Genomic DNA, 55,016 nt, shown 5'->3' with positions numbered 1-55,016 from the left:
GCCGATCCTGCCGAAACTTGCCGAAAACCGCACCGTCATCGGCGTCGACCTGCAGGGTCACGGCCGCACCGCGCTGGGTGACCGACCATTCACCGTGGAGGCGATGGGCGACGACATGGCCGCCATCGTCAAGGCGCTCGGTTACAGCCAGGTCGATGTCATGGGCTATTCGCTAGGCGGCGGCGTCGCCTTCCGGATGGCCGTCCAGCATCCCGAAGCGGTGCGCCGCCTCGTCCTGGTATCGACCGGCTACGCCACGGACGGCTTCTATGACGAGATGCGTCCGCAGCAGGCACAGGTGAGCGCAGCCGCGGCTGAGTTCATGAAGGACACGCCGATGTACAAATCCTACGTCGCGGTGGCGCCGCATCCGGAGGAGTTCCCGAAGCTCCTCGATGCGCTGGGCGGCTTCATGCGTCAGAACCGCGATTACTCGGCCGATGTCGCCAAGCTGAAGATGCCTGTCATGCTGGTCTATGGCGACAGCGATATGTATAAGCCCGAACACGAGATCAAGTTCTATCAGATGCTCGGCGGCGGACTGAAGGACGCCGGCTGGATGCGCGAGAACCTGTCGCAGAATCGCCTGGCGATCCTGCCCAACCGCACCCACTACGATGTCTTCTTCGCCCCGGAGCTGACGGCCGCCGCGCTGCCGTTCCTAAACGGCCAGACCAAGGTCAAGACCTGGGACGAGGTCGTCGGCGAAATGGAGTGAACGCCAAAACCGCCGGCTGTTGGCGGGCAGCCGGCATTCCGTGGCTCCATGACGGCTTTCGGCGTCATGGCTTCATCCCAACTCGCATCAGCACAAGCGATGACATTGCATCAAAGCTTTTCAATTGACCCAATCGGCCCCGCCGATACGTTGCGCGCCTATTCTCTCCCACCAGTGGATCCAGACAATGGCAAGATATGAGGGCGGATGCCTGTGCAAGGCGGTGCGCTACCGCGCGGACGCGGCTCCCATCAACGAACGCGTCTGCCACTGCCGGCTTTGCCAGAAGGCGATCGGCGCCGCCTTCAACGCACGCGTGCTGTTTCGCATCGAGGACGTGACGATCGATGGGCCGCTGGCGACTATAGGCTCTTCACCGGATCTCAAGCGCGGCTTTTGCCCGAGCTGCGGCACAACGCTGTTCTCCCGACGTGATTCCGCAGGCATTATCGGCATCACCACCGGTTCGCTCGACGATCCCACGGTTTTCAAGCCGCAAATGCATATTTTCACGGCCTCGAAGCAGCCTTGGCTGGTGCTTGATGACGGCCTGCCGAAATACGAAGGCGCCCCTCCGCCAGGCTAATTTTTCCCTTCTCCCCTTGTTGTGGAAGAAGGTGGATCGACGCGCAGCGCCAGGGGAAGGGAAGAGCGCAAGCATGGCCAAAATTTAATCCAAATCGACACGAGATAGCCGGCAAAGCGTCATTGGCGAGCCATCTTTGTCGTCCTATTTAAGGGTCGCGGGTACGGCATTCGAGGAGACGACGGATGAACGACAGCATCAGCACCCTGGACGAGCTTTTGAGCGATCCGATGGTCCTGCTTGTGATGGAGCGCGATCGTGTGCGTCCCGAACAGGTGCGCATGCTGCTCGAACGGGCTCGCCGGCCTTCGACCGATGAGCCCGAAGTGCCGCCGGCGCATGTGATCGCCAGGACATGCCAGAAACTCTGGCTCTGCCCGTAGTCGCTTTGCGATTTTCCCTGTGTGCCTCAAGCCGGCCCCAAGGTGGGCCGGTTTTCGAACGGCGTGCACCTCGGCGTGCCAGCTTACAAATCCGTAAATTGATTATCCGGCCCATGACGATAAGGCTTGCCCGGGATTGACCGATGGTCGGTCCACGCAACTCCGATCTCTCATGCACGGAATTCGATTTTGGCCGATATCTGCACCCAAGGCCTCGACACGGGCTTCGTCGGCCTGGGGTTCGCCAAGGTGGCGTTCCTCGGCGTGGTGCAAGGCATCACGGAACTGCTGCCAATTTCCTCGACTGCCCATATGCGCATCGTGCCGGCCGTGCTCGGCTGGCAGGATCCTGGCTCCGCCTTCTCCGCCGCCATGCAGCTTGCGGCCCTTGCCGCGGTGGTCAGCTATTTCTGGAGCGACGTCAGGGATATCCTGTTTGGATCGCTCGACGCTCTGGCGCGACGCGATTTCGCCGACCGGCATTTCAAGCTGGCGCTCTGGATCGTGCTGGCGACGATCCCCATCGTCATTGCCGGCGTTGCGCTGTCGGGCCTGCTCAACGCCTGCAATTCGCCGCTGCGTAGCCTGACGGTGATCGGCTGGGCCTGCATCGCCATGGCTATCCTGCTGGCGCTGGCCGAGATCTTTGCCCGTCACCGGCGCAGCATGGGCGATGCGTCGCTGACCGATGCGCTGCTCGTCGGTATCGCCCAGATCGGCGCGCTTGTCCCCGGCGTCTCGCGCTCGGGCTCGACCCTGACAGCGGCACTGGGGCTCGGCTTCAAGCGGGCCGAAGCGGCGCGCTTCTCGTTCCTGCTCGGGCTGCCTGCCATCGCGCTCGCCGGCCTCAAGGAACTCTGGGAACTGCACAAGGTCCATCTCGACGCCCATGGCTGGTCGGTGCTTGCTGTCGGGCTGGTCGTCGCGTCGATCTCCGCCTTCTTCGCCATATGGGGGCTGATGCGCGTGCTGGAGCGTTTCTCGGCTTGGCCGTTCGTCATCTATCGCGGCCTGCTCGGCATCGTCTTGTTGTCGAGCGTCGCCATGGGATGGCTCGTCTGAGGCAGTTCCACAGTATCGCTTGAAACGGGCTATATCCGTACCGGACCTCGAACTTCGATTCCGGTACGCACATGGATTTTTTGACCCTCCTGCAATCGGTGCCACTGTTGCTGGCGATGGCCAAGGGGGCGCTGCCGTCGGTGGCGGCGCTTGGCGCGTCGTTCGGCCAGTGGGTTGTCTCGCTGCCGCCATGCCGGGACTTCACCTTCGAGGCGACCAGCTATCTCGTTTGCGAGGTCGATCCGAAACGATATCAGCTCGAGCTGTTCTGGAAGGATGCGGCGGGCAAGCCGTTTCAGTCGCTGCACAATCTGCATGCCGCGCAACAGGCGATCGGGCGCACGATGCTGTTCGGCATCAATGCCGGCATGTATCACCCGAACCTCGCGCCGGTCGGTCTCTATGTCGAGCGCGGCCAGGAGATGGCGTCGGTGAAAACGGGTTCGGGAAGCGGCAACTTTTCCCTGCAGCCAAACGGCATTTTCTACATACGCGACGGCAGGGCCGCGGTCCGCGCCACCAGGGACTTCGTGAAGAGGCGCCCGACCGTCGACTATGCGACGCAATCGGGGCCGATGCTGGTGATCGACGGCAAGCTGCATCCGAAATTCCAGGCCGACGGCACTTCGCGGAAAACCCGCGACGGTGTCGGGGTGCGAAAGGATGGCGTCGCGGTCTTTGCGATTTCGAATGGCACGGTGACCTTCCATGCCTTCGCCCGGCTTTTCCGCGACGCGCTCGGTTGCGATAACGCGCTGTTCCTCGACGGCACGATATCCAGCCTGTTTGCGCCTGCCATCGGCCGCAAAGACGACTACTGGAATCTCGGGCCGATGATCGGCGTCTTCAGGAAATCCTGAGCCAGTTTCCACCGCGCTTACCCGCATGCGGTATGGCGAAAAAAACTTGATTCAAACTTTATTGGTAATTTCTCATTCATAACTGATCCGGTTTGTCCGTCGGCTGTCGTTTCGCCCTCGGTCTGTTGTGTTTTGAGTACAGGTCCAGATGCGGATTCCGGGCGTCGTCAGTTTTTTGATCGTATCGCTATGCCTTGCCGGCTGCTCGTCAACGGCCGGCGTCGATGCGCTGGATTTGCAGAAACCCTCCAACGAGACCACCAGTTCCGTGATCCGGCCGCCGGCACCGATCGCCGCTGCTCCGGCGGCAAGGGGCAACAGGGCGGCAAGGGCCGGACTGGCTCCCATGTCTGACAACGGTCCGGGGGAAAAAACGCGCCCGTTCGGCTTGGCGGAGGAGGAAGAGACGGGGGTGTTTGCCGCACCTGATGCGCCTGATCCCCAAGTGCCTGATGTCGGCGGGCTGCCGGTCGAGCCGGCAGCCTTGGTGTCGCCGCCCAAGCTGTTGACGCGCGCGGCACCGGCCATGCTTGCCGGGCCGCTCACCCGTTACGGTTTTCGCGACGCCAAGCCGATCAATTTCGGCAAGGGTTCGCCTCGCCGCCTTGCAGTGCACGGCGTCGACGTCTCGCGTTGGCAAGGCAACGTCAACTGGGACAAGCTGCGGGCGCAGGGCGCCAACTTCGCCTACATCAAGGCGACCGACGGTGGCGACCACCTCGATCCGATGTTCATGAAAAACTGGCGCAACGCCGACGCCGCCGGCTTGAAGCGCGGCGCCTACCATTTCTTCTACTGGTGCCGCACTGCGGGCGAGCAGGCGGACTGGTTCATCCGCAACGTGCCCAGGGTCGAAGGCGCGCTGCCGCCGGTGATCGACGTCGAGTGGAACGGCGAGTCCAGCTGCAAGCGGCGGCCGTCGCGCGAAAAGGTGCTGGAAAAGATGCAGGTGTTCATGGACAAGCTGGAGCGCTATTACGGCCAGCGGCCCATCATCTACACCGCGCCCGATTTCTACCGCGACAATCTCAGGGGCGAATTCCTCGACTATCCGTTTTGGCTGCGTGCGGTCGCCCAGCATCCGTCAAAGGTCTATCCCGGCCGCAAATGGCTGTTCTGGCAGTATTCCGGCTCCGGCCTGTCGCACGGCGTCACTGGCCGCATAGACCTCAATGTCTTCCATGGCGACGAACGGCAATGGCGCGCCTGGGCCGGCGGCCGGCAGACGGTAGCCGACGCCAACTGAGACAAGCTATCAGGCTTGGCGTCGTTCGCTTTCTCGGGTGTCCGCCGATCCTCGACCTCTTCGCCGCTCCCTTCACGACCCGCTCACGCGGCCTGCTTGACCAGCGTGCGCTGTCGGACCATTTCAAGCGCGATATCGGACTGCTCGATGGACAGGCTTCCGCCGGCAGCATTCGCTGAGGAAAGTGCCTGACTCTTTGACCAACAAGGACGCATGGGAGGAAAAGATGGGTGTGTCATCGGAGGCTCTGGCACAGAGCCGTCAAACGATCAGCGCTTACGAGGATTATGCGGAACAATATGATGCCATCGTGCGCAATGTTCCCAACGAGAGGGAGCAGGCATCGCTCAAGCGCCTGGTGGCAATCGCCGGCACAGGCGGTCGGATTTTGGAAGTCGGGTCCGGAGCCGGATACGATGCGGATTTTCTGGAAAATTTGGGCGTCAAGGTTCGGCGCACCGACGCGACCAAGCGGTTTCTCGAGCTGCAGGCCGCGCGTGGTAAGCATGGCGAGTTGCTCGATCTCATCACCGATGATCTCGGCGGCCCCTACGACGCGGTCCTTGCCCTATGCGTCCTGATCCACGTGCCTCGCGACCAGACCGACCAGGTGCTTGCCAAGATAGCCGGGTCGCTGCGCCCGGGCGGCGCCTTCCTCGTCTCGATGCGCAATGGCGATGGCGAGACATCAGGCGAATATCACATGGTCTACTGGCGCAGGGACGACTTCGCCGCCCGTCTCGAAGGCGCCGGGCTGGTCCTCATCAGGGACGATTTCAACGTCGGCCGCAATAGCGAAGAATGGAACACGTTCCTGGCCGTGAAGCCTGCATAACGCGGCGTGGGCTGTTGCCGTTTGCGCTGCTCAGCCTTTTCAGATTTGCGAAAATACAAGACATTGCCGCCGCCATGCTGTCTATGTGCGGGTTCCTGCACTCCTGGGGGGAGACGAGTTGGAACTCAAGATCATGCTTGTCGGCTTTGCCTGCGTGGTCGCGGGCGCGCTGTCGTTCATCACCTTCATGAAATGGCGAGAGGTGAAGGCACTCAGCCGCTGGCTGCCGACGCCGGGAAAGATCATCTCGTCGCGCGTCGAGGCACGCGAGGTCAGAAGCTCGGGCGTTGGTTCGGACAGCACTGATACCACCGAAATGCGCAATTTTCCGGCGATCACCTTCGAATACAAGGTCGGCGGCAAGAAATTTCAAAGCTCGCGCTACAGCGTGAAGGAGAATTTGGGGAATTTCGAAGTCACCGAAACCCTTGCCCAGTTTCCCCGCGGCGCGGAGGTGACTGTCTTCTACAATCCGGCCGATCCGAGCAAAGCCGTGATCGAGCGCACCATGCCCGAAGGCGCCTTCAAGTTCATGATCCAGCTCTCGGCCGGGCTGGTGGTCGGCGCGCTGGTTCTGGTGTTTTCCGTCGGCGGCGTCCTGGAGGCGATCAGGCCGCATTTGCCCAAGCCGCAGAACCTCGGCGCGGGAGCGCTGCTGCTGTTCATGGGCCTGTTTGCCTTGCGCATGGGCTTCGTCCAGAAATCGATGGCCGAGCAGGCGGTAAAATGGCCGGTCACTGCCGGCCGCATCGATGCCTCGGGCCTGCAGGCGCTCCGAAACCATTCAGGCTATGGTCGCTGGCGCACCGTCTTCAAATCCCGCATCGTCTACTCCTATGACGTCGCCGGCCAGCGCTACAGTGCCGATCGTGTGACCTTCGGCGGAACCGTGACGGCTTCGTTGCCCGGCCTCGTCGGCGGCCAGGCACGGCAGTATGTCGAAGGCAGCAAGGTCGACGTCCACTATGACCCCGCCAACCCCGGCTCGGCGGTGCTGGAATGCCGGGTACGGGGGCTCTGGCTGTTATGGATCTGCTCGGCAGGCTTTCTCGGTGGCGCCGCCTTTCTGGTCGGCCTGGTCTGAGGCGCCGGACGCCTTCAACAGCGGACGAGCGGTCCGCTGTTGAAGCCAGGCCAGGTGAACCGCAGCGTGGCCCCATGCCTGACGATATGGATGACACGCGCGAACGGCTCCTCGATCGACGGGTCGGAACCGTAGCATTGGCTGGCATGCACCACCCAGCCGGTCGAGCTTTTGCGAAATGTCGCCTGCTCGCAGCCGAGATCGGGGAACGACAGCGACGCCTGGTCCACTGTGAACACAGTCTCGCGTTGGATGTCGGGAGCCGCGTGGCAGTTCAGCCTGTCGCTAGACCATGTCCCAACATAAGGCGGCGCCGCCAGCGCGGAGCCACCGGCGAATGCGGATATTGCCGTCGTCATCACCAAACGCCGCATCACCACTCCTTCGATCAGTGCGCTCGACCATACAGGCTGGTGGGATTTTGCGTGGACAAGTTTTGTCCAGGAGCGGACAAACGCCGCCGTTCCGGATTTTGCTATGCTTTTGCGCGGATGATGCGACTGTGCGGGCCGACTCAACGCTTTCCCAGAGACATTGGATGATCACCCGCATACTGGCCTTCTTCCTCCTGGGCCTGCTCGGCCCGATGCAGGCGGCCTTGGCAAAAGAATGCCTCCTGAGCCACGCCACCTATCAGGAGCCGCGCTCGGGTGCCGTCGTGCAATTCCGGCCGCTCGCCAACGAGCCGGCGGCGCTGACGGCCGAAGTGTTTTCGCTGGCCGTGCCCAACACCGGCACGAGCCTGCCCGCCGACATCACCTGGACCAACGGCAAGAATTCCTTCCCGCTCGGCACCATTCGCCACGCCTGCACCGACGACGACCGGGAAGGCGGCCTGCAGGACGGTAGCGGATTGTGCAGGCTATGGGAGGGCCAGGTCTATGCCTTGACCGGCGGCGGCGCCGAGCAGTTGAATTCGCGCGAAGCGACACCGGCGCCGAGAGGGCTGCTCTTGCCCGGTTTCGGCGTGGCTTTCACCGAAGGAGCCGATTTCGCCAATGCCAATCCAGGCGGTTCGGCCTGGGACGCCTTCATTTTAACAGGATGCAGCGATGAATAGCGTGCGATCGACCATCTGGGCCAGTGCCCTGCTTGCATCCGCGACGATACCAGCCATGGCGGACGAGCCGGCGCCGTCGCGCCCGCCCATCGACAAATGCGCCTGGGAAAAATTGTCTGACAAAACTGTCGGGCTGGCCGCCTGGACGCAGCGCTGCGATTTCGGCTTCCGCCAGATCCATTTCGAATTCGCCGGCAAAGCGCTCGCCATCAAATACAGCGACGGCGGCGCGGCTGACCCTCTTGTCGAGGTCTTTGACATCAAGCCTGACGAAACCGCCGAGGCTGCGTTGCAGCGCCTGTTCCTGGAAAAGACCGACAAGGCCGTCAGCGCCCGCTGTGTGCTGGCGTCTTACACCGAGGGCGCGGTACCCGCCGGCGTCAAACGCTACACATTCAGCCCCGACGCCGCCTATGCGAAAGAGCTGAAAGCACTTGCCAGCGCCGACGAGATTCCCGAACCGCCCTGCGGCGACTGGGGTGAAATGCCTGACGGCATGCAGTATTTCGAGGTGCCCGCGGGTGAGGGGCACAGCCTGCTTTTTGTGCGCATCGGCCAGGACGAGCCATTGTTTGACGAGCAGACGCTACGCGTCTTGCCGAGGGGGTGAGAAGCGCTTTCTCGCCAGGTCAGGCGGATTCGGTCACCGCACCGATCCGCCGGTAGACGAATGCATCTTCTCTCGAAGGAACTGTGGCAATGCGCCTGGCTTCGTCGATCAGCATTGCCATGCGAGCATGGATCGGCGATTTCGCGCAAGCCGGGTCCGTTGCAGCGGCATCGCCGGCGATCGCCATCGCCTGGCAGCGGCAGCCGCCCCAGTCGATCTCGCGCCGCTCACAGCCGCGGCATGGCTCCTGCATCCAGTCCGTACCGCGAAAGGCATTGAACGCCGGCGAATCGGCCCAGATCGAGGACAGCCTGCGTGGTTCGAAACGCTCGAAGCTGAGCGACGGGATCGTCTGTGCGGCATGGCAGGGCAGTACGGTGCCGTCAGGCGTCACCATGAAGGCGTCCCGCGCCCAGCCGCCCATGCACGGCTTGGGATAGATCGCGAAATAGTCCGGCGTCACAAAATCGATGTTGATGATGCCGGCCAACCGCTCCTGTGCCTCCGCGACGATCTCCGCCTGCCTATCGACCGCTTCACGCTCCGGCATCAGTTGATCGCGATTGGTCAACGCCCAGCCGGCATATTGCACATTGGCGATCTCGAGCCTCTCCGCGCCCAACGAAAGGGCGAGATCGATGAATTCCGGCACCTCCTCGATGTTATGGCGATGGATCGGCGCGTTGATGGTAAGAGGCAGACCGGCCGCGCGCGCGCGGCGTGCCGTCTCCAGCTTCTTTTCGTGGGCACCCTTGTGGTTGCCGATGCGATCCGTGGTCGCCGGCCGCGCGCCCTGAAAGCTCAGTTGCAGATGGTCTAGACCGGCTTCGGCAAATGCCTCGACACGGCCCTCGACGATGCCAACGCCCGCGGTAATCAGATTGGTGTAGACGCCGCGCCCCGCAAGCCCGGCGATCAATTGCTCGAGGTCGCGGCGCAGTGTCGGCTCGCCACCGGACAGATGCACCTGGAGCACTCCGAGATCGGCGGCCTCCGAGAACAGGGCGAGCCAGGTCTCTGTGTCGAGTTCGCGATTGGCCTTGAGCAGTTCGAGCGGATTGGAGCAATAAGGGCATTGCAGCGGGCAGCGATGCGTCAGTTCCGCCAGCATGCCGATTGGAGGGAGGAGGGGCGTGCTCATAGCCTCACCAGCAGCTTGTCCGACCATTCCTGCAGGAAGGCGATGACGTCGGTCGCCACGGCCTCCTGTTCGGCCTCATAATCGGCGGCAAGGCCGGCAATGATGTCGCCGACCGTGGACCGTCCATCGCAGCGTCGCAATATGTCGAGACTGACATCGTTCGGCCAGAATATCTTTTCCGGTGAAAGCACGGCGAATGCCTGCCGCAAGGGATCGTATTGTATGCGCACGTGCTTCGGCAGCGAAGGTACCGATCGCAACGACACCACAGCTCTTTCGCGCAGCGCCATCATAGGGCTGCCTCGGGCTGGAAGGCGCCGGGCGGTATGTTTCCCTGCTCGCCATAGGCGTGTTGAAGCGCGTCAAGCATGGCCCAGAGTATATCGCATTTGAACACCAGTGCATCGATTGCCTGCTGCTGGCGCTCCGCCGTATCGGCGTGGCTGAGCACGTAGTCAAGGGCGAAGTCGGCGTCACGCGAGGCCTGTTCGGGCCGTTGCTTGAAATAGGCCAGCGTATCCTCGGTGATGTAGTCGTATTTGGCCAGCATTGCCGGCACCCGCTCGCCGATGATGAGTGGCGAGAACATCTCGGTCAGCGAGGACGCGACCGCCTCGAACAGCGTCCGGTTTGTGCAAAAGGAAAGGTAAGCGCCCACCGCGAAGCGTGTCGCCGGCAGTGCCAGCCTTTCGCTCTTCACGGCCTCGGCGTCCAGGCCGAGCGAAGTTGCCAGATGCAGCCAGCGCGCGATGCCGCCGCTCCAGCCGTCCTCGCCGTCATGATCCTCGATCCGCTTGCGCCACGCGGCACGAAACGCTGGATCCTCGGCATGTACGAGTATCATGGCATCCTTGCGTGGGATGACCGCCTGATAGCAATAGCGGTTCAGCGCCCAGGCCTTCATCTCGGCCTTCGACAACGCGCCGCTGGTCATCCTGTGGTGAAAGGGATGGCGATTGTGATAACGTTCGGCGCCAACCTGCCTCAGCACGGCTTCGAGAGCGCTCTTGGAGAGTCCGCCTTTGGCTGCATCGCGGAAGTCGCTCAAAATTCCATCTCCATACCGTCGTTTGCGATTTCCCAGCCTGCCGCCTTGACCGCCGCGTGCTCGGCGGAATTCTCGTCTAGGATGGGGTTGGTGTTGTTGATGTGGACGAAGACGCGACGGCCGACCTTCACATTGGCCAAGCCCGCAATCGAACCCAATTCTCCCGAGATCGCCAGATGCCCCATGCGCGCGCCGGTTTTCTGACCGACGCCGGCGACGATCATCTCGTCGTCGGTGTAGACCGTGCCGTCGAACAAAAGACAGGCGGCATCGGTGAGACGCGCGCGTAGCCGCGCATCGATGCGCGCGCAGCCTGGGATATAGAAGACGGAGCCGCGGCTGCCGATGCCGGCAATTCGGACTCCGATCGTGTCACCTGCGTCGGAGCTGAAATTGGCATCCGGATGGTCTCTATCCTCCAGATAGAGTGCTATCTTCCCGGGCACGGCAAAGGGCTCGATCATTACGCCGGTATCGCGGCCTTCTGCGTCGCAGATGGCCAACTCTTTCGCCGGCGGCAGGATGCGCCGCGGCACAAGCGCTGGATCGAGAACGTTGAAAATCGAATTCGCCTCCAGCGTCGCCAGAACCTGCGCCGTTGCATAGATGGCGAAAGGCTGCCGCTCGCGCAGGCTGAGCAGTCCGGCGATATGATCGACGTCGGCATTGGTCAGCACCACAGCGCGAATAGGTGTCGAGCGCAGCGGCGCATCGCCCGCAGGCTGTAATTCACGTGTTGCAGCGATTTGCTGGCGAATGTCGGGCGAGGCATTGAAAAGAACCCAACCCAACCCGTCCGCCGAGGCGGCGACACTTGACTGGGTTCGTGGATGCACGCTTGCCATGCCGTTGCGAGCCGCACGACTGAGACGGTAGTTGCAGTTCCATTGCGGAAAGCCGCCGCCCGCCGCCGATCCGATTATCCTCAAATGCATGAAAATGCCCGCGCGCCGGCTTCTCTGACCTGCAGGCAATTTGCAGTCACAAACAACACTCCGCGCGCTTTGCGTGCGTCAAAATCTTTCACGAAAATCCCATGCGGGGAGGGGATGCGCGCCCCTGTCGCCAGGGACGCGCACCTCTGCGGCCTACTTATTGGGAGTAATTTCAGCAGGCAGATACCGTGAAATTTCGAAGCCAGCGGCAACCTGACACATGGTCGGTTTTTTCCAGTTCTTCTTCATGACATTTCTCCTCTTATACCAGCCCGAAGGGACCGATCCTGTCGTTAGCCAACCATTGCAGGGCACCGACGCAATGGCTCGTCCATCAAGTTTCAAAATGGACAAATGAAACAATAGGTTTTGAAAAATTGAAAACAAACTATCGAGAATAATTGCAGTCCTTCCTTCAATTGTTCGTTGCGTAGGGTTTTTTCTCCTCCAGTGGAAGGTTTGCATCTTCCCATCCATCGGCGCCGAGCGGATACCAGATCACTGAACTGTAGCCCCACTGGACGGCCCGTTTCGCCGCATTCCACGACATCCAGCAATTCGTCATGCAGTAGAACAGAATCGCGCGCGACTTGTCCGTCCCGGCCTTGGCCGCGAGGCCTTGGCGAAAATAGCTGGCGGTCTCCTGCGAAATAGCGCCGTATCCCACATTGGCCAGCCATATGCTGCCTGGAATGTCCTTTCTGACCTTGTCTCTCCATATCGTCCCTGCCGGCAAATTGGCCGGTTTGGGCGTGTCCGGCATCACGTCGAAGAAGATCGCCTTTTTCGCTCGCCACAGCGCTTCCGCTTCCATCGTCGTCACCACCCTCGCGCCTTGCAGCGTCCGCGGCACCGGCGCCCGATAGTCGTCCATCCGGAAACCGCTGGGTTCGGCGATGTCGCCAGCCCATGTCGGCTCGGCCAGACCCAGAAGGCTCGCGGCGACCAGCACGAAAATAGTCTCCCTTCCATTCATTGGGTAATCAGGTTGTCGTGTTCGTCGATCAGCGGCACGTTGTAGCTCAGCAGGATCCTGGTGATCTCCGCCTGGTTTTCCCTGATCACCCGGTTGAGCGTCCGCTTCCATTCCTGGTCCGACGGACGTACGCCCATGGTGATGCGGTAAGACATGCGCGAGCCGGTTTTTTCCTTCACCAGTGGAACGATCGTCACATCAGCTCCGAGTTCCTTGGCGTAGTAACCTGCCATCGGTCCCCACAGCACCGCCGCATCGATCTTGTGTGCCAGCATGTCCTTGATCATGACCTCCCCCATTGATGGGGTGACGCGCGTATCCACCGCAAGCGGATAGATCTTGGCGGTCCGCAGAAGCTTGTTGGCGGCCATGTTGGCGGTTGGCGGCGTGCTTTCAACGACGCCGATCGTTTTGCCTGTGAGTCTGGGATCCTCGATCGTTTCCACGCCTTCCATATCGTGGCTTTTCGGATGCACCAGCACATAGGCGGAGCGATAGTAGGCGTTGGTGTTCTGCACCAGCTCATCGCCTTGAGCATAGCCCATGATGATGTCGCATCGGTTGGCCCCCAACGTATTGCGCACGAAGCCGGTGATCGTGGGAAACCAGGTGTAGGAGACGGACTTGCGCCCGGTTTTCGCGGCAACCAGTTCGGCCAGCTTGTTTTCAAAGCCTTCGCCGCTCTTGTCGGTGAAGGGCATATTCGAGGGATCGGCGCAGACGCGCAGAATGTCAGGGTCGACCAGTTCTCCCGCCGCGCCAAGGCCGGCGCTTTGCGCATGCGCGTTCGACGGCAGCAAGGCGAGTGTGCCGAGGATCGGCAGAACGACGCGCAGCTTCAATGCATCGCGGCCGATCATGTCATCCACCCATGCAGGATGCTTCGGCATCCTTCGCCGCCTGGGCCTTGTCTTCGTGCTTGGGCGGCCTTCCGCGGGGCGCCGCGCCATCCGCGCGCGCGCGCAGATAGACGTAGAGATCGTCCAGGTAGCAATAGACGTTCTTGTTGTCGCCAAAGGCAGGCATGACGTTTTCCTTGCCGCCGCCGACATTCTTGCGGCCTTCGGCGACGATCGAGAGGAATGTGGCGTAATCCATGGTTTTCAGGCTGTTGACCAAAGCCGGCGCATAGCTCGAACCTGTCGCGTCCTGTCCGTGGCAGACATGGCAATCGGAATGATACCGGCGGTAGCCGCTGAACGTGTACCAATCGACGGTTCCGTTTTCGATCTTGTAGGTCGGATTTCCATCCGCATCCAAATACTTGCCGCCTTCTTCCTTTACCGCCTTGGCTTTTTCCATGCTGTCGTCGGCCCGAGCGAGGCTCGAGCTTGCCAGAGGCAGCAGAGCCAGGACGAAAGCCGAAATTACAATGCGAACGGACATTCAAACGCTTCCTTCATTTGCCAATAGACACGGTTTTGCTGTCGCGACCGGCATTGATCGGTGTTTTTGGGTGCGTAACCGAATCGAGAGCCCGGCCATGGCTTCCGGATGTCCGGGCTCTCGTTCTTCAAGCCTTTGGTCTCACAAGACCTGAGGCATGCTCAAGGTTCCCAGCGCATCAATCCGGGAGACCGAAGACGGTGAGCTGACCGCCCAGCGTCGTGTAGTCGGCAAGTGCCGCGTAGCCGCCGACGGCACCCAGGCCAGCTGTACCAACGACAGCGGCTTGGTCGCCTTGCGCGCGGCCCTGATCGACGGCGCCATGCCAGGCAGCGGCGTTGTCAGGCGAAAGCAGGCCGCCTGCCAGGCCGATACCAGCCCATCCACCGACGCCCGACAGAACGGCGATATACTGCTTGCCGCCCTGCTCGTAGGTCGTGATGTTGCCGATGATGCCGGACGGGGTCTTGAACTTGTAGAGTTCCTTGCCGTCCTTATCGACCGCCTTGATGTAGCCTTCGAGTGTACCGTAGAAGACGACGTCGCCATCTGTCGCCAACGCGCCCGACCACACCGAGAACTGCTCGGGCTTCGACCAGACGATCTCGCCCTTGGCCGCATCCCAGGCAATGAAGTTGCCCATGTTGCCGTCGCCGCCAGGTGCGGGATACATCGACACGGTGGCGCCAACATAAGGCTGACCGGCGGTGTAGCTCACCTTGTAAGGCTCATAGTCCATGCAGACATGGTTGGTCGGGACATAGAACAGCCCGGTCTTCGGCGAATAGGCCGCCGGCTGCTGGTCCTTCGTTCCAAGCGCCGCCGGGCAGATGCCCGTCGAGTTGGTGTCTTCGCCGTTCTGCTGGGTCGAATATTTCGCCACGACCTGCGGGCGACCATACTGTTCGCTCTTGGGGTCCATGACGACTTCGGTCGCCCAGTTCACGGCCGGATCGTATTTCTTGGCGACGAGAAGATCGCCGGTGGCGCGATCCATGGTGTAGGCAAAACCATTGCGATCGAAATGCACCAGCACGTCGTGCTTGGCGCCGTTGACCTCCATGCCATCGACGAGGATCATCTCGTTGATGCCGTCATAGTCCCATTCGTCATGCGGGGTCATCTGGTAGAGCCATTTGGCAACACCAGTATCCGCATCGCGGGCCATGATCGTCATCGACCAGCGATTGTCGCCGGGGCGTTGGACCGGGTTCCACGTCGAGGGATTGCCGGTGCCATAGTAGACCAGGTTCAGCTTGGGATCATAGGAATACCATCCCCATGTCGTGCCGCCGCCGGTCTTCCACTGCTCGCCTTCCCAGGTGTTCGTGCCGGAATCCTTGCCAACCGGCTTGCCGAGTTGCGTGGTCTTCTCGGGATCGATCAGGGTGTCTGCGTCCGGACCTTCCGAATAGGCTTTCCAGGCGAGTTTGCCATCTTTCAGATTGTAGGCGGCCAGCCAGCCGCGAACGCCGAATTCGGCGCCGGAGACGCCGATGAGCACCTTGTCCTTGACGACGACGGGGGCAGCCGTACCGGATTCGCCTTTGCCGCCATCGGTCTGGTCGCCGTTCTTGACCGACCAGACGACCTTGCCAGTCTTCGCGTCCAGGGCGACGACCGTGGTGTCGGCCTGATTGAGAATGATCTTGCCGTCACCATAGGCAACGCCACGATTGACCGTATCGCAACACATGATCGGAATGACGTTGGGATCCTGCTTGGGTTCGTACTTCCAAAGGATCTTCCCGTCATTCTTGAGATCGAGCGCAAAGACATTGTTCGGGAAAGGCGTGTGGACATACATCACATCGCCGATGATAAGCGGTCCACCCTCGTGGCCTCGTAGCACGCCGGTGGAAAAGGTCCACTTGACCTGCAGGTTCTTCACATTGTCCGCAGTAATCTGGTTGAGTTTGGAATAGCGGGTGTTGGCGTAGTCACCCGTCTGCATTGCCCAGTTCTTCGAATCCGAAGCCAGCTTTGCAAGGTCCTCATTAGCCGACGCCGTATAGGCCGCGCCGAGCGACAGAAACGCCGCAGTGGTTAGAATATAGGTAGCTTTCGTAAGTACACGCATCCGAATTCCTCCCGAGGTTCATAGTGATGAATCATTTGCTGAGCCCACAAGGGCTTGCCCAAGCGATTCACGGGGGGGAAATATTTCCGGCAGCGTGTCACGACCTAAGCCAGATGTGCAGAGGGCACCGTTACTGCCCACCTCACCTTGGCCTACGAAAGACTGTCGCCGCTCCCTAATGACGGTGACGCCCTTGAAGCCGGAAACAGGGTGAGGCTATGTCATCGTAAAAGGCTAGGCAAGCAAAAAAGCCTGCTGGTGTTTTTGCACCGCAATATCGTAAATGATGCGGTGCAATATAAGAAAATAAGCAGGACGGTATTTGTTAGATAAAGTATTTATGACCGCGAAATAACGATGGGGCACATAAAATTTAGTTATTTTTTGATTTTTACATTTCGCCTAAGCGTTGATTTTATTTAGAGGTATTCGCTTCGATGTCTCGGCATGGTCATGCGCGTGCTCCATTGGGAATCGATAGTGGGCCAAGCATGAGATGATCGTTGGAGTCGGGGCGTGGAGCAGGCCACGGAGCCGCCATGCGGAACCACGGTCGACAAGCCCCGCATTCCTCCTTTGGTCGCATACGGAAGCCATGGGCGCTTGACTGACTCTGCTGCACGTTGCCAACTGCCACGGTGATCCCGACTGGGCGCATCGCGCCTAGGCTAACCGGAGGTTTTCCCGTGATCAGATATGTTGGATTTTCGACTTTGCCGCTGCTCCTTGCCGCGCCGCTGGCCTTCGCAAACCCCGCGGGCGCCGCGGGTGATTACCCGACAGCAACGATCGCCGACTACGTGCTCGGCTGCATGCAGACGAACGGCCAGACACGTCAGGCGCTGGAAAGCTGTTCCTGCTCGATCGACGTCATCGCCTCGATCCTTCCCTACGACCACTATGAGAGAGCCGAGACTTTCAAGAGCATGTCTTTGACCACAGGCGAAAGCGCGGCGCTGTTTCGCGAAAGCGCACCGGCGAAGGCAGCCCGTACCGAATTGAAGCGCGCGCAGTCGGAAGCCGACGTGCGCTGCTTTTAGAGCCTGCTCCATCCGGAAGCCGGATGGAGCTCCGTCCTCTGCCTGGGCGTGATCTTCCCGAACGAGCTCCATTTTCGGGATCAAGTGGCAAGCACCCGGCAGTCCAGCGCAAGATATCGAGACTTCAGAGTCCCGCTGTCTCGAGCGGCCACTGATTGCGAAATGTTTTGCCGTCCGTATCGATCGCTTCAACCTGGATTTCGCCATTGCCGTGCACGGTGAAATCGAATCGGAAGTTGGGGTCTTCCGAAATCGATATTCCACCTTCCATGGAGAGGATCGGCCGGCCGGCTTGGGAGATCGACAGTTTCTGGACAAAATGCGCCGGTATGAAATATTGGGTCAGCGGATCCCGCTGCAGCCCCGAATTGTTAGGGTGCCGGATCATCAACTGCAGTTCCTCGGTCTTGGTCATCGTCTCTTTGGGCGGGAACTGGCGCAGCTTCATCTGACCCATTGTCGCGTTGGCCTCGTCCTGGTTCTTGACCGCAGGGGCGGAGCAGCCACCTGACGCCTTGACGAAGGTCTGTACCATATGGAGTTGACCACCCTGCGTCTCAGCGATGGCACGCAGATAGGAATAGTCGTTGACGCGCACGCGCGTCGACAGATGCGTCACGCCGGCATCCTTGCCGAGCTGGAACGTTGCCGCCACCGGTGCAGGGTTCGCGTCGATGATCAAGGTAACGGATTTGATGCCGTCTGGCGCCTTGGCTGGATCGAGATAGATGTCGACGGGCACGATGGCGGCATCCTGCGCCCGCTTCGGTGCTTCGATCCTGACGACGCCGGTATCGACCAGAATTGCCCGATCGCCGAACACGTCGCCCTTCAAGTCATGCCAGATTCTATCCGAGGACGCGGTTGTTTGCTGTGCGTTGGCGACTCCCGAGGAGCCGAGCAACGTGCCGATGGTCAAGATGAACGCGGCGAAAACGGATGCGAGCGGCAAGGCGAGCTGCCGGCTCGAGTAAGCTTGATTTTGCATTTCGATGCCTCCACCAATGCAAGACAGGTGGTGCCCAGGCTGGCGTTGAGGATAAGCCTTTGACGACGCCTTGGCAAATCGCCGTGCTTTACGGCCGCCTGGCGCATGTCGGCGTCGTCTATTCCCATTCGAGTTCGGCAAATGCGGCCGTTGCGTTGCGTTCGTTGTAATCATCGAACAGGTGCCAATTATCCCGTTCGCTTCCGCCTGCGGTTTTGACTGCTTCGCGCAGCGGCGTTCCGTCGGCGATCGCCTTGCGGATATCGCGCGCCAGAACCTCGAAATAGCGTCGCTCCCCCGCCAGTGCCTGTGGCCAGTCGGCCGTTACAGGACCATGACCTGGAACGACGCGCGCGGCGTCGATCGCGGTGAGTGCATCCATCTGGCGGAGCCATCCAAGCAGTGATCCGTCGAGCGTCGGCAAGGAGCCCATGAACACGAGATCGCCGGCAAAGAGCGTTCTGGTCGCGGTATCGAATACGGTCAGGTCGTTGTCGGTGTGCGCCGCCTTCCATGCCCGCAGTTCGATCGTGCGGCCGCCGAGGTCGAGTTGCAGGTGATCGTCGACCAGCCTGGTCGGCGACACGATCTCGACCCCCTCCATCAGCGCCTCGCCAAGCTGTTCGCGATAGTTGTGCAGATAGAACACGCCACGCGCGTCGAGGGCGCGCGGCAGATTGCGGTGACCGACGATGGTCGCGCCGATCTCCCTGAATGCTGCGTTGCCGAAGATGTGGTCGGGGTGCATGTGGGTGTTGACCAGGAAGCGAACCGGCTTTGCGGTTACCTTTCCGATCGCGGCGAGAAAGGCGTGCGCCTCGATCAGGCTGCCACCGCTGTCGATGACGGCAACCGCATCGGTACCGATGACGGCGCCCAGATTGCAGATCGCACCGTCGTTGGCGGCGGTCATCAATTCATCCGTGCCCTGGAAGGCGAAGACGCCGTCGGCGATCTGCCTGAGCGAGAATCCCAGGTTGCCAGCCGCGGCTCGTCCGAGGCAGCACGGCAGCAAGGCGGCGCTGGCGGCGGTACAGGCGAAGCCACGCACAAGCCTGCGTCTTAGCCGATCGATCGACATGAAGGCCTCCGATATGCATTCACCTGCAGGCGATCAGGTGACGTCCGGAAATCTATGATGGAACGACCGCAGAAGGTCGCTCATCACCTGCGAATTGCGATGTTGCCGTGGCAACCGTACGTCGAACACGCCGAGCACATGGGTTGGCCGCGGCGCGAGCACGATGATGCGGTCCGAGAGCATCAGTGCCTCGCGTAGATTGTGCGTCACCATCAAGGCGGTCGTGGGCCGTTCCGACCACACGGTCAAAAGCAGATGCCGAAGCCGCTCGGCGGTCTGTTCGTCGAGCGAGACAAAGGGTTCGTCCAGGAAAAGCACCGCCGGCTCCGTGGCGAAAGCCCTGGCAAGTGCTGCCCTGCGCGCAAGGCCGAGCGACAGTTCGGCAGGATAGAGCGAGCGCATGGCCGCGAGGCCGAGCGTGTCGAACAGCCCGTCGAGATTTTTCGCCCTCAAGCTTTTCGGCAACGCCAGCCTGACATTCTGCTCCACCGTTCGCCACGGCAGCAGGGTCGGTTCCTGGAATACTGCGGCGATGCGGTTCGAACCTCCTTGCGGCAACTGGAAGGAGCCGGAAAAGTCTTTGTCCAAGCCAAGCAGGATACGCAGCGTCGTGGTCTTGCCGCAGCCCGACGGTCCAAGCAAGCAGGCGAATTCGCCTTGCCGGACCTCGAAGGAAAGGTCCTGAAGCGCCGTGATCGAGACGCCTCGCGCGGACCTGAAGGTCTTTTCGGCGATGTCGACCTTAAGCGGGACGACGGCGCCAACGGGTTGCATGTCGTTCAACGGGCTGCACCAGGAGAAGTTCAATGACAAGCATCACCGCCACGAAAGCCAGCGTGTAGGCAAGAATGGCGGCGACATCGAAAAGCTGGAAATAGAGATGGATCTGGAAGCCGACACCGTTCGAGCGGCCGAGCAGTTCGACGACCAGGACGATCTTCCAGATGAGGGCGATGCCGGATCGCGACGCGGCGGCAAGATAGGGCTGCAATTGCGGCAGCAGAATATGGCGGATGCGATCAAGGCGGCCGAAGCGATAGACGGTGGCCATCTCGGCATAACTTGGATCAAGCGTCCTGGCGCCTTCACGCATCGTCACCACGACATTCGGGATCTTGTTCACCGCCACCGCGCCGATCGCCGCCCCCTCGTTGAGGCCGAACCAGATGTAGCCGAGGACGATGACCACCAGCGCCGGGATGTTGAGGAACAGGATCACCCACGGGTTGAAAAAACGGTCGACGCGACGATAGCTGCCGAGCAAAACGCCGATGACGGATCCGATGATCATTGCGACGATATATGCTGCGGCGACCCGGCCGAGGGTCACGCCGAGATGGTAAAAGAGGTCGCCGCTCGCAGCCTCCCTGAGAAGCACCTGCCAGACCTGCCCAGGTCCTGGAAAGGCACGGCTTGGCCAGACGCCTGCCGCAAGGTTCCACAGTAGGCAAAGCCCGAGCAGGGAAACCGCTACCGTCAGCGCGGGCGCCAGTGCCGTCGCCAGGCTGCGTCGGCCGGACATGCTCGGCGGGGCATCACGCGTGCCGTCGGTTTCCGATGCGGTCATTTCCGGGGTTCCTGCCAGAACGTGCCGGGCGCCATCTCCGGCGCGCTGCCGACCAGCTTCGCGCCGCCGATCGCCGCCAGCACATGGTATAGCCTGCCGGCGTCAGCCGCTTCCTCGGCGACCGACCGTCTGGGAATGCCCTGACGATAGCGATCGCGCAGTTTTTCCAGTTCCTTGCCTTCCGCGCGAATGATCGGCGCCAGGCGCAGCCATTCGTCATCGGATCTGGCCAGCAAGTCCTTGGCTTGCGCGGACGCCCTCACGAACCCCCTGACGGCATCGGGGTTCTCGTTCGCCCATTGGTCATGGAAGACGTAACCGAGCGCCGACACGGGTCCCAGAGCCCCAAGCGTCTTTGCCGCGTCATTCACGCCGATCAATCGACGGAAGCCATTGGCCTCGAGACGGGCGCAAAAATGCCAGAAATTCAGCACTGCATCGAGTTCGCCCTGTATCGCCTTTTCCGAAATCAGCGGCGGCGCGCCAAAGACGATGTCGCTGGTTGCCGACAGGTCGACGCCGAGATCGCGTCTGGTCAGCGCTTGTATCAGCAGCCAACTCTTGTCGAGCGGGCCGCCGGCGACGCCGATCTTCTTGTCCTTGAGATCGGCGACCGTTCGGATCGGTGAACCCTCCTTCACCATGATCGCGCCCACGGCGGTGGAATAGGGGAACAATGTGAGGTCGCCGCCTTCGGAGCGCTGGCGCGAGACCCACAGCCAGTCGGAGACGATCATGTCGATCGCGCCAGCCTGCATCGCGACGTTGGTTGCATCCTCGCCGGCGAAGTCGATGATCTCCAGATCGATCCCGTTCGCGGCATCGAACTTGTGCTGCCGTAGCGTATCGAGTTCCCAACTCACGGTTCCAAACTTCAGCACACCGAGGCGAATCCTGGCTGCCGCAACGGCTGGCCTGGTAGCAAGAACAGCGGCTGTCCCGAGAACCGCCAGACGCAACGTCATGCGCCGTGAAACCTTCATGACACCTCCTCCCCAGGGTTCCGCGCTGCCAAATCAGATGGCTCGTTCCTTGCTCGGAAATGCGCATTTCCAGCGCATGACCTTGAGGGTCGGGTGTTCTTGAGACCATTTCGCGATTTCGCTGGGGGCAAGGAACATGCATTGGAACAGGGTGCCGCGGCTCTCGAAATAGAGATGTTCGTCTCGGCAATTGCTCGGATTGGCGCTGAGGCAAACCGTCAAAATGAGATCGACCATGTCCATTCAGCACCTCTTGCGCGTTCCCAAACGCCCATCTCGGCGAGTCCAGCCCAACCAGGAGCCAGGACAAAACCGCCACTTGCCGGATTTCTCAAGGTGCCAATGGAGAAACCGGGATGAGGTCAAGCTACGCGCTCGCCCGATAGTCGTCAACAAAGACGAATGGGCAGAATCCTTGAGCACCCAGGCCTCTAAACCTTTGTACGATTGACTTTCACAACATGCCGATTAGCTTCCAGGTGACGCGGCGCGGCTCCACGGGAGAAGCGGAATTTCCACGCCACCGCGTAAGGCGCATGCCGACGGATCAAAGGATCGGCATGCGCAAATCGTCCAGGGCACCCAGACGATCAATGAGGAAATACCATGCGCGCAATCGCATTTTTCGCAGTCATGTCCGTTGTGCCCTTCATCGCGAGCCAATCCCAGGCACAGGACGCGGCGGCGGGTGAGAAGATCTTCGCCAAATGCAAGGTCTGCCATGTCGCCGACCAGGACAAGAACAAGGTCGGTCCGTCGTTGAACGGCGTCATCGGCCGAACAGCCGGCACGCACCCGGGGTTCAGCTATTCTCAGGCGATGGTCGCGGCAGGCAAGTCCGGCGTCAAATGGGATGAACCCACTTTGAAGACTTACCTTCACGATCCCAAGGCCATGGTCAAAGGAACAAAGATGGCGTTCGTCGGCCTCAAACAGGACGAAGACATCGCCAATGTCATCGCCTATCTGAAGCAATTCTCGAAATAGCGCGCCGCCGGCCGTTCGAACTTGCGTTCGGCCGGCGTTCGCCTCGATCACGCATCGGCTTGCAGCCCCTGCATTGCCGAAGGCAGATCGAAAAGGCTGTCGCAAACAAGATCGGCGCCAAGCTCTTCCACCGGAATGTGGCTGTAGCCGCCACGCAGCAGAATGACGGGCATGCCGGCGGCGCGTGCGGCGCCCAGGTCAGCGCCACTGTCTCCGACCAGCAGCGCGTCACCCGGGTCGACGCCTAGCTGTGCCAACGCCAGCAGCAGGGCATCGGGCGCCGGTTTCAGGTGTGTCACCGCGTCTCCGCCGACGATCGCACCGAAATATTCCGTCAATCCGAAATGAAGCAGGATTTCGCGGGTCGCCAACTGCGGTTTGTTGGTTGCCACCCCCATGCTTACTCCGCCCAAATGAAAGTGGGTGAGGGCCTCCCTGACGCCAGGCATCAGCCCTGTCAGGCCGGTCAGGTGCCGGCGGTAGATAGGCGCCATGACGCGGTTTGCCTCATCGAGAGCGTTGCCGAGCAGTGGCGCTCCCGATGCCGCGAAGGCTCGCTCGATCAGTTTCCTGACACCGCCGCCGATCATGGCCTTGACCCGGTCCAGGCGCAGCGGCGGCAGATCGCGGCTGGCCAGCAATTCGTTGACGGCGGCCGCTATGTCCGGTGCCGAGTCGACCAGCGTGCCGTCGAGGTCGAACAGGATCGCCTTCGGCGATCGAAGCGGCCTACCTGCGCCGACGTTCATGCGTCATCCTTCCACTTGATCGAGCAGCCGATCGAGGCGACCTGGTTCAGCGGCCCGTCGCCGGTTCGGGCAACCTGCTTCATCGCCTCGAACAGATCGCGTCTCAGCCCGGGCGCTCCGGCTTCTCGTCGCGAGGCGTCCAGCCGACCGCGATATTGCAATCCCAACTCGCTGTTGAACCCGAAGAAATCGGGAGTGCACACCGCCACGTAATCGCGCGCTACAGTTTGGCGCTGGTCGTGCAGGTAAGGGAAGCTGAAGCCGTTCGTCGTGGCGAAGAGCTTCATTTGGTCGAAGGAATCCTCGGGGTAGGTGTCGGCATCGTTCGAGTTGATTGCGACAAAGCCGATACCTTCGGCCTTGAGGTCGTTGGCATCGCGCACGATACGTGAAATCACCGCTTTCACATAAGGGCAGTGATTGCAGATGAAGGCCACGACCAGGCCGTTCGGGCCGGCCTGGCTGAAGATCGAATGCGACCTGCCGTCGACGCCGGGCAAAACGGCATCGATCGCGCGCCAGCCGAAATCGCAGACAGGGGGGACGGCCGCCATGCTTGCCTCCGATGAAATGGTTTACGCGGCTTTCCGGATCGCACCGTCGGCCGCCTGTCGGATGGTTCCAATGTTGGCGCGGTAGGCCGCCTCGGCGCCTCCCTTGAACACGGCCGAACCGGCGACCAGCACATTGGCGCCGGCCGCGGCGACCAGCGGGGCGGTTTCGGCCGTGACGCCGCCATCGATTTCGATGTCAATCGGGCGGTGGCCAACCAATGCCTTGATTCGCCTGATCTTCTCGATGACCGCGGAAATGAAGGCCTGGCCGCCGAAGCCTGGATTGACCGTCATCAGAAGCACCAGATCGAGCCTGTCGAGCACATACTCGATGACGCTCTCCGGCGTCGAAGGATTCAGCGATACGCCGGCCTTCTTGCCGAGATTTTTGATCGCCTGCAGGGAACGATCGAGATGCGGCCCGGCCTCTGCATGCACCGTGATGATGTCGCAACCGGCGTCGGCGAAGGCGGCCAGATAGGGGTCGGCCGGCGCGATCATCAGATGGCAGTCGAAGATTTTGTCCGTTCGGTCGCGGATCGCCTTGATCACCGGCGGACCGAAGGTGATGTTGGGCACGAAGTGGCCGTCCATCACGTCGAGATGGATCCAGTCGGCACCCGCCCGCACGACAGCTTCGACCTCGTCGCCGAGCCGCGAGAAATCCGCGGAAAGCACGGAGGGTGCGATGATTGTCCCGGTGACCATGGTCGTCGTCTCCAATTCTGTCTGCGGTGTTGGTCGCTGCGCTGGCCGCTTCGTCCTGTCAGCGCATCTTCGTCTCCGGTTCGCCTTCCAGTTTCCCTTCCGCGAACACGCGGCTGCCGCGAATGTCGGATTCCTCGATGGTGATAAGATCGGCCTTGGTCAACACCCGGCTGCGCGATGCGAGAAGCCGGTTGGCCTGCCGCAGCCGCGCCCGGTCGAGCCCATTGCGAACCGAACGCGCGTTGGAGAAATGCGGCAGCCTCATGCGGATCGGAAGATACTCTTCGAGCGCCTGGGACGCCGCCTCGCTGAGGCGATAATTCTGCTCCGCGAGCATAATCTCGGCGATCGATTTCAGTTCGCTGACGCCATAGTCGGGGAAGTCGAGGTGGTGGGCGATGCGCGAACGCATGCCGGGATTGCTGTCGAAGAAGCGGTCCATCTTGTTCTTGTAGCCGGCAAGGATCACAACCAGATCGTCACGGTTGTTCTCCATGCACTGCAGCAGGATTTCGATCGATTCCTGGCCGTAGTCGCGTTCGTTCTCTGGCTTGTAGAGATAGTAGGCCTCGTCGATGAAAAGCACGCCGCCCATGGCACGCTTGATCACCTCGCGGGTCTTGGGCGCGGTGTGGCCCACATACTGGCCGACGAGATCGTCGCGAGTCACGGCGACCATGTGGCCTTCGCGGACATAACCCAGACGATGCAGGATTTCGGCCATCCTCAGCGCCACCGTGGTCTTTCCGGTGCCAGGATTTCCCGTGAAATTCATGTGCAGCGTCGGCGCGCCCGATGTCAGTCCGAACCTGCGGCGAAGCCGGTCGACCAGGAGGAGGGCGGCGATCTCGCGGATGCGGGTCTTGACCGGCTTCAGGCCAACGAGTTCTCGGTCGAGCTTGTCCATCACCTCGTCGATGTTGGACGCCTCGAACTCGGCCTGCAGATCAACCGTCGCGTCCTGTGCGGCAGCGTCCTTTGTCATCGCGTTCAGCATGGTTCGGCTAGCTCCGCTCGCCCTCGGGCCTGTCGGTCGCATAAGGCACGATCGAATAACCCTGGCTGCGGCCGTCACGCTCCTGGCGCAGCAGCCGGAACCCGGGTTCGCTGGGCGGCCGGTTGACAATGAACGACATGCGCGGCGCTTCCCAGCCCTTGGTCGAATCGAAGGCGGTTACCCGCACATACATGTTCGGACAGGCTTTCCGGCAAGCATTGACCTCGAGCAGTATGCCCGCCGGATCTTTCAAGTCGAACATGGGGTTGCCGTACATTTCCCAATAGGTGTTTCGCGGATGCGGATCGTCCGTGTACTCGACGCTGACCGCCCAATGGTTCTTCAGCGCGTATTTGATCTGCGCCGAAATCTGCTCGTCGGTCAGGTCGGGCAGGAACGAGAACTGCCCCTGTGTGACCTTGTTTCCCGGATTGGTCATCATGACGACGGTTCCTTTCGTCTAGAAGCTGGGCGTTGCGGTTGGCACGAAGTCGGCCGTGTCGGTCGATTCGTAGTTGAAGGTGACGTCCTTCCAGGTCTCCAGGGCAGCCTTCAGCGGCGTGCACCATCTGGCCGCCTGTTCGAGGATCTTGGTCCCTTCGCGCAAATAATCGCGCCCCTCGTTGCGGGCCAGGATCATCGCTTCCAAGGCGACGCGATTGGCCGTCGCGCCTGCCTGGATACCGTCCGGATGGCCGATCGTGCCGCCGCCGAACTGCAGGATGACATCCTCGCCGAGATAGTGGATCAACTGGTGCATCTGGCCGGCATGGATGCCGCCCGAGGCAACGGGCATCACCTTGTTGAGCGAGGCCCATTCCTGATCGAAGAACAGCCCGGTTTCGAGGTTCTGCGGCGTGCGCTCCTCGCGCAGCGTGTCATAAAATCCCTTGATCATGAGCGGGTCGCCTTCCAGCTTGCCGACCACCGTGCCGGCATGGATGTGGTCGACGCCGGCCATGCGCATCCATTTGCAGATGACGCGGAAATTCATGCCGTGGTTCTTCTGGCGCGAATAGGTCGAGTTGCCGGCACGGTGCAGGTGCAGGATCATGTCGTTGCGGCGTGCCCACTTGGCCATCGACTGGATCGCTGTGTAGCCGATGACCAGATCGATCATCACAATGCAGGAGCCAAGTTGCTTGGCGAATTCGGCGCGCTCGTACATCTCCTCCATCGTGCCGGCGGTGACGTTGAGGTAATGGCCCTTGACCTCGCCGGTGGCAGCCGACGCCTTGTTCACGGCCTCCATGCAGTAGAGGAAGCGGTCGCGCCAATGCATGAAGGGCTGTGAGTTGATGTTCTCGTCGTCCTTGACGAAGTCGAGGCCGCCCTTCAGCGCTTCATAAACGACGCGCCCGTAATTGCGTCCCGACAGGCCGAGCTTCGGCTTCGTCGTCGCGCCGAGCAGCGGCCGGCCGAACTTGTCGAGCCGCTCACGCTCCACCACGATGCCGGTCGCCGGCCCCTGGAAAGTTTTGAGATACGCCACCGGGATACGCATGTCTTCCAGCCGCAAAGCCTTGACTGCCTTGAAGCCGAACACATTGCCGATGATCGATGCGGTCAGGTTGGCGATCGAGCCCGGCTCGAACAGGTCGAGGTCGTAGGCGATGTAGGCGAAGTACTGTTGCTCGGTCTTGGTTCCGGGACCGGTGTTCGGCACCGGCTCGGATCTGAACGCCTTGGCGCGATAGAGCTCGCAAGCTGTCAGCCGGTCGGTCCACACCACGGTCCACGTTGCGGTGGAGGATTCACCGGCGATGGCGGCTGCCGCCTCCTCATGGTCGACACCGGGTTGCGGCGTGATCCGGAACATGGCGATCAGATCGGTTTCCTTGGGCCTGTAGTCAGGCTCCCAGTAGCCCATCTTCTTGTAGGGGATGACCCCTGACTTGTAGCGCTCCTTGCCTTCCTTGAGCGTCCCCGCTGGCAGTATGTCGATCTTGTTCATGACAGGTCTCCTGTTTGTTGCTCAGGCGGCTTTCGCGGTTGCGATTTGGGGGTCGAGTTTTCCCGCGGCGTAACGTTTCGCCATCTCGTCCATGGCGATGACCTTGATCTTCGAGGCGTTGGACGCCGTGCCGAAACGCTCGAAGCGGTCCCGGCAAAGGTCGCGCAAGGCATCCATGGCGGGCTTCAGGAATTTGCGGGGATCGAACTCGCGCGGGTCTTCCGTCGCGACGCGGCGGAACTGCCCGGCCATGGCCATGCGGCAATCGGTGTCGATATTGACCTTGCGCACGCCGTAGCGGATGCCGCGCTCGATCTCCTCGACCGGGACGCCAAAAGTCTGGGGCATCTCGCCGCCGTATCTGTTGATGATGTCCTGCAACTCCTGCGGCACAGAGGAAGAGCCGTGCATGACCAGATGCGTGTTGGGCAGCTTCTCGTGGATCGCCTCGATCACCTGCATGGCCAGGATGTCGCCGTCCGGCTTGCGGGTGAATTTGTAGGCACCGTGCGAGGTGCCGCAGGCAATCGCCAGCGCGTCGACCTGGGTTGCGGTCACGAAGTCGACCGCCTGATCGGGATCGGTCAGGAGCTGGTCGTGGGAGAGCGCGCCCTCGGCGCCGTGGCCATCCTCGGCCTCGCCTTGGCCGGTTTCCAGCGAGCCGAGCACGCCCAGTTCGCCTTCGACGGAAGCGCCGACCCAATGCGCCATACGTGCGACGCGTTCGGTTATGGCGACGTTGTAGTCGTAGCTTGCCGGCGTCTTGGCGTCCGCCATCAAGGATCCGTCCATCATCACCGAGGTGAAGCCGTGGCGGATCGCGGAAAGGCAGGTGGCCTCGCTGTTGCCGTGGTCTTGATGGATGCATAGCGGGATGGTTGGGTGGATTTCGGTCAGCGCCTCCATCATCTTGGCCAGCATGATGTCGTTGGCATAGGACCGGGCGCCACGCGAAGCCTGGATGATGACAGGCGCGTCGCAGGCCTTGGCCGCTTCCATGATGGCGAGGCCCTGTTCCATGTTGTTGATGTTGAATGCCGGTACGCCGTAGCCGTGCTCGGCGGCATGGTCGAGAAGCTGGCGAAGGGTGATGCGAGCCATTGTGAATCCTCCTAGATGATGAGCTTCAGCGCCGCTGCAGCAACCGCTTCGGACGTTATGTTGAAATGCCGGTAGAGGTCGGGGGCAGGGGCGCTGGCGCCGAAGCCGGTCATGCCGACGAAAGCGCCGGTCTCGCCGATCCAGCGGTCCCAGCCCAGCCGGGCTGCCGCTTCGACCGCGACGCGCGGCGCCGAGCCGAGGACGGCCTTGCGGGTGGCGCTTTCCTGCTCCTCGAAAAGCTCCCAGCACGGCATCGACACGACGGCGGCGGCGACACCATGCCCGGTCTCCAGCCTTTCGGCGGCAGCAACCGCGATCTCGACCTCCGAGCCGGTGGCGATCAGGGTGACGGCACGGTGCTCGGCTGGTTCGCGCAGGACGTAGGCACCCTGGCGGGAGCGGTTCTCGTCACTGTGCGACCGACGCAGCATCGGCAGGTTCTGGCGCGACAGCACCAGGACGCTCGGCCGATCCTTGCTCTTCAGCGCGAGTTCCCAGCACTCCGCCGTTTCGATGACATCCGCCGGACGGAAGACGTTGAGATTAGGCGTCGCACGCAGCATCGCAAGGTGCTCGACCGGCTGGTGCGTCGGGCCGTCCTCGCCGAGGCCGATGGAATCGTGTGTCATCACATAGATGACGCGCTGGCCCATGAGCGCCGAGAGCCGCATCGCGCCGCGCGCATAATCGGCGAAGCACAGGAACGTACCGCCATAGGGCACGAAACCTCCATGCAGCGCGATGCCGTTCATGGCGGCCGCCATGCCGTGCTCACGAATGCCGTAGTGAATGTAGCGGCCGGCATAGTCACTCGGCGCAATGCGGTTCATGCCCTTGGTGATCGTCAGATTCGAGTGCGTCAGATCGGCCGAGCCGCCGACGGTCAATTCCGTTGCGCCGTTGATGGCCTCCAGCGCCATTTCGGAGGCTTTTCGCGTCGCCACCTTGGTTGCCTTCTCGACATGTTCGCGACGAAAGGCTTCGAGCGCGTCGAAGACCGTGTCGGCCAGTTCGGCGGCGACGGCGTTTTCAAAAGCCTCGCGTCGCGGCGAGGCGGCAAGCCGCTGCTCCCAGGCGCGCCGCATCGCTTCGCCGCGACCGGCAATCTCGCGCCAGGCGAAAAGGATATCATCCGGCACCTCGAACGGCGCGTGGGCCCAGCCGATGTTTTCGCGTGTCGCGGCGATCTCTGCTTCACCCAGCGGTGCGCCGTGCGTCTTTTCCGAACCGCCGAGATTGGGGGCACCCATACCGATCACTGTGCGGCAGGCAATCAGCGATGGCCGATCCGACCGCCGCGCCGCCTCGATTGCCGCGGCGACTGCTGCCATGTCGTGCCCGGCGACACTTTGGACATCCCAGCCGGCGGCCTTGAAGCGCGCCGGCTGGTCCATCGACGTGGAGAGGGAGGTCGGCCCGTCAATGGAAATCGCATTGTCGTCCCAGCAGACAATCAGGCGGGAAAGCTTCAGGTGACCAGCGAGGTCTATCGCCTCGTGACTGATTCCCTCCTGAAGGCAGCCGTCGCCCGCAATCACATAGGTATGATGATCGACCAGATCGGCACCGTAGCGGGCGGCAAGCATGCGTTCCGCCAGCGCCATGCCGACCGCCGTGGAAATGCCCTGTCCGAGCGGTCCGGTGGTGGTCTCCACGCCAAGCGCATGGCGGTATTCCGGATGTCCGGCGGTGCGGCTGCCCAACTGCCGAAATCGCTGCAATTCCTCGACCTGCATGTCTTCGTAGCCGAGCAGATGATGCAGCGCGTATTGCAGCATCGAGCCGTGGCCGGCTGAAAGCACGAAACGGTCACGGTCGGGCCAGTCCGGTCTCGACGGATCGATATTGATGAAGCGGTTGAACAGCACCGTTGCGACATCGGCCATGCCCATCGGCATGCCGGGATGACCCGAATTCGCCTTTTGAACGCTGTCCATCGCCAGCGCGCGAATGGCGTTCGCCATGTCGCGCTCCGAGACGGGAGCGGTTGTGGTGACGGGCTTCAGTGCTGTTTGGCTGGTCATTGCATCCTCCTCACGACACACGGCTCTTGCGTTCAACCAATTGCAGGATGAGCGGCGTCAGGATCAGCTGCATGGCAAGATCGAGCTTGTTGCCTGGCACCACGATGGAATTTGGCCGCGACATGAACGAGTCGTGGATCATCGACAGCAGATACGGAAAATCGATGCCGCGCGGATTGGCGAAGCGGATAACCAGCATCGATTCGTCGGGTGTCGGAATCCAGCGCGCGATGAACGGGTTGGACGTATCGACGATCGGCACGCGCTGGAAGTTGATGGCGGTCTGCGAGAATTGCGGGACAATGTAGCGGACATAGTCGGGCATCCGGCGCAGGATCACGTCCATCACCGCCTCGGTGGAATAGCCGCGTGTCGAACGGTCGCGATGGATCTTCTGGATCCATTCGAGATTGATGACCGGCACGACGCCGATCTTGAGATCCGCATGCTTGGCCAGATTGATCGTGTCGGTGACGACACAGCCGTGCAGCCCCTCGTAGAAGAGCAGGTCGCTGGGAGCGAATTCGCGCCATTCGGTAAAGGTTCCCGGTGGCGTGCCGTGCTGCTTTTCCTCTTCCTCATCATGAATGTAGGTGCGGGTCTTGCCGGTTCCGCGGCGGCCATATTCCGCGAACACCTCTTCGAGAATTCCGAGTTCGTTGGCCGCGGCATTGAAATGGGTGAAGTTCGGGTTGCCGGCCTTTTCCTCCTCGGCCACCTTTGCCTTCATCGCCGCGCGGTCGTAGCGGTGAAATGCGTCGCCTTCGATGAAAGCGGCCTCGATGTTCTCGCGCCGGAAAATCAGCTCGAAGATGCGCTTGACCGAGGTCGTGCCGGCGCCCGACGACCCGGTGATGGTGATGATGGGGTGCTTGGCTGACATGGTGCTGCTCAGGCTCTGAACAGGCCGCGGCGGCTGAACAGCGGCGCACGCTCACCGATGTTGCTCGGCTCTGTGTGGTAGCGCGTGATGCGCGCGACTTCCCGCGCCGACCCGAAGATCATCGGCACGCGCTGATGCAGGCTCTCGGGCTCGATTTCCAGGATGCGGGTGATCGCGTCGGTGGCGGCACCGCCAGCCTGCTCTATGAGATAGGCGATCGGGTTGGCCTCGTAGACGAGGCGCAGCCGTCCCTGACCATAGCCCTTGCGCCGATCGCCGGGGTAGAGAAAAACGCCGCCGCGCATCAATATGCGGTAACAGTCGGCGACCAGAGAGGCGATCCAGCGCATGTTGAAATCCTTCTCGCGCGGTCCTTCGGTGCCCTCCAGGCAGTCGTCGACATAGAGCCGCACAGCCTCGTCCCAGTGCCGGTAGTTGGCGGCGTTGATGGCGAACTCCTGAGTGCGTTGCGGAATGATCCGGCTTTCATAGGCCTGGACGAAGGTGCCGAGCCTTGTCGAGAAGACGAAGACATGCGTGCCGCTGCCGAGCGACAGGACGAGTGCCAGCTGCGGCCCATAGATGAAGAAACCGGCGCCTAGCTGGTTCACGCCCGCCTGCAAGAAAGAGGCGGCCGGATCAGCGTCCGGCGCGCCAGTTGCGGTCAGGAGCGAGAAGATCGTTCCGATCGACACGTTGGTGTCGATGTTGGAAGAGCCGTCGAGCGGATCGATCGCAATGGCGAGTGGCGCTTGCCTGTCGAGCAGGACTGGCTGCTCCAGCTCCTCGGAGGCGTAAAGCGCCACCGGCGCACGGCGCATGGCGTCGAGGAAGATGTCGTCGGAGAAGACGTCGAGATCCTTCTGGACGTCGCCGTCGGCATTGGCGCCACGGGTCTCGGCAAAAGCGGCGCCGAGCACCCCTTGGTTGATGGTGTTGCGGACCTTGATGGCGGCCTGTGTCAACTGACGAACGGTTGTCACAACGGCCGAGCGGAATTCGTCTGGCTGGCCGAGATAGGAGTTCAGAAAAGCGTCGAGCGTTGCCGCTGGCATCGTAACCTCCCCTCCCGCCGCATCTCCTCGGAGCGGCTGGACTGGAGGAATGGAAACAAACGTCGCACGATAAGTAAAATTCAATAACTTTACCTGGTCAGTAAAAATAGTTTAGTATGCGACATGAGAAATCTCACGCTCAAGCATTTCAAGACCGTCCAGGCAATCATCAAGTGCGGCAAAATTGTCAGCGCAGCCAAGATGTTAGGCCTGTCTCCTCCAGCGCTGACAATCCAACTGCGACAAGTGGAGGAAGAATTCCAGCTGGCTCTGTTCGACCGAACGTCGGACGGCATGCGTCCCACTGCCGCAGGTCTGGCTTTCGTCGAGACAGCGCAGGTTATCGAGGAGCATCTCGGTTTGCTCGAAGACAAGATGGATGCCATCAAGGGCGTACGCACCGGCAGCTTGAGGCTCGGCGTCGTTTCCACAGCCAAATATTTCGCGCCGCGGCTGATGGCTGCGTTCATGAAGGACCATCCCGACATCGACATGCGGCTTGCCATCGGCAATCGTGCCCAGACGATCGACAACCTCAGGAACCACGACATCGATATCGCGCTGATGGGGCGTCCGGCGAAAGAGGTTCCGGTGCGTGCTTCGGTCTTCGGTGATCATCCGCTGGTCATCATCGCGCCGCCCGACCATCCCTTGGTGGCGGCGCGCGATATCTCCAAGGAGCGGATTGCCGAGGAGCATTTCCTTATTCGCGAGCCCGGCTCCGGAACCCGTATCTCGTTGGAAATATTCCTGAGCGACGTGCCTGGGCGCATCGACGACCTCGGTGTCGAGATGGCCTCGAACGAAACGATCAAGCAGGCGGTGATGGCTGGTCTGGGCATCGCCTTCATCTCTGCTCACACCATCGCTGCGGAAACCGAGGCAGGCCGGCTTGTCATCCTCGACGTTGTCGGCATGCCGATCCGCCGACAATGGTTCTCGGTGATGCGAACCGATCACGCAATCTCGCCGGCGATGGCCACATTCAACGATTTCCTGATGCGCAAGGGCGCAATGTACCTGCCCCTTTTCGGAAAGCTGTATCCAGACAAGGCTGGATGACACTGCACGAGCGCAACGGATGAAAGTCCGGTGGAGAACGCCCGCGCTCGTTGGTATTATATAAGCGATATGTTATGTTGCAGTGCGAAAGAGCGGGGGCCACGTCCTTTCACACCGTAAGCGATCTGTATGTGCAACCCCTGCAGACTGTTCGGAACTCTCCCGGGTATGGGTTCGGGAATTCGATGGGGAAAAGGGGTAATGCTTTACACACTCGTTATGATGGTCTGCCTGACGGATGGACCGCGGACCTGCGAACAACGCGAGGAAATGGTAGACGGTCTGGCGATGAATCCCGGGACTGCCTTCATGCAGGCGCAGCCGCTGGTGGCAAGGTGGATCGAGACGCATCCCGGTTATTTCGTGCAGCGCTGGCGTGTGCTGCCTGGCAGAGAGTCGTGAGACAGGCGGCCAAGGTCTATTTCTTCACGGCGAGCGTTTCCGAGACAGTCTTCGACAACTGGTAAAGCCGCTGCTCGATTATCGTCGGCACATCGCAGACATAAGTCAGCGACTGGACGCGTTCGTTGAAAATTCGCGTCGCGAAATTCAGTTGGTCGGTTCGCCGTTCTACTTCGTCCGGATCCGCATCGGCCTTGGCGCGCAGCGCGTCCACTTCGGATGCTTCCTTGCGCAACTGTGCCGCCATTTCCAGCTGTTTGTGGGCATAGCGGGAGATGCCGGAGATCACGTGCGAACGCTCGGCGTCCATGTGATCGAACATTCCCTGCACCAGCATCGTCATTTTGGTTGCGACCTGCTCGGGCGGTAGGGAAGTCGCGAAATCCTTGATCTCCTTCTGGGCTTGTGCAATCGGCGTCCGCCGGGCCGCCACAGCATCGACAAGCGCCGACACGCCTGGATCCTTCGCCCAATCCTTCGCGGTCGCCGGAAGCTCCGGCCCATTCCAGATCTGGCCAAGCGAGAGCTGTGGCACCTTACGCTGCATGCAGGGCCAGTCGGGATCGGTGTTTGCCGCGCCGGCGCCCCCCATCGACGCAAGCGTGGTGACCAGAACCAGAGTGTGAACAAGTCTCATTCGCGCCATCAGGCGTTTCCTCCCATGTCCTGTTTGCGGATCACCAAACCGCGCGAAGGGTCGTATGCGATGATGGCGCCGCCCAGGAACAGCAGCGTGCAGCCGGCGACGACGCCCAGCGACAGCCATTCGATCTGCCCGTAGAAGGCAAAACGGATCAGTTCGACGGCATAGGTGAACGGGTTGCAGAGGCAGATCTTGTAGAGCAGGGGGCTCGCCTCCTGGATGCGCCACAAGGGATACAGCGCCGGAGACGCGAAATAGCCGGGAAAGATGACGAAGTTCATGATGCCGGCGAAGTTTTCAAGCTGCTTGATCAGCGAAGACAAGAGCATGCCGAGCGCGCAAAGCATCATGCCCGACAGGAACAGTGCCGGCAGAACATAGAGGTAGCCGAGTGGCGGCGCTTTGACGCCCCACAACCAGGCAACGATCAGGAACGCGTAGACCTGCACGATCGATACGGCCACACCGGCCAGCATCTTCGACACCAGCAGGAACCAGCGTGGAAACGGGCTGACCAGCAGGATGCGCATGTTGCCCATCTCGCGGTCGTAGACCATCGACAGCGAAGACTGCATGCCGGAAAACAGCAGGATCATGCCGCAAAGGCCCGGCGTGATATAGACCTCGTAGAGCACATAGGTCTTGTAGGGCGGGATGATCGACACGCCAAGCACCTGGCGAAAGCCGGCCGCGAAGATGAACAGCCAGACGAGCGGCCGGACCAGCGAGGAAATGAAGCGTTCGCGCTGGTGCAGGAAGCGCAGGCACTCGCGCAGGACGACGCCTTTCAGGCAAATGAGATAGTGGCGCAGGCCGAATGGCTCAGACCGCAACGGCATGATGCCGGCGACCTTTCCGGGCATCGCAGGAGCGCTCATGGCGACGTCTCCGTCATGCCCGCCGCATCGACGCGGCTGAGCTTCGAAAAGGTTTCGCGAATCGAACTTCCGCCGTTCGCACGGATCACATCCGACACCTTGCCGCTGGCGACCAGGTCACCCCGCCGCAGTATGACGACATGGTCGGCGTCTTCGACTTCGTCGATCAGATGCGTGGCCCAGAGCACGCCGATGCCCTCTGCTTGGACGAGCTTGCGGATGGTGGCGAGGATGCCCGCACGAGATTCGATATCCAGGCCGACGGTCGCCTCGTCAAGCAGGAGCAGGGAAGGTCGGTGCAGCAGCGCCCTGGCGATTTCGATGCGCCGCATCTGACCGCCGGAGAGGCTGCGTGCCTTGTCATGCTGGCGGCCCTGCATGTCGACCGTTTCCAGCAGCGCGGCAATGCGCTGGCGAGCTTCGCGTCCGCCAATGCCATGCAGCGAGGCATGGTAGGAGAGATTCTGGTAGACGCTGAGGTCGAGATCGAGCGTGCGTGCCTGGAACACGATGCCGACCCGTCTGAGTGCTTCGCCGGACGCGCGGCGAATGTCATGGCTGAAGATGCGGATCGATCCGTGACGCGTGTCGTAGAGGTGGCTTATCAGTGAGAACAGCGTCGTCTTGCCGGCCCCGTTGAGGCCGAGCAGAACGGTGAAAGTCGCCGGCGCGATCGAGAAGGAGACGTCGTTGAGCGCCCGCTTCTGGCCATAGGAATGGCTGACGGCTCGGACATCGAGCGCCGCCACCTCGTCTCCCGGTCCGCTTGTCCTCATATGCTGCATACCGGATCGCTCCTTCAGGACGCGTTGGCCTATTGGCGCCCCTGATCGCCTTTTGTCTTACTTGATCGTAATCTTGCCCTTCAGTCCCTTGTCGGCAAGGTCGGGAACCGACCAGGTATATTCGCCCGGGCGAACGGTATGGAACTGCACCTGGATCGTTCCCGCGTCGTCGAATTCCAGCCAGGCCGGTCCGCCGTCCATATGCACTTCCAAATCGTTGATGACGATCTGGTCCATCCAGACATTGCGGAAGAGATCGGTCACGAACTTGTACTCGAAACCGCCCTTGGACGTGATCTTCCAGCGATAGCCCTGGCCGGCGATCAGCTCGAAGTCCTTCTGATTGACCGCATAGGTGGAATCGGCCGAACCGATAATCAATTCCGGCAGGTTCTTGCTGGCACGCGACGGTTTTGACGTCGCATCGTCGGCGTTTGCTACGATCGGAGCAAGGACAAATCCGGCGAGCGCGGCGAAGAAAAACCTACGGCAAAGTTTCATGTCTTGAGCCTCCCGATGATCAATGTCTGCTATTTGGGCGAAATGACCACACCCCAGGGCTGCTGGCCCACAGTGAGCGATTGGACCGGCTCGTCGGTGGCCGTGTCGATGAAGGTGATATCGTTGGAATTGCCATTCGTGGTGATCAGCGTTTTCTGGTCGGGCGTGAAGGCCAGATGCCAGACGCGCTGGCCGACGAGGATGTATTTTTCCACCTCATAAGTGTCGGTATTGATCACCGCGACATGGTTCGCCGGGCCGAGCGCGACATAGGCTTTCTTGCCATCGGCGCTGATGGCGATGCCTACCGGCTGGATGGTTTCGGCCCGCAGTCCCTGAATCGCGAACTGGATCTTCTTCACCACTTCGCGTTTGGCGTTGTCGATGACGCTGACGGTGCCGCCGACCTCGGCGCTGACCCAGACCTGCGAGCCGTCGGGCTTGAATTCGGCGAAGCGAGGGCGCGTGTCGACCAGCACATTGTCGGTCACCTCATGCGTGCCGGTGTCGATGAAATGCGCCATGCTGGTGGTTTCCGAGGTGTTGACCATGGTCTTGCCGTCGGGGCTGACACCCATGCCTTCCGGCTCCACGCCGACTGGTATCTCGGCCAGGACCTGCTTGCTTTCGACGTCGATGGCGGTGACGAGATTGTCGTCCTCATTGGCGACATAAAGCGTCTTGCCGTCGGGCGAGAGGACGAACAATTCGGGATCGGGGCCGGATGGCAGCGTACCGACAATTTCAAGTGTCGCGGTGTCGATGATTTGGATCGTGTCGTCATCGCTGGCGCATAGATAGACGAATTTGCCGTCATGCGAGATGGTGATGCCGCGAGGTCTCTGGCCGACTTCGACGGTCTTCACCACCTGCATCGTCGCCGTGTCGACGACGGTCATCGTGTTGTCCTTCTCGTTGGACACGTAAGCCGTATAGGCCGATGCCGGGCTGGCCGTGAAGCCGGCCGCGAGAATGGCGAATGCGCAAGCTCGTTTCTGCACGCAAATTCCTCCCGATTGACTCTACTTGAGAGCGCATTTCGTTTCCGGCTGATCGACACCGAGAGTGTCGAGTTCGGAGACCTGGTGAAGATAGCCCTCCTGTGGCGATGTCGAGACGACCGACTTGGTATCGCCAAGCAAGATCGGCTGGCGAAGCTGGAGGTTCCATTTGCGGAAGGTCAGCTTCTGCCCCTTGAAAGCAGCAACCGAAAAATCGTCAGAGCGTATATAGTCGCTGATCTTTTTCGCATCGTCGCCCTTGGTGCGCGTGGTGGCCTCGCCGACCGCACGCACCGCGGTCCAGGCCGACATGTCTTTGGAGAGCATCCGCCGGCTCGTCGTCTTCAGGAAGCGGCTCTGCATCTGGATGCCGCCCCATTGTTCGCTGGCGGGATGCCATGACGATGCAACCAGACCGGCCGTGCCGGCGACCAGCCGCGGCGTCCAGGTGCGGTAGGGCACGTAGGTGCCGAAAACCTCGCTTTCGTCGGCGACAAGCACCACGTCGTGCTCCGGGAGGTCTTGCGTGAACACGGAAATCTGCTGCTGTATCTGCGTGGCGCCGGTGTCGGTGCGCCTGGCTGTGCCGGTATCCTTGAATTCCTTCTCGGCGACGATCTGGCCGCCGAAGCGGGTTGCCGCGCGGCGCAGCGCATCGGCGTAGAGATGGTCCTGCTCATGCGATCCATAGAGCAGCACCCAATTCGGCCACTTCTTCACCATGAGATACTGCGCCAGCGCGTCGGCCAGCATGCTGCGCGTCGGCGCGATATGGAAAACGTTGATGCGGCAGTCCTCCTCGCGAAGGCTGTCGTCGGTGGCGCCGACGTTGAAGATCAGCACGCCTTTGTCGCGGGCGATGTCGGCGATCGACAGCAATTGTTTGGCTGAAAGATCGGCGACCACATAGCGGTCGCCCTTGGCGATCATGCCTTCGAATGCCTGAACCGCGTCGCCGTCGGGCTTGACCTCGGTCACGTCGAGGCTGAATTTCTGGTTGGTGAACTTTCCCGTCGTGTTGTTGTCGCCGATCGCCACCTCGGCACCGGCGACACCTTCGTCACGTGGCGGCAGGTCGAGCATGGAAAGCGTCAATTGCGGTGCGTAGGCCCGCAAATAGCCTATCTTGATTTCAGTTATCTTTTTTTCCGGCTTCGCCACCGTTTCCTGGCCTGTCGCGTCGGAAACGTTGACGGTCAGGGAAAAAAAGCACAAAAAGGCAGCGAGAGTGCCTGGCACCGCGCTCGTCATCGATAGTAATTACCCATTCTTGCGCAGAGGTTCGACGGTTGCCGGACCCGCGCCAAGTCAAGGTGCCCATGATCAACTTAGCCGACCCGCAAAATTTATCAAACCCTATAGGACGACTTTTCGCGCCTGCCAGAACGGTGCGGAAGGTCGCCAGCGTCGATTCGCATGGCAACACCGGCGAGACGTGGCGCAGGGGGATCGACCGCCTCTATAAAAGCGTCTTGTCCTCCAAACTGGAGAAACTGTTCAAATGACCAGAATGCTGGCAAGCGTCACCGGCATCCAAGAGGCGGAGATCGCTCTTTCTGGAGGTGTCGATACCGTCGACCTGAAGGACCCGAAGGCGGGAGCCCTGGGCGCGGTGTCCATGGAAACCATGCTCCGAACGATCTCTTTCATCGCGGGTCGGGCTCCGGTCAGCGCTGTCTGCGGCGACCTGCCGATGGAACCCGAAACGATCCGCATCAAGGCCGAAGAGATCGCGGCGACCGGCGTCGACTATGTGAAGATCGGATTTTTTCCTTCGGCAAATATCTCTGCCTGCGCACAGGCGCTTGAACCGCTCGCCGCACGAACGAAGCTGATTGCCGTGCTGTTTGCCGATCTGGCGCCGGACTTCGAGCTTCTGCCGATGTTCGCCAGGCATCGCTTCCACGGCGTGATGGTTGATACCGCGCAAAAGGGGAAGGGCCGGCTGCTCGATCATCTGCCGCCGGAGCGTATTCCGGGATTCGTCGATCGAACGAAATCGCTCGGTCTGATGGTCGGCCTGAGTGGATCGCTGGAAGCTCCGGATATTCCGCGCCTATTGCCTTTCGCTCCCGATTTTCTCGGCTTTCGGGGGGCGCTGTGTGGCCATTCCGGTCGCACGAGTTCGATCAGCGCCGAGGCGGTCTCGCAGATTCGCGAGTTGATTCCAGCGGAATCCGGGACCGGCGATCAATCGAGTATCGACTATCGCCTGTTGGCAGCGAGAGGCTATTCGCCGGACACCGACCCGACACTGGGCACGGACAGGATTTTTGTGCGGGATTTTGTTCTGCCGGTCCAGATCGGTGCCTACAGCTTCGAGCATGGCCATACTCAAAAAGTGCGCTTTGATGTGATCGCCGACGTGCTGCAAATCACCGACCATCCCGAGGACATGCGCCATGTGTTCTCCTACGACATCATCATGGACGGCATTCGCACCATCATCGCGCGGGGCCATATCCAGCTCAGCGAGGCTTTGGCCGAGCAGGTGGCAGCGCACGTGCTGGAGAACCAGCGTGTCGTGCGCGTCACGGTTAGGGTGGAAAAGCTCGAGCTCGGCCCTGGCGGCGTCGGCGTTGAGATCGAACGCAAGCGCCAATCGGCGGGACGCGGTGCTGCCTCCGGCATTGCTGGCCGAAAAGACCGAAGCGTTGTTTTCCGGCCGCGCCAGGAGCGCCCCGAAATGCTTCGACGGGCCATCGTCAAGCTTGGCGGCAGCACGGCCCATGCGGCGGAGATGAAGAGCTGGATCGCAGCGCTGGCGGGTTCCAGGCTGCCGATCGTCATCGTGCCCGGCGGCGGGCTCTTTGCCGATCATGTGCGCGAGACGCAGACCAGCATGGATTTTTCCGACACCGCCGCTCATGCCATGGCGATCCTGGCCATGGAGCAGTTCGGCCATGTCATCCTCGACCGGGACGAAAGGCTGGCGCCGGCACGGTCGCTGGACGAGATCGGGCGAGTGTTGGAGGCGGGGAAGGTTCCGGTGTGGCTGCCGTCGTCACTGGCACTGGCGGCGCTGGATGTTCCGGCCTCCTGGGACATTACCTCCGATTCTCTGGCCGCCTGGCTTGCCGGCAAGCTTGGCGCAAACGCGCTGTTGCTTGTCAAGCAGACCGGTGCATTCTTCGACAGCGATACCGCTGACAGCCTGAGGGCCCGAGGCATTGTCGACCCAGGCTTTGCCGCCATGCTGCCCGACGGCATCGATTTCCATCTCGCCGGTCCGAAGGATGCTGCCGGGGCCGGCGCGATGCTCGCGTCGGGCAAGCTGCCCGGCATCCGGATAGTGGCTTCAACAGGGTCGTCGGCAAAGAAGGCGGGATAGCCGATGGTGAAGCTGCATGTGCCGCGCTGGGCGTGGGTTTTGACGGGTTCCGGGCATTTTTTTACGGAGAGCTTCGCACTTGTTCGCCAGCTCGAACATTGCGATGTCTTCGTGTCTAAGGCCGCCAACGAAGTGCTGCGCATGTACAAGCTTAAACTTGATTTCCCGGAGACGACGCGCGTGCTGCACGACAAGACCGCGAGCGCGATCCCGGTCGGCGAATTCTACCACGGTGTCTATCACACGGTCGTGGTGGCGCCGGCTACGTCCAACACGGTCGCCAAATGCGTGCATGGCATTTCCGACACGCTCGCCACCAATGTCTTTGCCCAAGCGGGAAAGTGCCGTGTGCCAGCCATCGTCTTTGCTTGCGACACCGCGCCGGAACTCGAAACCCAGGCACCGCACGGGCTGGTCAAGGTCTATCCGCGCAGGATCGACCTGGAAAATACCAAACAGTTGAAGAGTTTCGAGCGGACCCTGGTGGTCGAGTCGCTCGCTGATCTGGAAGCCTCGCTCACACGGCGCCAGGCCGAACTCGCAAGCGATGGCTGAGCGGCTGGTTTTTCTTACCGGCCATCTGGCCAAGGCGCGGCTGGAACGGCTGCTGACCGGGCTGGGCAGAACCGAATTCGCGTGGGAAATCGTCGACGTCGGCGTCAAGGTCGCCGCGCTGATGAGCGAGGACATCGTGAAGCGTCGGCTCACTCTGACAGGAGACGTCGACCGCGTCATCCTGCCCGGACGCTATCGGGGAAACATCGAACACCTGTCGGAGCATTTCGGCGTGCCCTTTGTGCGCGGCCCCGACGAGATCGCCGACCTTCCGGCCTTCCTTGGCCGGGCGGGCAAACCGCCGGATCTGACGCGTCACGATATGCGCATCTTCGCCGAGATCGTCGATGCGCCGATGCTGTCGGTCGAGGCCCTGATGGCGAGGGCCTCGATGCTGGCTGCGGCCGGCGCCGATGTCATCGATCTGGGCTGCCTGCCGGAGACGCCGTTTCCGTTGCTGGCTGAGGCAGTGCGGGCACTCAAGGCACAGGGGTTTGTGGTCAGCGTCGATTCGGCCAGCGCAGACGAACTGTCGATCGGTGCGCACGCCGGCGCGGACTATCTTCTCAGCCTCGATGAGAACACGCTGCCGTTGATCTTCGACCATCGGGCTACGGCAGTGTTGATACCCTCCATCCCCGGCGATCTGGATTCGCTCGGCCGGGCGATTACCGCGGCACAAAAGGCCGGCGTCGCCTTCATTGCCGATCCCGTGCTCGACCCGATCCATTTCGGCTTCGCCGTTTCACTCGGGCGCTTCATCGAGGCGCGGCGCCGTTGGCCGGACATCGAATTGCTGATGGGCACCGGCAATCTCACCGAATTGACCGACGCCGACAGTTCCGGCGTTACAGCCGTTCTAGCGGGGCTCTGCTCGGAACTCCGGATCCGGAACGTGCTGGCGGTGCATGTCAGCCCACACACGGTGCGCACGATCGAGGAGCACGATATCGCCCGCCGCGTCATGTTGGCTGCTTGCATGGACGGCGCGTTGCCGCGCGGCTATCACCCAGGCCTGTTGCAGGTCCACGATCGCAAGCCTTTCACAGCCTCAACCGACGATATCGAGGCATTGGCGGCCCAGGTGCGCGATGCCAACTTCCGGATCGCGGTAGCGGAGGACGGCATCCATGTTTTCAATAGCAAAGGGCATGCGGTTGCCACGGATGCGTTCGAACTTTTTGCCGGGCTGGACGTCAACGCCGATGGCGCACACGCTTTTTACCTCGGCGCGGAACTGATGAAGGCGGAGATCGCGTGGCGCCTCGGCAAGCGTTATGTGCAGGACGAGCCGCTCGCATGGGGCGTTGCCGCGCCGGCACCCGAAACCGACCGTACCCGTCTTGCCGAGCCGGGCAAGACGCTCCGCGCAAGGAAAGAGCGCTAGGACCATGCCCTACATTCGCGAATCGATCATCACGACGGTCAACAAGGCAGGCAACGTCCACATCGCGCCGATCGGCATCATTGCCGAGAATGACGGTTGGGTTATCGCGCCGTTCCGGCCGTCGGTCACGCTCGACAATCTCGCCGAAGTGCCGTTCGCCATCGCCAATTATACTGACGACGTGCGTGTCTTTGCCGGCTGCCTGACAGGCCGCAAGCATTGGCCAACCGTTCCGGTTGACGGGTTTCCGGTGCCGAGGCTCGAGGCGGCGCTGGCGTATTCGGGCCTCGAAGTCCGGGCGGTCGATGACAATGGTGTGCGCCCCCGCCATTTCTGCCGCGTGGTGCGGGAGGAAACGCGCGCGCCGTTCACCGGCCTCAACCGAGCCAAGGCGGCGGTGCTTGAGCTGGCCATCCTGGTCAGCCGGCTCGGCATGCTGCCGCGCGACAAGATCGAGGCGGAAATTGCCTACCTTTCAATTGCCATCGAAAAGACCGCAGGCGAGGGCGAAAAGGAAGCCTGGGGCTGGCTGATGCAGCGTATCAGCGATCACTTGACCGCCAAAGGTTCGGGTAGCGAGGACCCGCGAGCATAGGCGCGAGCGCCGCAACCTGCTTACGAAGGATATGCCGCCAAAAGCGCCACCGCGGACGCGGGTGCCGCGCTGCTCGCTTGCCCGCGAACAGTGTCATCGGCGGGGATGATGTCGGCGAAATCGACGTAACTGCGTTCCATGCGTTCGGCCAGCCGCCTGATCTGCCAGCGACCGCTTCCGGCGCCGACGATCGGGACATCCCGAGACAGGGTTCCGGCAACCAGCGCCGCTGCATCGTGCACTTTGCGCAGTTGCTGCTCGCTGAACCAGCGCGCGACTTCACCCCATTCCGGCGGGGTGAGGTCGGTGGCGTCGCGCCCCACCATGCGCGCCAGCCGCGCGATCGAGCCGTCCACGGTCTTTTCCTTGCCGTCGGCGGGAGGGTGCCTGTCGTCGTCCTCGTCGAGCACGCCCAGGATGCGGTGAGCGTCGGCGATCGAGGCGAAATATTCGTTCATCAGCGGCGTTAGCCTGCCATGGACGGGAGCCGACGAGGCTACGCCGAACAGGAATGTCCTGGTAAAGCCGGTATAGACCAATTCGCCGGTTAGAAGCCGTCCGGCATCGGTGTAGCCGTCATTGGCCACGGCGCCGTTCTTGATGGCAATAATATCGGTGGTGGTGGAGCCCATGTCGACGAACAGGGCATCGCCGGCGAGTTTTGCCACCAACAAGGCTGTCGCGTGCCAATTGGCGGAAGCCACATCGGCGGTCAGCTGCGCTGCCCGCTCGACTCCGACGAAACCGGACGGTCCGGCATAGACCAGCTTTTTGTCTGCGGGGAAATGGGTGGAAATCTGACCCAGCAGAGCCGCCACGCCGGCATCGCGGGACGGAAAGATGTCCGACAGTTCGCCCGTCATGGTGAATGCGTTGAGATCCGCACCCGCGTAGATCGGAGCCGTTTCGTCGAGGGCTGAAGCCAGCTTGTCCAGCCCTTGCCAGAGCGGCGTTGCGATCGTTACCGCCTCGACGATGCGACCGTCTTGTGCGCGGGTCACCTTCAGATGCGCGCCGCCAATGTCGAAACCGGCAATGATGCCCTTTCTTTTTTCCACGCTTCAAGCTTTCATGACGGGGGCAATTGGTCGGTGAAAAAGCGTTGCGTATCATTCCGGTTCTCGACCTGAAAGACGGCGTGGTGGTTCGCGCCCAGCAGGGAAAACGCGATCGCTACAGGCCGATCGTTACGCCGCTCAGCCGAAGCCCTGATGTGGTCGCGGTCGCTGAAGGACTGCGTGGGCTTTATCCTTTTTCCACCTTCTACATCGCAGATCTGGACGCTATCGAAGGCGGAGCGCCAAACAGCGACGCACTCGCCCGGCTGAGGACGATGGCGGAGCCGCCGAAACTTTGGGTCGATGCCGGCGTGGCCGACGAAAAGACACTTTTGGCGGCGCTTGCCGAACGCTCGCTGTCTCCTGTTCTGGGCTCTGAATCGCAGCGAGACGACATGTTGCTGCGGCGTTTTCGCGATCATCCCGATCTCATCCTGTCCCTTGATTTCGTCGGCGATAGTTTTTGCGGGCCGCGTTCTCTTCTCGATGAGCCCGAGCTTTGGCCGCAAAAGGTGATTGTCATGACGCTGGCCAAGGTCGGTGCGGCCGCCGGTCCCGACTTCGGGCGGTTGCAGGAGGTCAAGGCCAAGGCCGGAAATCGCGCTGTCATTGCGGCCGGCGGTGTCCGCGACGAGAACGACATCAGGGCCTTGTCCGCCATGGGCGTCGCCGCGGCACTGGTCGCAACCTCATTGCACAACGCTACGCTCACGCCCGGCCGCCTCGCGTCACTCGGCGCCTGATCATCGTTGCTCGTCAGCTCCCGAAGGGCGTGCGCCCTTCGGGAGCTGACGTTTCAAAAGCCCAGAACCTTTTTCAGCCGGCGCAACAGACCATCCGTCTCAGAAGAGGGTTTTTCCTGTGCGGGGCTGTCTCTTGTCTAGGCTGCGAACGGATGCTTGACCTTGTCGCGCTGGGCCGTTGCTTCGGCGGCGGTCGGGGTTCCTGCAACGGCGCGCTGGATGGCTTCCTTTGTCGCCTCGTAATTGTATTTCTGGATCTTGGCGTCGTCCGCCGCGTCCCAATGGATGAATACCCCGACGCAGATGAACACGTCGTCTGCTTCGTTGGCCGGAATGGTCCCGTCCGCAACGCTGTCCTGCACGGCCTTTGCCACGGCGTGCTGCGCCGGGCCGAACATCTGGACCGCCTGTTTGGCGCCCTTGATCGTGACCTTGTTGAACATCACGGTGTTGGGTTTGCATTGAAGATTGGGCGCGATCACCGCCAAAAGCGAAGTAAAGCCGTCCTTGTTGTTGGTAAGCGCGTTGCAAAATGCCGTTTCGACCGCGCTCCCCCGCGGGCCGATGAGCAGGTCGACATGCGCGACTTCGTTGCCGTCTCCCACCAGCGATTCACCGACCATAACCTTTGAGATTTTTGCCATGCCAATTTCCTCCAAGACACAATTATGATGTCCACGGACGCTGCAACCGAGCAGGCGCTCGATGGACAGCTATCCTTGTTGGCAGCGTCCGGATTTGCCCGGACCGGTTGGCTAGATAGCCGCGGAAGCACAGCTTCCGCTTTTGGAAGTCAAGCACCAACGCCGCGATTATGCAAGGTGAGGGCGAGGGTGTGGACTAAAAGAGTAGCCACGGTGAGGTCGGCCGAGGTGCCGGGGTTGATGTTGTCGGCCTTCAGCCGGCGGTCGAACTCCATGAGCAGACGAATGCGCGACGGTTCGTCGCCCTCGGCATGGAGCGCCGCCTGAACGGCAACGGCTTCCTGCCGCGCCTGATTTGCGACGTGAACGCCGTGCTTGCGCATCACATGGCTGTCGGGGAAGCCGGCGAGAAACGCCATGTAGACGAACACCGTCGGCCACATGCCGTCTTCTTCACGTGCCAACGCTCCATCCAGCGCGGCGTGCCCGACCCCGAACACGTCGCCGAAACAGTTGCTGTACTGGCGAGCGATCATGTCGCGGTCGGCAGCCTCCCTCATCGCGTCCAGCAAATGGACCTTCGGCTCCTGCCGCACATCGTTGGCGGCTTCTCCGAGGCCGCCTGGCGCGGCCGTGACGATCGCCTCGAATACCGCCTTGGTATCCTGCACGCTCAAAGCCCGAAGCAGCGAATCGAGATTGTCACGCAGTCTGTCACCGCCCATTTCGGCGGCGCATATCAGAGGCCCTGCCAGAAGGATGATTCCGAGATTGGTATTGGTTGCGACCGCCAGTCGTGTCGCGCGCACCGCCTCCAGCATCCGCTGCCCGACCGGCAGACGAGGATCGGTCAGCGGCCCGGAGGAAACCTCCGCACTTGTCATGAACTGGGCGGCGGACATGCCGTGTCCGTCGGCGAACAGATGGACGTTGCCCGGCTTTAGGGCTTCGATCTCCATCCTGCAGGCATTCTTATAGCTGGCCCGGAGGCGTTCACGCGAAAGCGCCAACTTGCCCGCCCTCACGAATTCGCAGGCGCGGCAAAACGGTAGGGCCGCGGTGCGGCGGCCGCCTCGGCGCGATCGGCCAGAAGTTTCAGCAAGGCATCGGCGATTGCTTCGGCGATGTTCACGGCGACCACCGACTGCAATCCCGACCATGCGGGCATGCTGTTCACTTCGAGTATGAACAGATTGCCGTCGTCAGCCCGCACGATGTCCACGCCGGCAAAATCCGCGCCGACCGCGGCTGACGCAGCGACGGCCAGCGATGCCAGTTCCGCCTTGCCATGTTCGGAAACCTGTTCCGGCACGCCACCCCGGTTGACGTTCGTGATCCAGTCGTCGCTGATGCGGCTCATCATCGCCACGGTCTCTCCGGCGCAGACAAACACGCGGAAATCCCGGAAAGGCGGACCGGCACGCGACACATATTGCTGAAGGTAGTAGACGCTGTTCACCTCTTCTGCGGCCGGCAGGTCCGAGAGCGTGCGGATCAGCTTTATGCCGCGGCCTTGCGCCCCGAACAATGGTTTCAGCACCAGCGGGCCCCGCGGAAGCTCTTGCGCCGCGACCTCCTCGGCGACGGCAAGTCCTTCTACGGCAAAGGTGCGTGGCGTAGGCAGGCCGGCATTTTTCAGGAGGAATGTCGTCATCGACTTGTCGACGCAGCGCTCGATCGCCTGCGCGGAATTCCATACGGGAACCGACAGTCTGCTTAACGCGTGCAGCACCCCGAGGCGCCGGGTAACCGCTTCAAACGATCCGGCGGCGATCGAACGGACGAGCACGGCGACGGGCAGCGTGCCGCCGAAGCCGGGGATCGCAAGTCCGCTCGGGCTGCTGGTATCGAATGCGATCGCCGCCAGCGGCACGGCTGTAACGGCGGCGCCCCCCCGACCAAGTCCTGCCGCCAGGCCGTTGGAGCCGGTGTCCACTTTGTCGCTGACGATCAGGATGCGAGGGATCATGTGGCCTCTCGGGTGCGGGAATGTCGGCGGCGCGAGCGATTCCACGCCCTCATGGCAGCGTCCGCGGCAGGGCTGCACGGAAGGCAGTCGCCGGGCGGGCGAATGACAGACGAATCCCTTTGCACCGCCATGCCCTAGCCGAGACTCCGTTCGAGCATCTTCAGATCACGCCGACCGGCGCGAAAAGTATCGCCGGTTTCGATCGCTGTCACGATCACTTCAGCCGGGCTGAACAGCAACGGGTCGATGGCATAGAAATCGCCCTTGAACCGCGTGAATATCTCGGCGAAGGGTTGGCCGTAGTCCCGTGAGGCGCTGCTGGGAAGTTTTTCCGCAAGTTTGCCAGCCTCCTTCGCCGATCCTTTGACGAAGAGCTGGACGCTGCCGCCATAGATGATGGCATCGTTGGTTCGGCCCATAGCGGTCAGGAAATCCGGATGGGGGGCGGGGATCGGCGCCGTTCCGATGCCGTCGACAACGTTTTCCAGCGGGAATTTGAGATCGTTGATCTTGTGCAGGGCAACCTCGAGCGCGCGCGCCACGATCTGCACGCCGCCGGCAAGGCTTTGTGTCGGCGCGTAGAGGAAGGTGAGCTTTTCCGTCGCCAGTCCAGTTGCCTTGCTCACTTTCTCAACGGTCGCGCGGGGAGGCGGTTCGGCCGTCTCAAGGATAAGCACCGCGGACGATGCGATGTCATGATAGGAAAGTGTTTCGAACAGCGGTTCGACCCGGGCGAGGGCCCGCGCAGGCCCAGATCCCATCGCGAAATAGTCCTGGCCAGACAGGTTCCAGCCCGCATACTGGCTGCCCAGGCAGGCCAGCACCGGCTGCGAAGATCGCGCTTCGACGGTGAACGGCCATTGCTGTGACGCGCGATCCATGAATACCGAAACGCTGCCGAGACCGCCCATCGCAGCCTCAGCCATGCGCATCCCGGCCTCGACGCTGCCGACGGTCTTGGCGCCGGCATCGATCAGGCGCTCCCCCAATGGTCCCTTGGAAACGACGATACGCAGGCGTTCGGCGTCGCCGATCATGCCGTCAACGATGCGCTGTGCATTGTCGTTCAGGAATGCCGAACCGTTTTTCATGTCCGGTCTCCTTCCCATTGGAGTTGCAATTGGCTGGCTTGTCCCTTGATGAGCCGCTTGGTCGATTGGGCGCTCGGACCGCGCGCGAAGACCGTGCAGACAGGGTCGCCGGCAATCAGACGGGTGCCAGCCGACTGTTGGTCCGCTGTCCATTCAGGCCAGGCAATCGACGGAAAGTGAGTGATTGGCGTCGCGGCGTAGGTCACCATCGACGCCATCGAATCGACGAAGCGCGGCAAGCGGAAGACCTGACCCGTCGCGGCGCGCAGATGCGCTTCGATCAATGGCGCGTCAACATCGTCGAAAATGTCGAGGGTGGCGCCCGGCCTCGGATTGATCTCGATGAACGTGTAGCCATCCGGTCCGCGGATCAGATCGGCGCTGCACAATCCAAGCAGGCCGGCGCGCCGCGTCAGACTTGAGAGCCAGCCGCCGATGACCGCCGCCTGTCTGCGATCGAATCGTCTCAACCGTACGGCGCCGCCGTAGCGATAGGGCGCTGTGGGGGCGGGAGACGTCCATTGTTGGCTGAAACCCACGAGGTGCGCGGTTTGACCATTGCCGACGAACAGGGCCGAGATGCTGCGACCGGCAACGAAGCGCTGGAAGTAGCGGCCGGCGGTCGGGCTTTCTCCGGCTGCTCGTCTGACGTGTCCGCCGCCGGCGCCGCCCGCGGTCTTGACCACCCAGTTCTCCGGGTCAGGCGGCTGGTCCCATCGCAGTTGCGGATGCGGGATGCCGAGTTCGGCACAATCATCGGCCAGCAACTGCGGATCCTTGATCCTGCGGATCGCGGCGCCGCCATTGCCGGCGAGCCGAAAGTGTCGCGCGATTTTGTCCACGGTCTCAGGCATCCGCTCAAACCCTGAGCCCAGGACAATGGCGGCCGGCAGGTCGTCGCCAGCCAATCGCCGAAGCGTGTCGATGATGCGCTCGCCGTCGATGCCTCCTTGCAGGTCGCCTGGCAGCATTGTCGCGCGTTCTGCGAGCGCGACGGTGTCCGTATCGCAAAAGAAATCGGCGACCAGCGGACGATAGCCGGCGCGACGCGCGGCGGCGGCCAGCGCCCGGCCTGAAATTGCCGCGATCAAGAGAGATCCGGCGTTACTTGGCAATCTCGCGTGCAAGGGAAAACGCTTCCTGAAAACCGAGCGTGATCGTCTTTTCGGATTCGATCATTCTTTTGAAGAGACCGAATTCGACCTTATATTTGACATTGCCGATGGCAAGCGGACCAATGCCGACAGCTTTTGCCGCATCGAGTGGATCACCATTGGCATTGACGGCCAATCCTTCGATGCCGGCCGGGGGAACGGCATTGACGTCGGCCGCAATAAGCAGGTCATTGCCTTTCAATTGGGCTTTGGAGACCACCTGGACGCCAGCTTTGGCGCAAGCCAGGATAATTTCGTTGGCTTCGACCAGCTTTGTCTTGCGGGCGTCGCTCGATCCGTCAGCCGCATCGACGGTGAGGTGGAACCTGCTTTCGATCTCGGCCGCGATCTGCTTGACCCGTTCGATGCCGTCATGGCCGACAAGTGTGACCCGGGCACCTTCCCCTGCCGCGATGACGGCGGTGCAGAAGCCGACGACGCCGGTGGCGCCGAAAACAGCCACCCTCGTATCCCTGAGCGCACGCTGGAATTTCTTCTCCAGCGCCTTTTCGACCTTGGCCACCATCGCCGCGGCTGTGGTGAACGAGCCGGCTGGATCGGCAAATACCGAAACCTGGAAAGGCGGCACCATCGCCTTCTTCGCGGCGTCGAACATGTCGAGCGCCAACGAGGCATCCTTCCCGGCGATGAAGATGCCGGTGTCGACACCCGCATCCGGCGGGCGTGAAAAGATCGCGTCCTGGACCAGTCCCGTCACTTCGGCCAAGCCCACATCGACATAGGGGACGACGGCGTCGAAACCTGCGTCGAGCGCCATGTTCACGTCGAAGGGGCTCATCTGCTTCAACGGTGTCAGCATGTGCAGGATGTGTTTGCGGGCCATTTCTTGCCTTTCTGCCTGAAACTGAAGCGTCAGCTGCCGACGAGATCCAGCCTGGTTGAACTGATCTTCGCGCCGGAGTTCCTGCCCTTGACGATCTTGACCTCAAGGCCGCCCTCAACTGTCGTCTTCCGAACCGCGTCGACGAACTTGAGTGCGGCGTCCTGCGATGGCGCGAAGGCAAAGCCTGTCGGCCCCCAGGAACTCTGGCCGATGCCGACGGCGCCTGCTTCATTGAGACAGTGGGCCACCATCTCGACCCGCTTCGAGGTGAACACGCCGCCCTGGGCCGGGGCGAAATGGCTGCCGATCAGCATCTGTATCGCGGTGACGGCGGCGCCGAATGCCGGAAGGTCCCGCTCGACCAAAGCCGGCATTATGCCCATCAGCACCCTCCGGCAGATCTCCCCACTGCCTGCCGTTGGGAATGGCGGCAGCGAGCGAAACGCCGCAACCTCGGCTGCTCCATGCAGTCCATGCCCGGAATGGTCGAGGATGAGGAGGACGCGCCACTCTTCCGGAAACGGCAGCCGCGCGACGACCGGAGGCGTTCCGCCGCGGTCGTTCTTGCCGGCGTCGACTATGACGCCGCCGTCTTCGAAACTTGCGATGCCGATGCCGGATCGGCCGCCCCGCTCGAGCAGGTTAGCGTCGCCGGCGATGTCCAGAGGCAGATTGTGGAGCGTGCGCAACGCCGAGGCGACGGCAAGGGCGATCTGCGTGCCGGAGCCCAGACCCGCATGACTGGGGATCGACTGCTCGACCACCAGATGGTGCTGGCCGCGAATGCCGAGATGCTTGCAGAGCGTCGACAGATGCTCGCTGGCGCGGGTGCTCTCGGAGCCTTCGACGATGGTCTCGCTGGACCGCGACAGGGTGACGACGGTTTCGGGTTCGCTCAATGGAAGCCCGACGCTGCCGAACCGCCGTCCAGCATCGCCATTGAGATCAAGGAAGCCAAGGTGCAGGCGAGCGGGCACTCGTATGGTAACAGAATTCGACATCTGCCCCCCGATGGGTGCATCATGGATGCATCATGGAAGTTTAGGTGCCCGGTACCATGATAACTGTTTTCGTCGATGGGGCAAGCCAAAGAGAACGCATACGTGTTTGCCGGCTCCGGCGTGTGACAGACCGAGCAATTCGCGGAGGTCGAGATGAACGAGACAGTCAAGGAAAAGGTCTATTCGGAAGCCGAGATCGCCGACCGGCTTGAGAAGGAGCTGCCGAAATGGCGTTATGAAAACGGCTGGATCCGGCGCAAATACAAGACCCACAGCTGGAAATCGACGCTCATGGTCATCAACACGGTTGGTCATCTCGCCGAGGCGGCGTGGCACCATCCTGATATCACCGCCTCCTATGCCTGGGTCGAGGTGCGCCTGACGAATCACGCGGCGAAAGGCATTACCGACAAGGATTTCGAGTTGGCGAAAAAGATCGAGGATGTTGTCCAGTGGCAGCCGGCCAAGGAAGGCGGGGCACTGGAGGGCACTCCACTGACCGATCAACGCTTCGCTTACGTCAAATATGACTAAGCAGGGTCGGAATTTGTTGACGCGTATGAAAACATTCGCTGATCCGCTGCAGGGTGGGGTTCACGGCCAATCCAGTTTCGTCTAGGATCGAGCCGGCACCAGAAAGTAGTTTAGCGAATGGCGGTTGCTTGGATCGGCAACCGGGAAGCGCTGATTGAGCACGCGGCTGCGCATGCCGCGTCGCTATTGTCGTCAAGTCGGTGCCCGGTTTTCAGCTTTGATACGGATATAGATGGCACGAGGGCGGCGATCGCGCTGGCTGAGCGGGCTGGCGCGGCATACGACCATGCCGATGGTGCGGCACTTGCCCGAGAGACCGCGCTTTTTACCGACAAGGGGGCAATGACCGTCGCCCCCGGAGAGACGCGCCGGCGTGCCGATGTCGTGGTGATCGTGGGCGAGCTCCCGCGGATCCATCATGGTCTTGTTGGCGAACTTGCCGGGACGGTTCCCGACCTCTCGACCGGCAACCAGCGCGCGTTCTTCGTGGTAGGCCCAAACGGGATGTCTGTGCCGCCGCTGAACGGCGGACGCAAGGCAACGCAACTTTCCTGTGGCCAAGCTAGCCTCACCGCCACGCTGGCGGCACTGAGGGCACAGTACAAAGGGCGGCGTACATCGCAACCGGTGTCGAATTTCAATGATTTTGCCAAAGCTCTGGCGGCCGCGCATTTTCCCGTGTTCCTGTTTTCAGGCCACGCCGCCGAAGGCTTGGCATTGGAGATGCTGCAAGGACTGATCGCCGATCTCAATCGCAAATCGCGCGCATCCGGCCTTTATCTGCCGGCGAGCGAAAACGGGTGGGGAAGCGCGCTCGCCTCGGCCTGGATGACAGGTTTTCCGCTGCGCACCGGCTTTGCGCGCGGCCTCCCTGAATTCGATCCCTGGCGCTGCGATGTGGAGCGCATGATCGCTGCCGGCGAAGCTGACCTGCACCTGCGGATCTCCGCCGCAACGGCCCAACTACAGAAAAAAAGGGCACGCATGGCGCTGATTGTGCTGACGAAAACGGAAAAGCCGGTTGCCGGCGCCGCAGTCACCATGGCCATCGGCGAGGCTGGGGTCGATCACGATGCGGTTGTCTACTCCAGCCGCACGGGCTCGCTCAGGTCGATCGATGCGCAAGCGGCCTCGCAATTGCCCTCCGCCGCGACGATCATCCGCCTGATCGCTACCCACGCTTTCCTCGAGCCACTGCCATGCTGACGAAAATCGCCGACGGCGACATCATCGATCCCGTCAACGGCCGTCTCGGCAAAGGCGACCTCTGGATCAAGGACGACAAGATCGTTCCGGCGCCGGCGGGAGGGGCGGCCGACCGGACCGTCGAAGCCAGCGGCTGCATCGTGATGGCTGGCGCCATCGACATCCACTCCCACATCGGTGGCGGCAATGTGAACACCGCGCGGCTGCTCTTGCCCGAACAGCATGCCGCCCATCAGCTGCGGCCAGCAATGACGCCGCTCGCCAATGCCGGCTGGTCGACGTTCCAGACCGGCTGCCTCTACGCAAAGATGGGCTTTACGACGGTCGTCGAGCCGGCGATGTCGCCGGGAGCGGCGCTGCACACGCATCTCGAACTGGCCGACATCCCGATCATCGACAAAGCGACCCTTGCCATTCTCGGCAATGACGATTTCCTGTTGTCGATGATCCGCGACGACGCCCCCCGGACGATGATCGAGGACTATGTCGCCTGGACGGTCGCTTCGACGCGAGCGCTTGGGGTCAAGGTGATCAACGCCGGTGCGGCGGCCGCCTTCAAGGAGAACGTCCGCACCTTCTCGCTGGATGATGTCGTGCCTTCCTATGGCGTCAGTTCGCGCAAGATCGTCAAGACGCTGCAGGCCGCCGTCGACAATCTTGGCCTGCCGCATCCCTTGCATGTCCATTGCAACAATCTGGGCAGCCCCGGATCGGCGGATACGGCGGCTGCGACGATTGCAGCGGCGGATGGACTGCCGCTGCATCTCGCCCACCTCCAGTTCTATGGCTATGGCACGGAAGGAAAACGCGGGTTTTCCTCTGCCGCCGCACGGCTTGCCGAACTGGTCAACGCGACGCCGGAAGTCACCATCGATATCGGCCAGGTGATGTTCGGCCAGACGGTCACGGTCTCCTCCGACGTCATGCGGCAGTTTTCGGCGCGTGGCAGCG

Annotated in this window: 61 protein-coding genes (2 of these 61 only partly in view); 22 read left to right on the top strand and 39 right to left on the bottom strand. The window is 61.7% G+C overall.

The window, feature by feature from the left end; all coding sequences use genetic code 11:
- From A9K65_RS23895 to A9K65_RS23855, 8 genes are all read left to right on the top strand, one after another.
- A protein-coding gene (locus tag A9K65_RS23895) for an alpha/beta hydrolase (protein WP_064995375.1) crosses the window boundary here: on the top strand, window positions 1-718 show its 3' portion. The gene continues 239 nt to the left of window position 1, outside the view; only the last 718 of its 957 coding nucleotides appear in the window; its start codon lies off the left edge, out of view; it ends in the stop codon at window positions 716-718.
- Between the two features lie 187 nt (window positions 719-905).
- Window positions 906-1,304, top strand: a complete 399-nt coding sequence (locus A9K65_RS23890) for a GFA family protein (protein ID WP_013532088.1) — start codon at window positions 906-908, stop codon at window positions 1,302-1,304.
- A gap of 185 nt (window positions 1,305-1,489) precedes the next feature.
- Window positions 1,490-1,687, top strand: coding sequence for a hypothetical protein (locus A9K65_RS23885; protein WP_013532087.1), 198 nt, complete (start codon window positions 1,490-1,492; stop codon window positions 1,685-1,687).
- Between the two features lie 189 nt (window positions 1,688-1,876).
- The gene (locus A9K65_RS23880) at window positions 1,877-2,749 is read left to right on the top strand and encodes an undecaprenyl-diphosphate phosphatase (RefSeq protein ID WP_013532086.1); all 873 of its coding nucleotides are present in this window, start codon (window positions 1,877-1,879) and stop codon (window positions 2,747-2,749) included.
- Window positions 2,750-2,820: 71 nt separating this feature from the next.
- Window positions 2,821-3,609: a phosphodiester glycosidase family protein gene (locus tag A9K65_RS23875; protein ID WP_013532085.1), complete on the top strand. Its 789-nt coding sequence runs from the start codon at window positions 2,821-2,823 to the stop codon at window positions 3,607-3,609.
- 148 nt (window positions 3,610-3,757) lie between these two features.
- On the top strand, window positions 3,758-4,855 hold the full coding sequence (locus tag A9K65_RS23870) for a GH25 family lysozyme (protein ID WP_064995374.1): 1,098 nt from the start codon (window positions 3,758-3,760) through the stop codon (window positions 4,853-4,855).
- Between the two features lie 226 nt (window positions 4,856-5,081).
- Window positions 5,082-5,690, top strand: a complete 609-nt coding sequence (locus A9K65_RS23860; RefSeq protein WP_064995486.1) for a class I SAM-dependent methyltransferase — start codon at window positions 5,082-5,084, stop codon at window positions 5,688-5,690.
- 118 nt (window positions 5,691-5,808) lie between these two features.
- Entirely contained in the window at window positions 5,809-6,774 is a 966-nt protein-coding gene (locus tag A9K65_RS23855) for a DUF3592 domain-containing protein (protein WP_245321886.1), read from the top strand.
- A gap of 14 nt (window positions 6,775-6,788) precedes the next feature.
- Here the strand turns inward: A9K65_RS23855 and A9K65_RS23850 are convergent, their stop codons facing one another.
- Window positions 6,789-7,148 carry a hypothetical protein gene (locus tag A9K65_RS23850; protein WP_064995372.1) on the bottom strand — a complete coding sequence of 120 codons (360 nt, stop codon included), beginning with the start codon at window positions 7,146-7,148 and terminating at the stop codon, window positions 6,789-6,791.
- 164 nt (window positions 7,149-7,312) lie between these two features.
- Between A9K65_RS23850 and A9K65_RS23845 the strand changes: the two genes are divergently transcribed.
- On the top strand, window positions 7,313-7,834 hold the full coding sequence (locus A9K65_RS23845) for a hypothetical protein (RefSeq protein WP_064995371.1): 522 nt from the start codon (window positions 7,313-7,315) through the stop codon (window positions 7,832-7,834).
- Complete coding sequence (locus A9K65_RS23840; RefSeq protein ID WP_064995370.1) at window positions 7,827-8,444, top strand: hypothetical protein; 618 nt, start codon at window positions 7,827-7,829, stop codon at window positions 8,442-8,444. The genes A9K65_RS23845 and A9K65_RS23840 overlap by 8 nt, the downstream gene beginning before the upstream one ends.
- 19 nt (window positions 8,445-8,463) lie before the next feature.
- Here A9K65_RS23840 and pqqE read toward each other — a convergent pair whose 3' ends face one another.
- The 8 genes from pqqE to A9K65_RS23800 all read right to left on the bottom strand — a co-directional run bounded on the left by pqqE (window position 8,464) and on the right by A9K65_RS23800 (window position 16,010).
- Window positions 8,464-9,585 carry a pyrroloquinoline quinone biosynthesis protein PqqE gene (gene pqqE / locus A9K65_RS23835; RefSeq protein ID WP_064995369.1) on the bottom strand — a complete coding sequence of 374 codons (1,122 nt, stop codon included), beginning with the start codon at window positions 9,583-9,585 and terminating at the stop codon, window positions 8,464-8,466.
- Window positions 9,582-9,875: a pyrroloquinoline quinone biosynthesis peptide chaperone PqqD gene (gene pqqD, locus A9K65_RS23830; protein WP_032808964.1), complete on the bottom strand. Its 294-nt coding sequence runs from the start codon at window positions 9,873-9,875 to the stop codon at window positions 9,582-9,584. The genes pqqE and pqqD overlap by 4 nt, the downstream gene beginning before the upstream one ends.
- Window positions 9,875-10,633 carry a pyrroloquinoline-quinone synthase PqqC gene (pqqC, locus tag A9K65_RS23825; protein WP_064995368.1) on the bottom strand — a complete coding sequence of 253 codons (759 nt, stop codon included), beginning with the start codon at window positions 10,631-10,633 and terminating at the stop codon, window positions 9,875-9,877. Before pqqC ends, pqqD begins: the two co-directional genes overlap by 1 nt.
- The gene (gene pqqB / locus A9K65_RS23820; RefSeq protein ID WP_064995367.1) at window positions 10,630-11,568 is read right to left on the bottom strand and encodes a pyrroloquinoline quinone biosynthesis protein PqqB; all 939 of its coding nucleotides are present in this window, start codon (window positions 11,566-11,568) and stop codon (window positions 10,630-10,632) included. The genes pqqC and pqqB overlap by 4 nt, the downstream gene beginning before the upstream one ends.
- 415 nt (window positions 11,569-11,983) lie before the next feature.
- Window positions 11,984-12,544, bottom strand: coding sequence for a PQQ-dependent catabolism-associated CXXCW motif protein (locus tag A9K65_RS23815; protein ID WP_064995366.1), 561 nt, complete (start codon window positions 12,542-12,544; stop codon window positions 11,984-11,986).
- Window positions 12,541-13,434, bottom strand: coding sequence for a quinoprotein dehydrogenase-associated putative ABC transporter substrate-binding protein (locus A9K65_RS23810; RefSeq protein WP_013532072.1), 894 nt, complete (start codon window positions 13,432-13,434; stop codon window positions 12,541-12,543). The genes A9K65_RS23815 and A9K65_RS23810 overlap by 4 nt, the downstream gene beginning before the upstream one ends.
- Window positions 13,406-13,930: a c-type cytochrome, methanol metabolism-related gene (locus A9K65_RS23805; RefSeq protein WP_013532071.1), complete on the bottom strand. Its 525-nt coding sequence runs from the start codon at window positions 13,928-13,930 to the stop codon at window positions 13,406-13,408. Before A9K65_RS23805 ends, A9K65_RS23810 begins: the two co-directional genes overlap by 29 nt.
- A 178-nt stretch (window positions 13,931-14,108) precedes the next feature.
- Window positions 14,109-16,010 (bottom strand): methanol/ethanol family PQQ-dependent dehydrogenase, encoded by a 1,902-nt coding sequence (locus tag A9K65_RS23800; protein WP_013532070.1) that lies wholly within the window; start codon window positions 16,008-16,010, stop codon window positions 14,109-14,111.
- A 686-nt stretch (window positions 16,011-16,696) separates the two neighbouring features.
- Here A9K65_RS23800 and A9K65_RS23795 point away from each other — a divergent pair.
- On the top strand, window positions 16,697-17,050 hold the full coding sequence (locus A9K65_RS23795; RefSeq protein ID WP_013532069.1) for a hypothetical protein: 354 nt from the start codon (window positions 16,697-16,699) through the stop codon (window positions 17,048-17,050).
- Window positions 17,051-17,174: 124 nt separating this feature from the next.
- On the opposite strand, the gene A9K65_RS23790 is transcribed toward A9K65_RS23795, so the two are convergent.
- The 6 genes from A9K65_RS23790 to A9K65_RS23765 all read right to left on the bottom strand — a co-directional run bounded on the left by A9K65_RS23790 (window position 17,175) and on the right by A9K65_RS23765 (window position 21,912).
- The gene (locus A9K65_RS23790; RefSeq protein ID WP_064995365.1) at window positions 17,175-18,038 is read right to left on the bottom strand and encodes a quinoprotein dehydrogenase-associated SoxYZ-like carrier; all 864 of its coding nucleotides are present in this window, start codon (window positions 18,036-18,038) and stop codon (window positions 17,175-17,177) included.
- 118 nt (window positions 18,039-18,156) lie between these two features.
- Window positions 18,157-19,119: a quinoprotein relay system zinc metallohydrolase 2 gene (locus tag A9K65_RS23785; protein WP_064995364.1), complete on the bottom strand. Its 963-nt coding sequence runs from the start codon at window positions 19,117-19,119 to the stop codon at window positions 18,157-18,159.
- A 33-nt stretch (window positions 19,120-19,152) separates the two neighbouring features.
- Entirely contained in the window at window positions 19,153-19,893 is a 741-nt protein-coding gene (locus A9K65_RS23780) for an ATP-binding cassette domain-containing protein (protein WP_064995363.1), read from the bottom strand.
- Window positions 19,862-20,686 (bottom strand): ABC transporter permease, encoded by an 825-nt coding sequence (locus A9K65_RS23775; RefSeq protein WP_084016238.1) that lies wholly within the window; start codon window positions 20,684-20,686, stop codon window positions 19,862-19,864. The genes A9K65_RS23780 and A9K65_RS23775 overlap by 32 nt, the downstream gene beginning before the upstream one ends.
- Entirely contained in the window at window positions 20,683-21,669 is a 987-nt protein-coding gene (locus A9K65_RS23770) for an ABC transporter substrate-binding protein (protein ID WP_064995362.1), read from the bottom strand. The genes A9K65_RS23775 and A9K65_RS23770 overlap by 4 nt, the downstream gene beginning before the upstream one ends.
- 33 nt (window positions 21,670-21,702) lie before the next feature.
- Window positions 21,703-21,912, bottom strand: a complete 210-nt coding sequence (locus A9K65_RS23765) for a hypothetical protein (RefSeq protein ID WP_013532063.1) — start codon at window positions 21,910-21,912, stop codon at window positions 21,703-21,705.
- Between the two features lie 363 nt (window positions 21,913-22,275).
- Here A9K65_RS23765 and A9K65_RS23760 point away from each other — a divergent pair, with 363 nt between their 5' ends.
- A complete protein-coding gene (locus A9K65_RS23760) occupies window positions 22,276-22,656 on the top strand; it encodes a cytochrome c family protein (RefSeq protein WP_064995361.1) in 381 nt (126 codons plus the stop codon).
- Window positions 22,657-22,703: 47 nt separating this feature from the next.
- Here A9K65_RS23760 and gph read toward each other — a convergent pair whose 3' ends face one another.
- Genes gph through A9K65_RS23710 form a run of 10 tightly spaced genes read right to left on the bottom strand, consistent with a single transcriptional unit; the run spans window position 22,704 to window position 32,681 of the window.
- On the bottom strand, window positions 22,704-23,405 hold the full coding sequence (gph, locus tag A9K65_RS23755) for a phosphoglycolate phosphatase (RefSeq protein WP_064995360.1): 702 nt from the start codon (window positions 23,403-23,405) through the stop codon (window positions 22,704-22,706).
- Complete coding sequence (locus tag A9K65_RS23750) at window positions 23,402-23,959, bottom strand: thioredoxin family protein (protein WP_064995359.1); 558 nt, start codon at window positions 23,957-23,959, stop codon at window positions 23,402-23,404. The genes gph and A9K65_RS23750 overlap by 4 nt, the downstream gene beginning before the upstream one ends.
- A gap of 21 nt (window positions 23,960-23,980) precedes the next feature.
- Window positions 23,981-24,667 (bottom strand): ribulose-phosphate 3-epimerase, encoded by a 687-nt coding sequence (rpe, locus tag A9K65_RS23745; RefSeq protein ID WP_013532059.1) that lies wholly within the window; start codon window positions 24,665-24,667, stop codon window positions 23,981-23,983.
- Between the two features lie 58 nt (window positions 24,668-24,725).
- Window positions 24,726-25,664: a CbbX protein gene (cbbX, locus tag A9K65_RS23740; RefSeq protein WP_064995358.1), complete on the bottom strand. Its 939-nt coding sequence runs from the start codon at window positions 25,662-25,664 to the stop codon at window positions 24,726-24,728.
- A 7-nt stretch (window positions 25,665-25,671) separates the two neighbouring features.
- On the bottom strand, window positions 25,672-26,106 hold the full coding sequence (locus A9K65_RS23735; RefSeq protein ID WP_013532057.1) for a ribulose bisphosphate carboxylase small subunit: 435 nt from the start codon (window positions 26,104-26,106) through the stop codon (window positions 25,672-25,674).
- An 18-nt stretch (window positions 26,107-26,124) separates the two neighbouring features.
- A complete protein-coding gene (locus A9K65_RS23730) occupies window positions 26,125-27,618 on the bottom strand; it encodes a ribulose-bisphosphate carboxylase large subunit (RefSeq protein ID WP_013532056.1) in 1,494 nt (497 codons plus the stop codon).
- 21 nt (window positions 27,619-27,639) lie between these two features.
- Window positions 27,640-28,719, bottom strand: coding sequence for a class II fructose-bisphosphate aldolase (gene fba / locus A9K65_RS23725; protein WP_013532055.1), 1,080 nt, complete (start codon window positions 28,717-28,719; stop codon window positions 27,640-27,642).
- A gap of 11 nt (window positions 28,720-28,730) precedes the next feature.
- On the bottom strand, window positions 28,731-30,743 hold the full coding sequence (gene tkt, locus A9K65_RS23720; protein ID WP_064995357.1) for a transketolase: 2,013 nt from the start codon (window positions 30,741-30,743) through the stop codon (window positions 28,731-28,733).
- A gap of 10 nt (window positions 30,744-30,753) precedes the next feature.
- Complete coding sequence (locus tag A9K65_RS23715; protein WP_013532053.1) at window positions 30,754-31,626, bottom strand: phosphoribulokinase; 873 nt, start codon at window positions 31,624-31,626, stop codon at window positions 30,754-30,756.
- A gap of 8 nt (window positions 31,627-31,634) precedes the next feature.
- Window positions 31,635-32,681 carry a class 1 fructose-bisphosphatase gene (locus tag A9K65_RS23710; RefSeq protein WP_013532052.1) on the bottom strand — a complete coding sequence of 349 codons (1,047 nt, stop codon included), beginning with the start codon at window positions 32,679-32,681 and terminating at the stop codon, window positions 31,635-31,637.
- A 123-nt stretch (window positions 32,682-32,804) separates the two neighbouring features.
- Between A9K65_RS23710 and A9K65_RS23705 the strand changes: the two genes are divergently transcribed.
- Both A9K65_RS23705 and A9K65_RS23700 read left to right on the top strand, forming a co-directional pair.
- Window positions 32,805-33,743, top strand: coding sequence for a LysR family transcriptional regulator (locus A9K65_RS23705; protein WP_013532051.1), 939 nt, complete (start codon window positions 32,805-32,807; stop codon window positions 33,741-33,743).
- Between the two features lie 201 nt (window positions 33,744-33,944).
- On the top strand, window positions 33,945-34,145 hold the full coding sequence (locus A9K65_RS23700) for a hypothetical protein (RefSeq protein WP_013532050.1): 201 nt from the start codon (window positions 33,945-33,947) through the stop codon (window positions 34,143-34,145).
- A gap of 16 nt (window positions 34,146-34,161) precedes the next feature.
- Here the strand turns inward: A9K65_RS23700 and A9K65_RS23695 are convergent, their stop codons facing one another.
- The 6 genes from A9K65_RS23695 to A9K65_RS23670 form a co-directional block, all read right to left on the bottom strand.
- On the bottom strand, window positions 34,162-34,599 hold the full coding sequence (locus A9K65_RS23695) for a hypothetical protein (RefSeq protein WP_245321881.1): 438 nt from the start codon (window positions 34,597-34,599) through the stop codon (window positions 34,162-34,164).
- A 191-nt stretch (window positions 34,600-34,790) separates the two neighbouring features.
- Window positions 34,791-35,627, bottom strand: coding sequence for an ABC transporter permease (locus tag A9K65_RS23690; protein WP_063173657.1), 837 nt, complete (start codon window positions 35,625-35,627; stop codon window positions 34,791-34,793).
- A gap of 35 nt (window positions 35,628-35,662) precedes the next feature.
- Window positions 35,663-36,451 carry an ATP-binding cassette domain-containing protein gene (locus A9K65_RS23685; protein WP_024504382.1) on the bottom strand — a complete coding sequence of 263 codons (789 nt, stop codon included), beginning with the start codon at window positions 36,449-36,451 and terminating at the stop codon, window positions 35,663-35,665.
- A 57-nt stretch (window positions 36,452-36,508) separates the two neighbouring features.
- Window positions 36,509-36,952 carry a hypothetical protein gene (locus A9K65_RS23680; RefSeq protein WP_013532046.1) on the bottom strand — a complete coding sequence of 148 codons (444 nt, stop codon included), beginning with the start codon at window positions 36,950-36,952 and terminating at the stop codon, window positions 36,509-36,511.
- Between the two features lie 29 nt (window positions 36,953-36,981).
- Window positions 36,982-37,953, bottom strand: a complete 972-nt coding sequence (locus tag A9K65_RS23675) for a YVTN family beta-propeller repeat protein (protein ID WP_013532045.1) — start codon at window positions 37,951-37,953, stop codon at window positions 36,982-36,984.
- A 21-nt stretch (window positions 37,954-37,974) separates the two neighbouring features.
- Complete coding sequence (locus A9K65_RS23670; RefSeq protein ID WP_027162614.1) at window positions 37,975-39,204, bottom strand: ABC transporter substrate-binding protein; 1,230 nt, start codon at window positions 39,202-39,204, stop codon at window positions 37,975-37,977.
- A gap of 250 nt (window positions 39,205-39,454) precedes the next feature.
- Here A9K65_RS23670 and A9K65_RS36090 point away from each other — a divergent pair, with 250 nt between their 5' ends.
- Genes A9K65_RS36090 through A9K65_RS23645 form a run of 4 tightly spaced genes read left to right on the top strand, consistent with a single transcriptional unit; the run spans window position 39,455 to window position 43,821 of the window.
- Window positions 39,455-41,284 carry a (5-formylfuran-3-yl)methyl phosphate synthase gene (locus tag A9K65_RS36090; RefSeq protein WP_084016236.1) on the top strand — a complete coding sequence of 610 codons (1,830 nt, stop codon included), beginning with the start codon at window positions 39,455-39,457 and terminating at the stop codon, window positions 41,282-41,284.
- A gap of 3 nt (window positions 41,285-41,287) precedes the next feature.
- Complete coding sequence (locus A9K65_RS23655) at window positions 41,288-41,839, top strand: flavoprotein (protein ID WP_013532041.1); 552 nt, start codon at window positions 41,288-41,290, stop codon at window positions 41,837-41,839.
- Window positions 41,832-43,226, top strand: a complete 1,395-nt coding sequence (locus A9K65_RS23650; RefSeq protein ID WP_064995355.1) for a DUF6513 domain-containing protein — start codon at window positions 41,832-41,834, stop codon at window positions 43,224-43,226. Before A9K65_RS23655 ends, A9K65_RS23650 begins: the two co-directional genes overlap by 8 nt.
- Window positions 43,227-43,230: 4 nt before the next feature.
- The gene (locus A9K65_RS23645) at window positions 43,231-43,821 is read left to right on the top strand and encodes a DUF447 domain-containing protein (RefSeq protein ID WP_064995354.1); all 591 of its coding nucleotides are present in this window, start codon (window positions 43,231-43,233) and stop codon (window positions 43,819-43,821) included.
- 20 nt (window positions 43,822-43,841) lie between these two features.
- Here A9K65_RS23645 and A9K65_RS23640 read toward each other — a convergent pair whose 3' ends face one another.
- Window positions 43,842-44,879 (bottom strand): hydantoinase/oxoprolinase family protein, encoded by a 1,038-nt coding sequence (locus A9K65_RS23640; protein WP_064995353.1) that lies wholly within the window; start codon window positions 44,877-44,879, stop codon window positions 43,842-43,844.
- Window positions 44,880-44,923: 44 nt separating this feature from the next.
- On the opposite strand from A9K65_RS23640, the gene A9K65_RS23635 reads away from it, so the two are divergent.
- Window positions 44,924-45,622 (top strand): HisA/HisF-related TIM barrel protein, encoded by a 699-nt coding sequence (locus A9K65_RS23635; protein WP_063173658.1) that lies wholly within the window; start codon window positions 44,924-44,926, stop codon window positions 45,620-45,622.
- Between the two features lie 137 nt (window positions 45,623-45,759).
- Here A9K65_RS23635 and fae read toward each other — a convergent pair whose 3' ends face one another.
- From fae to A9K65_RS23600, 7 genes are all read right to left on the bottom strand, one after another.
- Window positions 45,760-46,266, bottom strand: coding sequence for a formaldehyde-activating enzyme (fae, locus tag A9K65_RS23630; protein ID WP_013532036.1), 507 nt, complete (start codon window positions 46,264-46,266; stop codon window positions 45,760-45,762).
- Between the two features lie 149 nt (window positions 46,267-46,415).
- Window positions 46,416-47,291 carry a triphosphoribosyl-dephospho-CoA synthase gene (locus tag A9K65_RS23625; protein WP_338039876.1) on the bottom strand — a complete coding sequence of 292 codons (876 nt, stop codon included), beginning with the start codon at window positions 47,289-47,291 and terminating at the stop codon, window positions 46,416-46,418.
- A complete protein-coding gene (locus tag A9K65_RS23620; protein ID WP_245321880.1) occupies window positions 47,288-48,280 on the bottom strand; it encodes a RimK family alpha-L-glutamate ligase in 993 nt (330 codons plus the stop codon). The genes A9K65_RS23625 and A9K65_RS23620 overlap by 4 nt, the downstream gene beginning before the upstream one ends.
- Window positions 48,281-48,369: 89 nt before the next feature.
- Window positions 48,370-49,326, bottom strand: coding sequence for a methenyltetrahydromethanopterin cyclohydrolase (mch, locus tag A9K65_RS23615; RefSeq protein ID WP_084016234.1), 957 nt, complete (start codon window positions 49,324-49,326; stop codon window positions 48,370-48,372).
- A complete protein-coding gene (locus A9K65_RS23610; RefSeq protein ID WP_063172010.1) occupies window positions 49,323-50,417 on the bottom strand; it encodes an ATP-grasp domain-containing protein in 1,095 nt (364 codons plus the stop codon). The genes mch and A9K65_RS23610 overlap by 4 nt, the downstream gene beginning before the upstream one ends.
- A 13-nt stretch (window positions 50,418-50,430) precedes the next feature.
- On the bottom strand, window positions 50,431-51,324 hold the full coding sequence (locus A9K65_RS23605; RefSeq protein ID WP_013532031.1) for an NAD(P)-dependent methylenetetrahydromethanopterin dehydrogenase: 894 nt from the start codon (window positions 51,322-51,324) through the stop codon (window positions 50,431-50,433).
- A gap of 29 nt (window positions 51,325-51,353) precedes the next feature.
- Complete coding sequence (locus tag A9K65_RS23600) at window positions 51,354-52,325, bottom strand: beta-ribofuranosylaminobenzene 5'-phosphate synthase family protein (RefSeq protein WP_024504393.1); 972 nt, start codon at window positions 52,323-52,325, stop codon at window positions 51,354-51,356.
- A 153-nt stretch (window positions 52,326-52,478) separates the two neighbouring features.
- Between A9K65_RS23600 and A9K65_RS23595 the strand changes: the two genes are divergently transcribed.
- The 3 genes from A9K65_RS23595 to A9K65_RS23585 all read left to right on the top strand — a co-directional run.
- Entirely contained in the window at window positions 52,479-52,859 is a 381-nt protein-coding gene (locus A9K65_RS23595) for a 4a-hydroxytetrahydrobiopterin dehydratase (RefSeq protein ID WP_013532029.1), read from the top strand.
- Window positions 52,860-52,976: 117 nt separating this feature from the next.
- Window positions 52,977-54,065, top strand: a complete 1,089-nt coding sequence (locus A9K65_RS23590; protein ID WP_063167857.1) for a hypothetical protein — start codon at window positions 52,977-52,979, stop codon at window positions 54,063-54,065.
- On the top strand, window positions 54,059-55,016 hold the 5' portion of the coding sequence (locus A9K65_RS23585) for a formylmethanofuran dehydrogenase subunit A (protein ID WP_064995350.1). Its footprint extends 674 nt past the window's final position; only the first 958 of its 1,632 coding nucleotides appear in the window; its start codon is at window positions 54,059-54,061; its stop codon lies off the right edge, out of view. Before A9K65_RS23590 ends, A9K65_RS23585 begins: the two co-directional genes overlap by 7 nt.

The organism is Mesorhizobium sp. WSM1497 (assembly GCF_001672455.2).
Classification (GTDB): Bacteria; Pseudomonadota; Alphaproteobacteria; order Rhizobiales; family Rhizobiaceae; genus Mesorhizobium; species Mesorhizobium ciceri.
The sequence above is the reverse complement of the archived record's forward strand: the minus strand, read 5'-3'. Positions and strand labels throughout refer to the sequence as shown.

Bases quoted from the DNA above. Each gene is read 5' to 3' on its own strand.
- pqqE (WP_064995369.1), bottom strand. From the start codon at position 9,585: ATGAGCACGCCCCTCCTCCCTCCAATCGGCATGCTGGCGGAACTGACG.
- A9K65_RS23605 (WP_013532031.1), bottom strand. From the start codon at position 51,324: ATGGCCCGCAAACACATCCTGCACATGCTGACACCGTTGAAGCAGATG.
- A9K65_RS23815 (WP_064995366.1), bottom strand. From the start codon at position 12,544: ATGAATGGAAGGGAGACTATTTTCGTGCTGGTCGCCGCGAGCCTTCTG.
- A9K65_RS23885 (WP_013532087.1), top strand. From the start codon at position 1,490: ATGAACGACAGCATCAGCACCCTGGACGAGCTTTTGAGCGATCCGATG.
- A9K65_RS23845 (WP_064995371.1), top strand. From the start codon at position 7,313: ATGATCACCCGCATACTGGCCTTCTTCCTCCTGGGCCTGCTCGGCCCG.
- A9K65_RS23805 (WP_013532071.1), bottom strand. From the start codon at position 13,930: ATGTCCGTTCGCATTGTAATTTCGGCTTTCGTCCTGGCTCTGCTGCCT.
- A9K65_RS23590 (WP_063167857.1), top strand. From the start codon at position 52,977: ATGGCGGTTGCTTGGATCGGCAACCGGGAAGCGCTGATTGAGCACGCG.
- pqqB (WP_064995367.1), bottom strand. From the start codon at position 11,568: ATGCATTTGAGGATAATCGGATCGGCGGCGGGCGGCGGCTTTCCGCAA.
- A9K65_RS23600 (WP_024504393.1), bottom strand. From the start codon at position 52,325: ATGTCGAATTCTGTTACCATACGAGTGCCCGCTCGCCTGCACCTTGGC.
- A9K65_RS23655 (WP_013532041.1), top strand. From the start codon at position 41,288: ATGGTGAAGCTGCATGTGCCGCGCTGGGCGTGGGTTTTGACGGGTTCC.
- mch (WP_084016234.1), bottom strand. From the start codon at position 49,326: ATGAAAAACGGTTCGGCATTCCTGAACGACAATGCACAGCGCATCGTT.
- A9K65_RS23760 (WP_064995361.1), top strand. From the start codon at position 22,276: ATGCGCGCAATCGCATTTTTCGCAGTCATGTCCGTTGTGCCCTTCATC.
- A9K65_RS23685 (WP_024504382.1), bottom strand. From the start codon at position 36,451: ATGCAGCATATGAGGACAAGCGGACCGGGAGACGAGGTGGCGGCGCTC.
- A9K65_RS36090 (WP_084016236.1), top strand. From the start codon at position 39,455: ATGACCAGAATGCTGGCAAGCGTCACCGGCATCCAAGAGGCGGAGATC.
- A9K65_RS23840 (WP_064995370.1), top strand. From the start codon at position 7,827: ATGAATAGCGTGCGATCGACCATCTGGGCCAGTGCCCTGCTTGCATCC.
- fba (WP_013532055.1), bottom strand. From the start codon at position 28,719: ATGGCTCGCATCACCCTTCGCCAGCTTCTCGACCATGCCGCCGAGCAC.
- A9K65_RS23650 (WP_064995355.1), top strand. From the start codon at position 41,832: ATGGCTGAGCGGCTGGTTTTTCTTACCGGCCATCTGGCCAAGGCGCGG.
- A9K65_RS23810 (WP_013532072.1), bottom strand. From the start codon at position 13,434: ATGCCGAAGCATCCTGCATGGGTGGATGACATGATCGGCCGCGATGCA.
- A9K65_RS23850 (WP_064995372.1), bottom strand. From the start codon at position 7,148: ATGCGGCGTTTGGTGATGACGACGGCAATATCCGCATTCGCCGGTGGC.
- A9K65_RS23680 (WP_013532046.1), bottom strand. From the start codon at position 36,952: ATGAAACTTTGCCGTAGGTTTTTCTTCGCCGCGCTCGCCGGATTTGTC.
- A9K65_RS23770 (WP_064995362.1), bottom strand. From the start codon at position 21,669: ATGAAGGTTTCACGGCGCATGACGTTGCGTCTGGCGGTTCTCGGGACA.
- A9K65_RS23765 (WP_013532063.1), bottom strand. From the start codon at position 21,912: ATGGACATGGTCGATCTCATTTTGACGGTTTGCCTCAGCGCCAATCCG.
- fae (WP_013532036.1), bottom strand. From the start codon at position 46,266: ATGGCAAAAATCTCAAAGGTTATGGTCGGTGAATCGCTGGTGGGAGAC.
- A9K65_RS23780 (WP_064995363.1), bottom strand. From the start codon at position 19,893: ATGCAACCCGTTGGCGCCGTCGTCCCGCTTAAGGTCGACATCGCCGAA.
- A9K65_RS23710 (WP_013532052.1), bottom strand. From the start codon at position 32,681: ATGCCAGCGGCAACGCTCGACGCTTTTCTGAACTCCTATCTCGGCCAG.
- A9K65_RS23670 (WP_027162614.1), bottom strand. From the start codon at position 39,204: ATGACGAGCGCGGTGCCAGGCACTCTCGCTGCCTTTTTGTGCTTTTTT.
- A9K65_RS23870 (WP_064995374.1), top strand. From the start codon at position 3,758: ATGCGGATTCCGGGCGTCGTCAGTTTTTTGATCGTATCGCTATGCCTT.
- A9K65_RS23890 (WP_013532088.1), top strand. From the start codon at position 906: ATGGCAAGATATGAGGGCGGATGCCTGTGCAAGGCGGTGCGCTACCGC.
- gph (WP_064995360.1), bottom strand. From the start codon at position 23,405: ATGAACGTCGGCGCAGGTAGGCCGCTTCGATCGCCGAAGGCGATCCTG.
- A9K65_RS23790 (WP_064995365.1), bottom strand. From the start codon at position 18,038: ATGCAAAATCAAGCTTACTCGAGCCGGCAGCTCGCCTTGCCGCTCGCA.
- pqqD (WP_032808964.1), bottom strand. From the start codon at position 9,875: ATGGCGCTGCGCGAAAGAGCTGTGGTGTCGTTGCGATCGGTACCTTCG.
- A9K65_RS23875 (WP_013532085.1), top strand. From the start codon at position 2,821: ATGGATTTTTTGACCCTCCTGCAATCGGTGCCACTGTTGCTGGCGATG.
- A9K65_RS23690 (WP_063173657.1), bottom strand. From the start codon at position 35,627: ATGCCGTTGCGGTCTGAGCCATTCGGCCTGCGCCACTATCTCATTTGC.
- A9K65_RS23595 (WP_013532029.1), top strand. From the start codon at position 52,479: ATGAACGAGACAGTCAAGGAAAAGGTCTATTCGGAAGCCGAGATCGCC.
- A9K65_RS23645 (WP_064995354.1), top strand. From the start codon at position 43,231: ATGCCCTACATTCGCGAATCGATCATCACGACGGTCAACAAGGCAGGC.
- A9K65_RS23750 (WP_064995359.1), bottom strand. From the start codon at position 23,959: ATGGCGGCCGTCCCCCCTGTCTGCGATTTCGGCTGGCGCGCGATCGAT.
- A9K65_RS23735 (WP_013532057.1), bottom strand. From the start codon at position 26,106: ATGATGACCAATCCGGGAAACAAGGTCACACAGGGGCAGTTCTCGTTC.
- A9K65_RS23705 (WP_013532051.1), top strand. From the start codon at position 32,805: ATGAGAAATCTCACGCTCAAGCATTTCAAGACCGTCCAGGCAATCATC.
- rpe (WP_013532059.1), bottom strand. From the start codon at position 24,667: ATGGTCACCGGGACAATCATCGCACCCTCCGTGCTTTCCGCGGATTTC.
- tkt (WP_064995357.1), bottom strand. From the start codon at position 30,743: ATGACCAGCCAAACAGCACTGAAGCCCGTCACCACAACCGCTCCCGTC.
- A9K65_RS23730 (WP_013532056.1), bottom strand. From the start codon at position 27,618: ATGAACAAGATCGACATACTGCCAGCGGGGACGCTCAAGGAAGGCAAG.
- A9K65_RS23860 (WP_064995486.1), top strand. From the start codon at position 5,082: ATGGGTGTGTCATCGGAGGCTCTGGCACAGAGCCGTCAAACGATCAGC.
- A9K65_RS23785 (WP_064995364.1), bottom strand. From the start codon at position 19,119: ATGTCGATCGATCGGCTAAGACGCAGGCTTGTGCGTGGCTTCGCCTGT.
- A9K65_RS23700 (WP_013532050.1), top strand. From the start codon at position 33,945: ATGCTTTACACACTCGTTATGATGGTCTGCCTGACGGATGGACCGCGG.
- A9K65_RS23800 (WP_013532070.1), bottom strand. From the start codon at position 16,010: ATGCGTGTACTTACGAAAGCTACCTATATTCTAACCACTGCGGCGTTT.
- cbbX (WP_064995358.1), bottom strand. From the start codon at position 25,664: ATGCTGAACGCGATGACAAAGGACGCTGCCGCACAGGACGCGACGGTT.
- A9K65_RS23715 (WP_013532053.1), bottom strand. From the start codon at position 31,626: ATGTCAGCCAAGCACCCCATCATCACCATCACCGGGTCGTCGGGCGCC.
- A9K65_RS23775 (WP_084016238.1), bottom strand. From the start codon at position 20,686: ATGACCGCATCGGAAACCGACGGCACGCGTGATGCCCCGCCGAGCATG.